This is a genomic window from Streptomyces sp. 1222.5, from assembly GCF_900105245.1.
Taxonomy (GTDB): Bacteria; Actinomycetota; Actinomycetes; order Streptomycetales; family Streptomycetaceae; genus Streptomyces; species Streptomyces albidocamelliae.
Window position 1 is genome coordinate 1 of the sequence record NZ_FNSZ01000001.1, and the last position, 54322, is coordinate 54322.

General features: G+C 69.8%; 57 protein-coding genes and 6 pseudogenes (1 of these 63 cut by a window edge). 34 read left to right on the forward strand and 29 right to left on the reverse strand.

Annotated features, from left to right (window positions below):
* Window positions 1–209: 209 nt before the first annotated feature.
* The 5 genes from BLW57_RS00005 to BLW57_RS00020 form a co-directional block, all read right to left on the reverse strand.
* Window positions 210–1139: a helix-turn-helix domain-containing protein gene (locus tag BLW57_RS00005; RefSeq protein WP_093480419.1), complete on the reverse strand. Its 930-nt coding sequence runs from the start codon at window positions 1137–1139 to the stop codon at window positions 210–212.
* A 409-nt stretch (window positions 1140–1548) separates the two neighbouring features.
* A complete protein-coding gene (locus BLW57_RS41065; protein WP_176985375.1) occupies window positions 1549–1716 on the reverse strand; it encodes a hypothetical protein in 168 nt (55 codons plus the stop codon).
* Window positions 1717–1722: 6 nt separating this feature from the next.
* Complete coding sequence (locus BLW57_RS00010; RefSeq protein ID WP_093471214.1) at window positions 1723–2067, reverse strand: hypothetical protein; 345 nt, start codon at window positions 2065–2067, stop codon at window positions 1723–1725.
* A 584-nt stretch (window positions 2068–2651) separates the two neighbouring features.
* Window positions 2652–3020, reverse strand: coding sequence for an STAS domain-containing protein (locus BLW57_RS00015; protein ID WP_093471215.1), 369 nt, complete (start codon window positions 3018–3020; stop codon window positions 2652–2654).
* A complete protein-coding gene (locus BLW57_RS00020) occupies window positions 3017–4441 on the reverse strand; it encodes a PP2C family protein-serine/threonine phosphatase (RefSeq protein ID WP_256339293.1) in 1425 nt (474 codons plus the stop codon). The genes BLW57_RS00015 and BLW57_RS00020 overlap by 4 nt, the downstream gene beginning before the upstream one ends.
* A 346-nt stretch (window positions 4442–4787) precedes the next feature.
* Between BLW57_RS00020 and BLW57_RS00025 the strand changes: the two genes are divergently transcribed.
* Complete coding sequence (locus BLW57_RS00025) at window positions 4788–5066, forward strand: MmyB family transcriptional regulator (RefSeq protein ID WP_256339294.1); 279 nt, start codon at window positions 4788–4790, stop codon at window positions 5064–5066.
* 270 nt (window positions 5067–5336) lie between these two features.
* Here the strand turns inward: BLW57_RS00025 and BLW57_RS00030 are convergent, their stop codons facing one another.
* Window positions 5337–6179 carry an MBL fold metallo-hydrolase gene (locus tag BLW57_RS00030; protein ID WP_093471217.1) on the reverse strand — a complete coding sequence of 281 codons (843 nt, stop codon included), beginning with the start codon at window positions 6177–6179 and terminating at the stop codon, window positions 5337–5339.
* Between the two features lie 511 nt (window positions 6180–6690).
* Here BLW57_RS00030 and BLW57_RS40780 point away from each other — a divergent pair.
* From BLW57_RS40780 to BLW57_RS00040, 4 genes are read left to right on the forward strand one after another with little or no spacing between them, the layout of a single operon-like run.
* Window positions 6691–6921, forward strand: a complete 231-nt coding sequence (locus tag BLW57_RS40780; RefSeq protein ID WP_143051549.1) for a hypothetical protein — start codon at window positions 6691–6693, stop codon at window positions 6919–6921.
* 22 nt (window positions 6922–6943) lie between these two features.
* The gene (locus tag BLW57_RS41070; RefSeq protein ID WP_176985377.1) at window positions 6944–7090 is read left to right on the forward strand and encodes a hypothetical protein; all 147 of its coding nucleotides are present in this window, start codon (window positions 6944–6946) and stop codon (window positions 7088–7090) included.
* Window position 7091: 1 nt separating this feature from the next.
* Complete coding sequence (locus BLW57_RS00035; RefSeq protein ID WP_143051550.1) at window positions 7092–8042, forward strand: helix-turn-helix domain-containing protein; 951 nt, start codon at window positions 7092–7094, stop codon at window positions 8040–8042.
* A gap of 54 nt (window positions 8043–8096) precedes the next feature.
* Window positions 8097–8408 carry a hypothetical protein gene (locus tag BLW57_RS00040; RefSeq protein ID WP_256339295.1) on the forward strand — a complete coding sequence of 104 codons (312 nt, stop codon included), beginning with the start codon at window positions 8097–8099 and terminating at the stop codon, window positions 8406–8408.
* 130 nt (window positions 8409–8538) lie between these two features.
* Here the strand turns inward: BLW57_RS00040 and BLW57_RS00045 are convergent, their stop codons facing one another.
* Window positions 8539–9276, reverse strand: a complete 738-nt coding sequence (locus BLW57_RS00045) for a hypothetical protein (RefSeq protein WP_093471220.1) — start codon at window positions 9274–9276, stop codon at window positions 8539–8541.
* 235 nt (window positions 9277–9511) lie between these two features.
* Here BLW57_RS00045 and BLW57_RS00050 point away from each other — a divergent pair.
* Window positions 9512–9724 (forward strand): annotated as a pseudogene (locus tag BLW57_RS00050) (XRE family transcriptional regulator); the annotation flags it as partial.
* Window positions 9725–9863: 139 nt separating this feature from the next.
* Window positions 9864–10128 (forward strand): annotated as a pseudogene (locus BLW57_RS41870) (SOS response-associated peptidase family protein); the annotation flags it as partial.
* A 100-nt stretch (window positions 10129–10228) separates the two neighbouring features.
* Here BLW57_RS41870 and BLW57_RS41875 read toward each other — a convergent pair.
* Window positions 10229–10351, reverse strand: coding sequence for a hypothetical protein (locus BLW57_RS41875; RefSeq protein ID WP_256339296.1), 123 nt, complete (start codon window positions 10349–10351; stop codon window positions 10229–10231).
* A gap of 569 nt (window positions 10352–10920) precedes the next feature.
* Here BLW57_RS41875 and BLW57_RS00060 point away from each other — a divergent pair.
* Window positions 10921–12606 (forward strand): ribonuclease J, encoded by a 1686-nt coding sequence (locus tag BLW57_RS00060; RefSeq protein ID WP_093471222.1) that lies wholly within the window; start codon window positions 10921–10923, stop codon window positions 12604–12606.
* Between the two features lie 425 nt (window positions 12607–13031).
* Here BLW57_RS00060 and BLW57_RS00065 read toward each other — a convergent pair whose 3' ends face one another.
* Window positions 13032–13289 carry a hypothetical protein gene (locus tag BLW57_RS00065; protein WP_093471223.1) on the reverse strand — a complete coding sequence of 86 codons (258 nt, stop codon included), beginning with the start codon at window positions 13287–13289 and terminating at the stop codon, window positions 13032–13034.
* The gene (locus BLW57_RS00070) at window positions 13282–13587 is read right to left on the reverse strand and encodes a DUF6247 family protein (RefSeq protein WP_093471225.1); all 306 of its coding nucleotides are present in this window, start codon (window positions 13585–13587) and stop codon (window positions 13282–13284) included. Before BLW57_RS00070 ends, BLW57_RS00065 begins: the two co-directional genes overlap by 8 nt.
* Before the next feature lie 214 nt (window positions 13588–13801).
* Between BLW57_RS00070 and BLW57_RS00075 the strand changes: the two genes are divergently transcribed.
* Window positions 13802–14434: a DUF6368 family protein gene (locus BLW57_RS00075; RefSeq protein ID WP_093471226.1), complete on the forward strand. Its 633-nt coding sequence runs from the start codon at window positions 13802–13804 to the stop codon at window positions 14432–14434.
* Between the two features lie 60 nt (window positions 14435–14494).
* On the opposite strand, the pseudogene BLW57_RS00080 reads toward BLW57_RS00075, so the two are convergent.
* The 6 genes and pseudogenes from BLW57_RS00080 to BLW57_RS00105 form a co-directional block, all read right to left on the reverse strand.
* Window positions 14495–15613 (reverse strand): annotated as a pseudogene (locus BLW57_RS00080) (IS630 family transposase).
* Between the two features lie 462 nt (window positions 15614–16075).
* Entirely contained in the window at window positions 16076–16981 is a 906-nt protein-coding gene (locus BLW57_RS00085) for a Gfo/Idh/MocA family protein (RefSeq protein ID WP_176985378.1), read from the reverse strand.
* 81 nt (window positions 16982–17062) lie between these two features.
* A complete protein-coding gene (locus tag BLW57_RS00090) occupies window positions 17063–18277 on the reverse strand; it encodes an ROK family transcriptional regulator (protein WP_093471229.1) in 1215 nt (404 codons plus the stop codon).
* Window positions 18278–18281: 4 nt separating this feature from the next.
* Window positions 18282–19148: a carbohydrate ABC transporter permease gene (locus tag BLW57_RS00095; RefSeq protein ID WP_093471230.1), complete on the reverse strand. Its 867-nt coding sequence runs from the start codon at window positions 19146–19148 to the stop codon at window positions 18282–18284.
* Window positions 19145–20167 carry a carbohydrate ABC transporter permease gene (locus BLW57_RS00100; RefSeq protein WP_093471232.1) on the reverse strand — a complete coding sequence of 341 codons (1023 nt, stop codon included), beginning with the start codon at window positions 20165–20167 and terminating at the stop codon, window positions 19145–19147. Before BLW57_RS00100 ends, BLW57_RS00095 begins: the two co-directional genes overlap by 4 nt.
* 32 nt (window positions 20168–20199) lie before the next feature.
* Complete coding sequence (locus BLW57_RS00105; RefSeq protein ID WP_093471233.1) at window positions 20200–21603, reverse strand: ABC transporter substrate-binding protein; 1404 nt, start codon at window positions 21601–21603, stop codon at window positions 20200–20202.
* 127 nt (window positions 21604–21730) lie between these two features.
* Between BLW57_RS00105 and BLW57_RS00110 the strand changes: the two genes are divergently transcribed.
* From BLW57_RS00110 to BLW57_RS00140, 6 genes are all read left to right on the forward strand, one after another.
* On the forward strand, window positions 21731–22777 hold the full coding sequence (locus tag BLW57_RS00110) for a zinc-dependent alcohol dehydrogenase (protein ID WP_093471235.1): 1047 nt from the start codon (window positions 21731–21733) through the stop codon (window positions 22775–22777).
* A gap of 20 nt (window positions 22778–22797) precedes the next feature.
* Window positions 22798–23598, forward strand: coding sequence for a sugar phosphate isomerase/epimerase family protein (locus BLW57_RS00115; RefSeq protein ID WP_093471236.1), 801 nt, complete (start codon window positions 22798–22800; stop codon window positions 23596–23598).
* Complete coding sequence (locus BLW57_RS00120) at window positions 23595–24950, forward strand: MGH1-like glycoside hydrolase domain-containing protein (protein WP_093471238.1); 1356 nt, start codon at window positions 23595–23597, stop codon at window positions 24948–24950. Before BLW57_RS00115 ends, BLW57_RS00120 begins: the two co-directional genes overlap by 4 nt.
* Window positions 24947–26860 carry an amylo-alpha-1,6-glucosidase gene (locus BLW57_RS00125; RefSeq protein WP_093471239.1) on the forward strand — a complete coding sequence of 638 codons (1914 nt, stop codon included), beginning with the start codon at window positions 24947–24949 and terminating at the stop codon, window positions 26858–26860. The genes BLW57_RS00120 and BLW57_RS00125 overlap by 4 nt, the downstream gene beginning before the upstream one ends.
* 701 nt (window positions 26861–27561) lie before the next feature.
* Window positions 27562–27732: a hypothetical protein gene (locus BLW57_RS41885; RefSeq protein ID WP_256339297.1), complete on the forward strand. Its 171-nt coding sequence runs from the start codon at window positions 27562–27564 to the stop codon at window positions 27730–27732.
* 299 nt (window positions 27733–28031) lie between these two features.
* Window positions 28032–28388, forward strand: a complete 357-nt coding sequence (locus tag BLW57_RS00140) for a hypothetical protein (protein ID WP_093471241.1) — start codon at window positions 28032–28034, stop codon at window positions 28386–28388.
* 304 nt (window positions 28389–28692) lie between these two features.
* Here BLW57_RS00140 and BLW57_RS41760 read toward each other — a convergent pair whose 3' ends face one another.
* Window positions 28693–29160: a hypothetical protein gene (locus tag BLW57_RS41760; RefSeq protein WP_218138100.1), complete on the reverse strand. Its 468-nt coding sequence runs from the start codon at window positions 29158–29160 to the stop codon at window positions 28693–28695.
* Between the two features lie 264 nt (window positions 29161–29424).
* Window positions 29425–29721, reverse strand: a complete 297-nt coding sequence (locus BLW57_RS00150; RefSeq protein ID WP_093471242.1) for a hypothetical protein — start codon at window positions 29719–29721, stop codon at window positions 29425–29427.
* 763 nt (window positions 29722–30484) lie between these two features.
* On the opposite strand from BLW57_RS00150, the gene BLW57_RS00155 reads away from it, so the two are divergent.
* The 5 genes from BLW57_RS00155 to BLW57_RS00175 all read left to right on the forward strand — a co-directional run bounded on the left by BLW57_RS00155 (window position 30485) and on the right by BLW57_RS00175 (window position 33267).
* Complete coding sequence (locus BLW57_RS00155) at window positions 30485–31060, forward strand: TetR/AcrR family transcriptional regulator (protein WP_256339298.1); 576 nt, start codon at window positions 30485–30487, stop codon at window positions 31058–31060.
* A 5-nt stretch (window positions 31061–31065) separates the two neighbouring features.
* Window positions 31066–31455 (forward strand): (R)-mandelonitrile lyase, encoded by a 390-nt coding sequence (locus BLW57_RS00160; protein WP_093471245.1) that lies wholly within the window; start codon window positions 31066–31068, stop codon window positions 31453–31455.
* Window positions 31456–31470: 15 nt separating this feature from the next.
* Window positions 31471–32055, forward strand: coding sequence for a DUF4865 family protein (locus tag BLW57_RS00165; protein WP_093471247.1), 585 nt, complete (start codon window positions 31471–31473; stop codon window positions 32053–32055).
* Window positions 32052–32960, forward strand: a complete 909-nt coding sequence (locus tag BLW57_RS00170; RefSeq protein ID WP_093480423.1) for a phosphotriesterase family protein — start codon at window positions 32052–32054, stop codon at window positions 32958–32960. The genes BLW57_RS00165 and BLW57_RS00170 overlap by 4 nt, the downstream gene beginning before the upstream one ends.
* A gap of 118 nt (window positions 32961–33078) precedes the next feature.
* Window positions 33079–33267 carry a DUF1272 domain-containing protein gene (locus BLW57_RS00175; RefSeq protein WP_093471248.1) on the forward strand — a complete coding sequence of 63 codons (189 nt, stop codon included), beginning with the start codon at window positions 33079–33081 and terminating at the stop codon, window positions 33265–33267.
* A 279-nt stretch (window positions 33268–33546) separates the two neighbouring features.
* On the opposite strand, the pseudogene BLW57_RS00180 reads toward BLW57_RS00175, so the two are convergent.
* Window positions 33547–33837: pseudogene (locus tag BLW57_RS00180) on the reverse strand (3-beta hydroxysteroid dehydrogenase); the annotation flags it as partial.
* 742 nt (window positions 33838–34579) lie between these two features.
* Here BLW57_RS00180 and BLW57_RS00185 point away from each other — a divergent pair.
* Window positions 34580–36772: a telomere-associated protein Tap gene (locus BLW57_RS00185; RefSeq protein WP_093471250.1), complete on the forward strand. Its 2193-nt coding sequence runs from the start codon at window positions 34580–34582 to the stop codon at window positions 36770–36772.
* A gap of 13 nt (window positions 36773–36785) precedes the next feature.
* A pseudogene (locus tag BLW57_RS00190) lies at window positions 36786–37201 on the forward strand (helix-turn-helix domain-containing protein); the annotation flags it as partial.
* 385 nt (window positions 37202–37586) lie between these two features.
* Here BLW57_RS00190 and BLW57_RS00195 read toward each other — a convergent pair.
* Both BLW57_RS00195 and BLW57_RS00200 read right to left on the reverse strand, forming a co-directional pair.
* Window positions 37587–38546, reverse strand: coding sequence for an NAD(P)H-quinone oxidoreductase (locus BLW57_RS00195; protein ID WP_093471251.1), 960 nt, complete (start codon window positions 38544–38546; stop codon window positions 37587–37589).
* Between the two features lie 273 nt (window positions 38547–38819).
* Window positions 38820–39419 (reverse strand): TetR/AcrR family transcriptional regulator, encoded by a 600-nt coding sequence (locus BLW57_RS00200; protein ID WP_093471253.1) that lies wholly within the window; start codon window positions 39417–39419, stop codon window positions 38820–38822.
* A gap of 117 nt (window positions 39420–39536) precedes the next feature.
* Here BLW57_RS00200 and BLW57_RS00205 point away from each other — a divergent pair, with 117 nt between their 5' ends.
* The 3 genes from BLW57_RS00205 (at window position 39537) to BLW57_RS41890 (ending at window position 41599) form a co-directional block, all read left to right on the forward strand.
* Window positions 39537–39755 carry a hypothetical protein gene (locus tag BLW57_RS00205; protein ID WP_093471254.1) on the forward strand — a complete coding sequence of 73 codons (219 nt, stop codon included), beginning with the start codon at window positions 39537–39539 and terminating at the stop codon, window positions 39753–39755.
* Between the two features lie 431 nt (window positions 39756–40186).
* Window positions 40187–40897 carry a type 1 glutamine amidotransferase domain-containing protein gene (locus BLW57_RS00210; RefSeq protein ID WP_093471256.1) on the forward strand — a complete coding sequence of 237 codons (711 nt, stop codon included), beginning with the start codon at window positions 40187–40189 and terminating at the stop codon, window positions 40895–40897.
* A 573-nt stretch (window positions 40898–41470) separates the two neighbouring features.
* Window positions 41471–41599 carry a hypothetical protein gene (locus BLW57_RS41890; RefSeq protein WP_256339299.1) on the forward strand — a complete coding sequence of 43 codons (129 nt, stop codon included), beginning with the start codon at window positions 41471–41473 and terminating at the stop codon, window positions 41597–41599.
* Window positions 41600–41743: 144 nt separating this feature from the next.
* Here BLW57_RS41890 and BLW57_RS00215 read toward each other — a convergent pair whose 3' ends face one another.
* Complete coding sequence (locus tag BLW57_RS00215) at window positions 41744–41947, reverse strand: cold-shock protein (protein ID WP_093471257.1); 204 nt, start codon at window positions 41945–41947, stop codon at window positions 41744–41746.
* A gap of 461 nt (window positions 41948–42408) precedes the next feature.
* Here BLW57_RS00215 and BLW57_RS00220 point away from each other — a divergent pair, with 461 nt between their 5' ends.
* Window positions 42409–42753 carry a hypothetical protein gene (locus BLW57_RS00220; protein ID WP_093471259.1) on the forward strand — a complete coding sequence of 115 codons (345 nt, stop codon included), beginning with the start codon at window positions 42409–42411 and terminating at the stop codon, window positions 42751–42753.
* Between the two features lie 11 nt (window positions 42754–42764).
* Window positions 42765–44381: an MFS transporter gene (locus BLW57_RS00225; RefSeq protein WP_093480424.1), complete on the forward strand. Its 1617-nt coding sequence runs from the start codon at window positions 42765–42767 to the stop codon at window positions 44379–44381.
* Window positions 44382–44844: 463 nt separating this feature from the next.
* On the opposite strand, the gene BLW57_RS41075 is transcribed toward BLW57_RS00225, so the two are convergent.
* Window positions 44845–45198 (reverse strand): STAS domain-containing protein, encoded by a 354-nt coding sequence (locus BLW57_RS41075; protein WP_176985379.1) that lies wholly within the window; start codon window positions 45196–45198, stop codon window positions 44845–44847.
* 837 nt (window positions 45199–46035) lie between these two features.
* Here BLW57_RS41075 and BLW57_RS00235 point away from each other — a divergent pair.
* Both BLW57_RS00235 and BLW57_RS00240 read left to right on the forward strand, forming a co-directional pair.
* Window positions 46036–46401 carry an ANTAR domain-containing protein gene (locus tag BLW57_RS00235; protein WP_256339300.1) on the forward strand — a complete coding sequence of 122 codons (366 nt, stop codon included), beginning with the start codon at window positions 46036–46038 and terminating at the stop codon, window positions 46399–46401.
* Between the two features lie 879 nt (window positions 46402–47280).
* A complete protein-coding gene (locus BLW57_RS00240) occupies window positions 47281–47850 on the forward strand; it encodes a hypothetical protein (protein ID WP_093471262.1) in 570 nt (189 codons plus the stop codon).
* A 620-nt stretch (window positions 47851–48470) separates the two neighbouring features.
* Here BLW57_RS00240 and BLW57_RS00250 read toward each other — a convergent pair.
* Genes BLW57_RS00250 through BLW57_RS00260 form a run of 3 tightly spaced genes read right to left on the reverse strand, consistent with a single transcriptional unit; the run spans window position 48471 to window position 50046 of the window.
* Window positions 48471–48863 (reverse strand): hypothetical protein, encoded by a 393-nt coding sequence (locus BLW57_RS00250; RefSeq protein ID WP_093471265.1) that lies wholly within the window; start codon window positions 48861–48863, stop codon window positions 48471–48473.
* On the reverse strand, window positions 48863–49480 hold the full coding sequence (locus BLW57_RS00255) for an Asp23/Gls24 family envelope stress response protein (protein ID WP_093471266.1): 618 nt from the start codon (window positions 49478–49480) through the stop codon (window positions 48863–48865). Before BLW57_RS00255 ends, BLW57_RS00250 begins: the two co-directional genes overlap by 1 nt.
* On the reverse strand, window positions 49471–50046 hold the full coding sequence (locus BLW57_RS00260; protein WP_176985380.1) for an RNA polymerase sigma factor: 576 nt from the start codon (window positions 50044–50046) through the stop codon (window positions 49471–49473). Before BLW57_RS00260 ends, BLW57_RS00255 begins: the two co-directional genes overlap by 10 nt.
* Before the next feature lie 158 nt (window positions 50047–50204).
* Here BLW57_RS00260 and BLW57_RS00265 point away from each other — a divergent pair, with 158 nt between their 5' ends.
* The 5 genes from BLW57_RS00265 (at window position 50205) to BLW57_RS00280 (ending at window position 52662) form a co-directional block, all read left to right on the forward strand.
* Window positions 50205–50687, forward strand: coding sequence for an Asp23/Gls24 family envelope stress response protein (locus BLW57_RS00265; protein ID WP_093471268.1), 483 nt, complete (start codon window positions 50205–50207; stop codon window positions 50685–50687).
* Between the two features lie 82 nt (window positions 50688–50769).
* A complete protein-coding gene (locus BLW57_RS41080; protein ID WP_176985381.1) occupies window positions 50770–50937 on the forward strand; it encodes a hypothetical protein in 168 nt (55 codons plus the stop codon).
* A gap of 110 nt (window positions 50938–51047) precedes the next feature.
* On the forward strand, window positions 51048–51347 hold the full coding sequence (locus tag BLW57_RS00270) for an Asp23/Gls24 family envelope stress response protein (protein WP_256339301.1): 300 nt from the start codon (window positions 51048–51050) through the stop codon (window positions 51345–51347).
* 312 nt (window positions 51348–51659) lie between these two features.
* Window positions 51660–52028 carry a DUF6286 domain-containing protein gene (locus BLW57_RS00275; protein WP_256339302.1) on the forward strand — a complete coding sequence of 123 codons (369 nt, stop codon included), beginning with the start codon at window positions 51660–51662 and terminating at the stop codon, window positions 52026–52028.
* Between the two features lie 25 nt (window positions 52029–52053).
* Window positions 52054–52662, forward strand: coding sequence for an alkaline shock response membrane anchor protein AmaP (locus tag BLW57_RS00280; RefSeq protein WP_093471271.1), 609 nt, complete (start codon window positions 52054–52056; stop codon window positions 52660–52662).
* Between the two features lie 131 nt (window positions 52663–52793).
* Here BLW57_RS00280 and BLW57_RS00285 read toward each other — a convergent pair.
* The 3 genes and pseudogenes from BLW57_RS00285 to BLW57_RS41895 form a co-directional block, all read right to left on the reverse strand.
* A pseudogene (locus BLW57_RS00285) lies at window positions 52794–53006 on the reverse strand (sigma factor-like helix-turn-helix DNA-binding protein); the annotation flags it as partial.
* A 315-nt stretch (window positions 53007–53321) separates the two neighbouring features.
* Window positions 53322–53741, reverse strand: coding sequence for a CBS domain-containing protein (locus tag BLW57_RS00290; RefSeq protein ID WP_093471272.1), 420 nt, complete (start codon window positions 53739–53741; stop codon window positions 53322–53324).
* Between the two features lie 501 nt (window positions 53742–54242).
* Window positions 54243–54322 carry the 3' end of a hypothetical protein gene (locus BLW57_RS41895; protein WP_256339303.1) on the reverse strand. The gene runs 172 nt beyond the window's last position, so 80 of the gene's 252 nt are visible here — the last part of the coding sequence; its start codon lies off the right edge, out of view; it ends in the stop codon at window positions 54243–54245.

Sequence of the window (54322 nt, forward strand, 5' to 3'; positions counted from 1 at the left end):
TCGGCACGCTCGAATTCTCTGTCATCTCGGCTACGCCGCCGCCTGTCCGACGAGCCGTGATCGAGGCCGTCCGGGCGTGGTCAGCCTCGCGGTCGGGCCTGTAGTCGCCCTGCCACGGTGACCTCGGCCCGCACCGGATGGGGCCGTGATTGCCCCTTCCCGTCCCCAGGCGAGTGCCAGCGGCTCGAAGCGAGTGGCCCCGGCGGTGACTAGGGCAGGACCGCCGTCGTCGGGTCAGGCGATCTGGACGCGAGGCAGGTTGTCCAGCCACGGCGGCTCGCCGCTTCGTCGATGTACGTCTTGGTGACGTCGGTGATGAAGTCACGGGTACCCGCGGTGTCGAGCGCCTGAGCCTGGAGGTGGTCAAGGATCACGCTGTAATGCTGCACTTCGGACGGTCCGTCCAGGTAGAGGTCGCTGGTGAACCGTTCCAGGTACACCACTGCGTCGGGGCTGTCGGTGAATTTCAGGATGGAGAACTGTCCTGACAGGCCCGGGTGGGCGCCCACGGTGCAGGGGAGGACCTGCACGCTGATGTGCGGCTCGGCGCCGAGTGCGTTCAGGTGTTCCAGCTGTTCGCGCATGATGTCGGGACTGCCGACCACACGGCGCAGGACCACTTCGTCCAGGACGGCCCACAGGCGCAGCGGGGAGGCCGGGTTGTAGATCCGGTGCTGCCGGCGCAGCCGCACCTTGAGAAGCGTGGCGGCCTGTTCGACAGTGAGCTGGGGGATCGTTTCCTCGATGACCGCGTGGGCGTAGGCAGGGGTCTGCAGCAGTCCGGGGATCACCATGGGCTCGTAGGTGTGGAGGGAGGTGGCGTCCGTCTCCAGGGCGACATACACGCTCTGAGGGATGTCGCCATAGGCGTGCCACCAGCCCTGCTGTCCGGATTCCCTGGCCATCTGCATCAGAGCGTCGATGACCTGTCGGTCCGTGACTCCGTAGAGCGCGCAGAGGTCGCGCACGTCGCGGGGGCTGATAGCGCGGTTGCCGTTCTCCAGGTGGCTGATCTTCGGCTGGGAGACCATGAGCTTCTTGGCCACTTCTGTGGTCTTCAGCCCACTGGCCAGGCGGAGCCGGCGGAGCTCGGCTCCCAGGCGGCGCCTCCTGACGGTGGGGTTGCAGTTCGCCGCCACGAGCGGGTGTACCTCCGGCTCCACAACATCGTTTGGTCCGCAGATTGCCATGGAGCAGGGGTTGTTGATCGCGTGCCATGCCTCGTGTTCGTGAGGCAGCCAAAACGGACTGTGACTGTGTAATTTGCCTCACGGCAGGACCACCAGGCGTGATCACCAACCTCGACTTTCAAGATCCCGACAGCGTCAGGCACTCAGCAGCAGAACGACAGCACCGGTTGGCAGCGTCCTTGTGTGCATTGGGGGGTGTGGTCCACGGCGGGAGGGTGACTCGGCTGGTGAGGGGTTGGGGAGTCAGCCTCTCTGACGCTTCACCGTCCGCGGACGGTGAAGCGTCACTTCCTCATGTAATAGCTTTTGTCGGTGCCGATCGGCTCGGGCTGACGCCAGACCTGCCCTTCCATGCGGGTCACATCAGCGCCTTGTCGCTGGGGCGGACGAACGCGGCGTAGAGCTTGCCGTTGTAGGACGCCAGCGCCGGGGGCGTCATGGTCTCCCAGGGCAGGGCGATCGGTGCCCCCCCCCAGCAGCTGCCGGTGCGCACCGCGTACTCCAAGGTGCCGACGGGGAAGGGCACACTTTGTCACCGGTGGACTTCACGGTGAGGATGTGGTGGCCATCGCCGTTGAAGGAGAATTCGGCGGTTCCCGCGGTGGGACAGCACGGCCAGGTCGTACTGGTCCAGGACGATCGCACGTGCGCAGGAGAGGTCGTCCAAGTTGCGCAGGTGTTCCATGAGCCAGATGGCCAGCTTCAACAGCTCGCCCGTCCAGCCGGCGACGTCGGTTCCCGGCAGCACCCCGGTGTACAGCTGGTAGGACCAGGTTTCGAAGATGCGATCGGAGAGGATCTGCAGGTTCTTGTGCAGGTCGTCGTACCACTGGCTGTGGCTCTGGTCAGCTTCCCAGCAGTAGGCGTTGAGGATCACCCCGGTGCTTGCCTGGCCGTCGAAGACCGTCCGGTTCGACGTCGAGAACGTGCGGGTGTCGCCCTTCTTGACCCATAACGCGCCAGCCCCCGCGCCGTACGCGTATCACTGCGCGTGCCCATCAGCAGACCCCGCAACTTCTCCAGACGCTGCTCCGGAGTCGTCTCCCCAGCACCGGCCATGAACGCCCTGCCCTTCTGCCCACGGGCCGCCCCAAGCGGCGCCGACCAAGCCAGCCCCACGACGCACCCATAACACGTAAAACGGCCCACAAAGGCCGAAACCAGCTGGACACCCCCCAACGGCGACGACCACTGACACCCCAACACGCCCGTATGCACCCCGCTACCACCCGGAACAGGACACCCGCACCGGGTGGCGGCCCGCACTGCTGCGCTCAGGACCTGCTCGCGGGGCCCCAGGTCAGCTCTGAAGGGGGAGGAAGGCATTGGGAATGCCTCCACGAGAGGAAAGGAGCGGGAGAACCGGGTTGACGCAGACAACCGGCTTGAACTGGCCCCCGGCCGCGCGCACTGAAGTCCGTTCGAATACGACCAGCGTGGCCGACTGGCGAGCGAGGGGTTTCAGGCGGTGGTGCGGTTGCCTTGGCGTGCGGCGAGCGCGGCATCGGCGCTGGAGTAGGCGGGCAGGAAGGCGTCCATCCCTGTGACGCTGAGCAGGCGGCTCAGCCGGTCGGGGATGGCCGCCAGGGTCAGGGAGCCGTCGGCTTCCTTGGCGCAGCGCCAGATGCCGACGAGGGCGCCCAGTCCTGAGGAGTCGCAGAAGGTGACGCCTGAGAGGTCGGCGACCAGGTCAGGGTGGCCGTTCGCGATGAGTTCCAGGGCGCGGGCCCGTACGGCGGGTGCGGCGGCGATGTCGAACTCGCCGGACAGGGCGATCACGGCCAGGGCACCGTCGGTGTGCGGGACGTCGATGTGGAATGCGTCGGTCATGGGCGTGGGTTCTCCTGCCCGACGGAGACGTCGGCGGTCGGGGCGGCGGCGCTGTGGGCGGTGGTGGTGATGCCGGCGGGAGCAGCATCGGGGGTGGGGACGGACAGGGCCAGCAGGGCCACGTCGTCGCGTTCGGTGTCGGGGAGGGTGTCCAGGAGCGCGACGGTGTCGTCGATCAGGGCGCCGGCACTGACCGGCGCCGGCCGCCGGGCCAGGAAGTCGGTCAGGCCCGTGTCGGCGAGCATGCGGCCATCGGCGGTGCGGGCCTCGGTCAGCCCGTCGGTGTACAGCAGCAGTCCCTCACCGGGTGCCAGGTGCAGGGTGCGTGAGGCGAAGGCGGCTTCGGCCAACGCGCCGACCAGCATGCCCCCCTTGGCGCGGACCGCCTCCACCCGCACGCCGCCGCCCTCGACGGGGCTCAGGTGGTAGGCGGGCGGGTGACCGCCGGTGGCCAGCGTGACCGTGAAACCGCCGTCCCGGGCCGGATCGAGCAGGCCGAAGACGGCGGTGCAAAAGCGGGTACCGACCGCCGCGTCCAGCAACAGCGCGGTGTTCAGGGCCTTGAGCGCAGCCGTGGGATCCGCGTCGACGAGAGCTGCGGCCCGCAGCGTGTAGCGGGTCAGTGAGGTGATCGAGGCGGCTTCGGCGCCCTTTCCGCACACATCGCCCAGGAAGAACGCCCACCGGCCCCCATCCACGGGGAAGACGTCGTAGAAGTCACCGCCCACTTCCTGCGGGGAGGCGGTCTTGTAATGGCAGGCCAGCTCCAGGCCCGGCACCGCGGGCAGTGCCGGGGGCACCAGAGTGCGCTGCAGGGTGGAGGCGAACGCGGCGATGGCCGCCTTGTCCCGCTCCGCACGCTGGCGGGCCTCTTCCTCCGCCTGGCGCTTCTCCTGCTCGACCTTGCGGCGCTCCTGCTCGGCGCGTACCGCGTTCAGTGCCGACAGCCGCAGCTCAAGCTGGTCACGCACTACCGCGGCCAGGTCCCCGAGGGTGGAGGCATCGGCCTCGCTGATCTCGCGGGGACGGGTGTCGAGGATGTTGACCGTGCCCAGCCGGTACCCGTCGGCGGTGATGATCGGAGCGGCGGCGTAGAACCGTACCCCCATCGGGCCGGCGACCAGCGGGTTGGAGCAGGCGACCGGGTCCAGCAGCGTGTCGGGGATGACGGTGGTGTCATCGGTGAGCACCGCCGAGGCACACAGGCCCGGATCGCGGCCGATCTCGCTGACGCCTTCCAGGCCGTGCGCGGCCTTGAACCAGATCCGGTCCTCGTCCACGATCGTCACCGTCGCCACCGGCACCTCGAACAACCGTGCCGCCAGCGCCGCGACTCTGTCGTAGGCGCCGTCCGGCGGAGTGTCGAGAATGTCGTAACGGCGCACCGCCGCCATCCGCGCCGCCTCGACCGGCGCGGCCACAGGCCCGCTCGGTGCTATCACAGGCGGCCTCGCTTGCTCCGGCATGTTCCTCGTCTCGTCATCCCCCCCAGGAAGGCACCGACCAGACAGCCAGCACCCCGGAACCCTACCGAACGCCCCCAGCGTCACCGTTCAGGAGGCGCCGCCGAGCGGCCGGTCCAGAAGCATGCGGAAGAAGCCCGTGGCCCCCCGGACGTACCCGCTCGCGGTCAGCCAACGTGACAATGCCCACGCACTCCACCTAGGCCTCCACCGCCCCGAGGCGTCGCGGGCGACACGCCCCTCCACCACCTGACACGAGACCCGGTCAATGACCAGTGCGTCGAGCTCTTGCCGCGCACTTACCGTGCAGTCTGCGTACGTCTCGGGTCTGCCCGGCGTCCGGGTCCATGCGGAGGATCGTCGCGGTGAACACCGCACCGGACCCAAGAAGATCCATCACCCGGCCGTCGGAGACCTGGAGCTGAACTTCGAAACCATGTCCCTCGACTCCGACCCCAGCCTCACCCTCGTGATCTACACCGCCGTTCCCCACAGCCCCAACGCCGACGCCCTTCGCCTCCTGGCAACCTGGGCCGCCACCCAGAACCAGTCACAAACCGACCACCACGAACGCCTCACGTAAACAGAGGTGGCAACGCAGACGCTGGTCGTGAACTGCTTGCCCACGGAGCCGCTTGCCGTCCGAAGCAGCTGCGTCCACCTGGTTGCTCCCTTGACTGCCCGTCAACACCAGTCGGCCAGCTGACTCTCGACTGAATGATCCCGCCCCAGGTGCGAGGTGCCGCTCGGCACGCCGATGCGCGCGGACGCCACGTGTCCATGAGCGGCGCCCTCCCAACGCAGAAGTACCCGCATCCAGGCGGCAGCGGACTGAGGGTGGCGCCCGGAATCCTCAGGAGAGCGCGGTCTTCGCCGAGTTCCAGAGCACGCCGCGGTTCACGCGGTCGGGATAGAGGCGGAGCATCGACTGGTAGAGGTCGGTGTGGTCGTTCGCCGTGGCCGCCGCGGCGGTGAAGTCCTCGATGTATTGGCGGGTCCGTGCCACGTCGTCGGGGCTGTCCGGGTCGCCGTCGCGCTTGTGGCCGGAGACCACGGCGGTCGGGCGCAGTCCCTCGATCACGTCCAGGGCGCGCAGCCAGTGCTCCGTGCCGTCGCCCTTGGCCTCGCCGAGGTACAGGTGGACGTCGCCGTAGACGGCGTCGCCGGCGACCACCAGTGCGAGGGAGGGCACGTGCAGGGCGCTGGTGCCGTCGGTGTCGGTGTGGCCGAGTTCGACCGCGCGCAGCTCCTCGCCCTCCAGCTCGATCCGGCCGTCGGGCAGCGGCTCGGGGACCAGGTGCCGGTCGGGGAGCTGGTCGGGGAAGCGGGGCTGCCAGAACCCGTCGAACCAGGCGGACCCCCACTGCGCCCCGGCGTGGGCCGCTACGTCCGGTGCGGCGACCAGCCGGGCCTGCGGGAAGCGGTCGAGCACCGCGGGCGCCCCGAAGAAGTGGTCGCCGTGCGCGTGGGTGACGAAGATCGTGGTGAGGTTCTTGCCATGCGCGACGACCCAGTCGGCCAGGCGGCGCGATTCGTCCACCGTCAGCAACGGGTCCACGAGCACCGCGTCGCGCTCGCCGTGGATGAGCGTCGACGACGTCGGGGACCACATCCGCCGGTCCTCGCCCGGTGGGAGGTCGTCGGACACCGCCGGCTTCGACGGAGCGACGTGGACGGTGTAGGCGAGTGCGGTCATCACGACTCCCGCGTGCTCGGAACGTACTGTGGCCGGGCGAACTGACTAACGAGGCGGGAGCCAGCACAGTCCGAATCGTCCTTAAATCACCTACTTCAGACAGTAGCTGGGTCCTAGTGGAGCTACCACTTTGCCCTGCAACGCCGATCTCAAATGAGTCGCTGACCTACGACGCGATCTTCCTCGCCAGCCGATCTGGAACGGTCAGAGAGGTCCCTGATCACGACGATGCTCACTGAGCCTCATGGCTCCCACGGCTCCGCACAGTCACCGCTCACGCCACGAGCGGTATCGGCCCCGCTGAATGCGACTACGACGCTGCCCCGGCTTCACAATCGCAGCCAGCCCTACTCGGCTCGCTGTGCGGCGAACCGCCGGTTTACTGCGCTTCTCGAATACCGACCCTTCGCCAGTGGGAATGCTGTGCCCGCACTGTGCTGAACTGCGGTGATGCGAGATGGAGGCCTCGGACGACGATGGCACGTCCGTGTGGACACAGGTGTCGGAATGCGTGCGATCGGCCTGGCCCGCCGGGCCGGTCAGGTGCCACGACCGAGACCTCGCCAAGGCCCGCGGCCACCTCGCCCCCAACAGCCGCACGGCGAGAAGCATCTGTCGCAACACCAGTTCGAGGAGCACCACGTTCGTCTTCTCCGCCCGCCTGGCCACGGCCGGTGCGGTCGTCGCGGCGGCCGCCGAGTGCGGCACCGCGTACCCGCTCGCCGACCGTCTCCCGGGGTGACGCCATCGTCATCGTCATCGTCGTGCTGGCCGTCACCGCGCTGGCCGCGACCAGTCACGAAGTGCCCGCCGTGCTGGGGGTGCTCGCGGCCGCGGCCGTCCGCCGGCTCGCGCGGGCCCGGCCGGGGCTGCGCCCGGACGTGTGCAGCGCGTTCGGCAGGGCGCTCTGAGATGGCCGGCCGACCGCTCAGCCCCATCCCGACCAGCACGCCCCCCGCGCTGCGGACTCTCGTCCAGCGGCTGCGCAACGCCAAGGAGGCCTCGGGCAAGACCTTAGAGGCGCTCGCCAAGGACAGCGGGGTCTCGGAGAGCGTCGTACGCCGCGCCCTCGCAGGTAAGGGGGTGCCCTACTGGGAGTCCGTGAAGGCCATCACCCTCGCCTGCGGCGGCAACGAGGACGACATGGCCCGGGCCTGGTGCGCCGCGAAGGCGGAGGAGGTCCTGCCCGGCACGCGGGATCTCGGCCCGAAGATGGTCACCTCGCGCGCCCAGCTCGTCGAGGCGATGATCTCCATGCGGATCGAGGGCGGGTATCCGCCGCTGCATCAGCTTCAGAAGCGCGCGGGCATCGACGAGAACGGCCGGACGCGGTTGCCCCACTCGACCCTCCACCAGGTTTTGAAGGGGCAGATACCTCCCACCGAGACGCTGTTCACCGCCTTCATGGACGCCCTGTCCACGCCCGCCGCCGAGAGACGCAACTGGCTGGACGCCCATCGCCGTATCTTCGCCGACGCCCCCGCGCGGCGCGCCTGGGGGCAGCCGCCCCCGGTCGTACGCGACGAACCGCCTGCAATCAACTCGTGTGAGGCGGCCGAGCGCGCACTCCCGCGCCTCGCGAGGAACGAGGAGATCAAACGGAAGATCGGGCAGCTGAAGGAGCCGGACGACTACGAGCTTCTCGGCCTCGGCTATCCCAACTCCCCCGAGCCCGACGACTTCCCGTGGCCGGACGAAGAAGAGCTCGCCGCCTGGGAGGCCGAGGCAGCGGCCCAGCCGCCCGCCCAGGAGCGCGTCGACCTGCGCGAGAAGCTGCGCGCCATCATCGACCGGACGGAACCGGCTCGCAGGGTCGGCCCGCCACCCCGTGCCAGCCGGCCTCAGCACGGCGGCTCTTTCTAGCCAGTACTCGCAGGTAGCGGTACGGAGGCCGGCTGGTGGGGGCATGATCGCGTGGTGTTACGCGACGATGTGGCCGCCTGCGTGCGGTGGGAGATCCTGATGCACGAGCAGTTCAGCGGCGTGTGGATCTGCAAGGACTTCGGCCGGGCGACCACCGGCGCGGACCCCGCCGAGCTGGGCCGGGCCGTCCTGGCCGCCTACCTGGCCGGCCGGGACAGCCGGGGCGAAACGTTCCGCGTCGTCGTCCGCACCGACCACGGCTGCGACGTCGTCATCACGGCCGACCAACTCACCACTCCTGGCTGGGAAGCGGACCCGGCCGTCTGCCAGGCACTGCCCGCCTACCTCCGCAACGCTCTCGCCTGACGTCGGGCTCTCGACGACCGGATCACCAGCCCTGCCCGCCCGCAGAGGGCGGCGCGCCCACGCCGGTTGCGGACGGCGGGTCAGTGACGGGCTGGCTGCCGAAGGGCGCGGCTCGGCGTGCCTGATGGCATCACTCGTCGTCCATCGACCGGAGATGTTCGGTGAATGCCTCGTCCTCTGCGGCGCCCGGGGTGCGGGTGTAGGTGCACACCAGGCACTGTCCGTACCCGACCTGGCCGAAGATCGGGTCAAGGCCTTCGACGCAGAACGTCTCGTGCCCGCAGACGGGGCAGGTGTCGAGGTCGTGTCCGCCGGGGTTGTGCTTCGGGTGGTAGGCGTTGGGGTTGGTCACGTTCTCGGCGCGCCGGGTGGCTTCGTCCTCGCCGATCCGTTCGAGGTATTCGGCAGCTCGTTTCTGGGAGGCCGTGTCCTCTGCCTGCGCGATCTGCTGGATCCGGTCCTGCTGTTCCTCTCCCATGACGCCGAGGCTCCTGTGGCCGTCGAGGGCCAGCAGGGCCTCGATGTGGCGATGCTGCAGACCTCCGACACCGCGGCCGTGGCGGGCCGCCTGACTGGCCTCGATCCCGTTCTGGAGGGTGCGCACATCGATCCGGGTGTGCGACGAGAGACGAGGCGCCTGGAAGAGCGAGTTGGTGCTGCTCTGGGGGATCTCCGGCATCGGATGCTGGTCAGGAACGAGGACGATGCCGTCCGTGGCAGGGATGTGTTCCTCGATCACCTGTAGCAGCGCGCTGGCCGACAGGACCCGTCCTCTGCGGTCCGACTCCTTGCCCGGCCACTCGGAAGCGACGATCGCGGCCAGTCCGTTGGACAGCGCCTGGTCGAAGACGCCTTCCCGGCCGGCCATGGAGGGAGCGAAGGGGTCATCGCCTGTCGGAGCGGGAGCGGCGAACGGGTCTGCTTGTGCCTCGGCGTCCGCGGCTACCGCGTCCTCGTGCCGTGTGTCGCGCAACTCCGCAGCCAGCACGACGGCGCACCGGGCGAATTCTTCAGCTCGCTGTCATGGACAGCATGGTGCCGTGCGCCACCCGCCTCAGGTAGGCCACCTTCGGGCCCGAGCAGGACCGTTCTGGCGCCGAGCAGACGACGCCCGCATACGCCACCTCACCCTCGCCCTGCCGCCCACCCACGCCGCACGCCTCTTCCAAGCCCAGGAAGCCGGATCCACCGACGACCAGCTCCGCGCCCTCGCGGCCGAGGCCCTGGGAGAGGTCTACTTCCGCGACAACGGCCGCCGCGCCCACGGCCTCGAAGTCGAACTCACCGACCTCATCGACCTCGAATTCGAGCTGTAACCGGGCCTCCCTCTGATGTGCGGGCTCGCTCTCGGCGGCACTCCGGCGGCCGGCCGGTGCAGCAGAGACCCGCACTCCCCGGGGGCGCAGATCCCGACGGTTTGGCCCTGGAAGCGGCCCCGGAGCCGGCCCCGGGCAGGACGACGACCCGGCCGCCTGGCTGATGACCTGCACCATCATCACCACCGAAGCCACCGACGCAGCCGGCCACGTCCACCTCCGCATGGGCCGCTGGCCCTCACCGAGGACCACTACGAAGCCTGGCTCGACCCCACGACGCCGACGAACTGCGCGCACTCCTCGAGCAGCCCGCCGGCGGCCACCTCGACGCCCGCCCGGTCTCCACGGCCGTCAACAACGTCCGCAACAACGGACCCCACCTCCTCGACCCGGTCAGCCTGTAGCTGCGGGACCGCGCACATGCGCCGTACCCCGATAGGGACCACCGTGTGCCCAGCCACACGCCTGCGGTCGTGGGCGTGCTCACGCTTCCGCGTACCGCGCTCAGACGACGGAGGGGCGCTGGGGATCGACCGGGTCGATCGCCCGCTCGTCGAAGAGGCTCTCGAGCCCCTCCAGCCAGAAGATCCGCGCCTGGACCGGCTCCGACGTCCTGTCCAGCCGCATGCGCTTCTCCTACCGCGCCCTGTCGCCGCTGCACACCGTCGGCCCGTGGGACGGCGCCGCGGCCGAGCTGCTTCTCAGCCGCGTCCGCGGCCAACCTGCGCACAGGCGACCGGCGCCCCCCTACGACCCGTACCTGCGGGGCAGCGGCTTGACAGCTGCCCTCGCGGGGCCGTCTCGATACCTCCCGTACCTCGGTCTCGCCGTAGCCGACGAGACTCACACGCCCGGCTTGGAGTCGAGTGGCAGCCGCGCCTTCACGGACTATCGGCCGCACTTCCGGCACAGCGCCGACAACACTCGGGCACTGCTGTACACCGAGTCGCCCATCGACGAGGCGCATCGGAAGCTGCGGAGGCCGACCACCACGACAAGAGGCACGAGATCCTCGTCGGCGCGACCGGGCTCACGGCTGACCCACCGAAGGCGGTACCTCCTTGGCCCCTCCATGTCCGGCCGCCGGCGTCATCCGATCGTCCCGGAGCAGCCGCTGCGGGGGTCCCGCTCCGTCGGGCGGAGAGATCACACAGGCAATGGATCATCCCGTTCCACTCTCCGGGTACCGTCAGGGTATGAGTCATCCGCACCCCGAGCTGAAAGCCGCCCCACCCCTTCCCGGAGGAGGGCTGCGGGTCATCGCCCTGGGCGGCCTGGGTGAGATCGGCCGCAACATGACTGTCTTCGAGCACGCGGGCAAGCTGCTCATCGTCGACTGCGGCGTGCTGTTCCCCGAGGAGACGCAGCCCGGCGTGGACGTGATCCTGCCGGACTTCACCTCGATCCGGGACCGGCTGGACGACATCGTGGCCGTGGTCCTCACCCATGGCCACGAGGACCACATCGGCGGCGTGCCGTACCTGCTGCGCGAGCGGTCCGACATTCCAGTCGTCGGCTCCAAGCTGACACTGGCATTCCTGGAGGCCAAGCTCAAGGAACACGGAATCCGGCCGCGCACGGTACGGGTGCGGGAGGGCGACCGGCGCAGCTTCGGGCCCTTCGACTGCGAGTTCGTGGCGGTCAACCACTCCATCCCCGACAGCCTCGCGGTCGCGATCCGCACCCGGGCCGGGATGGTGCTGCACACCGGCGACTTCAAGATGGACCAGTTCCCTCTCGACGACCGCATCACCGATCTGCGCGCCTTCGCCCGCCTCGGCGAGGAGGGCGTGGACCTGTTCCTCACCGACTCCACCAACGCCGAAGTACCCGGCTTCACCACCTCTGAGCGTGAGCTGAATCCGGCGATCGAGCAGGTCATGCGGACCGCGCCGCGCCGGGTCATCGTCTCCAGCTTCGCCAGCCACGTGCACCGCATCCAGCAGGTCCTGGACGCCGCGCACCAGCACGGCCGCAAGGTCGCCTTCGTCGGCCGGTCGATGGTTCGCAACATGGGCATCGCCCGTGACCTGGGCTATCTGAAGGTCCCGTCCGGTTTGGTCGTGAGCACGAAGGAGCTGGAGAAGCTCCCGGACCACAAGATCACTTTGGTGTGCACCGGCTCCCAGGGCGAACCGATGGCCGCGCTGTCACGGATGGCCAACCGCGACCACCTGATCCGCATCGGCAAGGGCGACACCGTCCTGCTCGCCAGCTCCCTCATCCCCGGCAATGAGAACGCCATCTACCGGGTGATCAACGGACTCACCCGGTGGGGCGCCCACGTGGTCCACAAGGGCAACGCCAAGGTGCACGTCTCCGGGCATGCCAGCGCCGGCGAACTCGTCTACTGCTACAACATCGTCAAACCCCGCAACGTGATGCCCGTACACGGCGAATGGCGCCACCTGCGGGCCAACGGCGACCTGGCCATCCGTACCGGTGTCGATCCCGACCGGGTCGTCATCGCCGAGGACGGCGTCGTCGTCGACCTCGTCGACGGGCGCGCGTCCATCACCGGCAAGGTCCCCGCCGGCAACGTCTACGTGGACGGCATGGAAGTCGGCGGCGCCACCGAAGCGTCCCTCAAGGACCGCCTCACCCTTGCCGAGGAAGGCGTCGTCACCGTCGTGGCTATTGTGGACGCCGACACCGGCGCCCTCGCCGAGGCCCCCGACTTCCTGGCCCGGGGCTTCGTCCACAACGAAGCCACCTTCGAACCGGTCATCCCCGTCATCGAGAAGACCCTGGCCACTGCGGCCGATGAAGGCGTCGGCGACGCACGTCAGCTCGAACAGCTTCTCGCCCGCGCCGTGGCGAACTGGGCGTTCCGCACCCACCGCCGCAAGCCCCTCATCATCCCCGTCATCATCGACGCCTGAGCCGCCCCCGGTAGGCGCCCGGGGTCGGACGCCGATGTGCACGAGGTGAAACCCGACGACGAGTCGCTGCTGATGTCCAGCCTCATCAACCGGCTCGGCTCGTACGAATCGCGCCGGGTTCCGCCCGGACACGTCCGGGGCGGCCCGGTGGCGGGAGCGCTGCGCCGGGCATACCGCAGCCCCTCCGGCGCGGGCGCGACTGCCGGCCAGTACGCCTCCGTCACAGCGGCCACGCCGGGATCTGATGCATCGGCCAGTAGGCCATGGCCACCTTCAAAAGCTGGCGTCTCCGGCGAAGGATCCGCTGCAGTGCCAACTGGGCGATGGTGTCTCCTGCCTCATCGCTGTATTGCCGCAGCGTGACCAACAAAGCTCAGAGTGCGTGGGGCCAGTGCCGGTGGCGGGTGGCGAGGTGGTCACAAGACCTAGCCGAGCCAGACAAGGTCGAGGACGTACAGGCGCCCGGCTGGTCGGTTGATCCAGTACACAGCGGTGAGCTGGCCGACTGAGGCTGAGCGGACGTCTTCGCCTTCGGGGTCGCGGCTGTCGAACGGCGGGAAGGCCCATGGATCGCGGCCGGCGATGTCGAGCACGTCGCGCACGATTTGCCGCCCGTGGTCGGGCAGTGCGGTCAGGACGTCCTGGGCTTTCGGGGAAAGGCGGGTGGTGAAGGCGTCACTCACGTGGAGTCCCGAGGATGTCCTGGGCGTCTATGCCGTCGGAGTCGTCCATGCCGCTGTCCAGGAACGCGGTCACGGCCGGCAGGGCGGCAAGACGGGCCGTCCAGGCGGCGACCACGGTGTGGAGGGGGGCAAGGCTGTAGCTGTGCCGGGCGTCGTCCAGGGCGGCCGCCCAGTCACGCTCGAAAGCCGGCACCCAGCTTTCGGCCCGGCTGCTGGCACGGAGTTCGGCGAGCAACTGCGCCGCCGCTGCAGGCGCTAGGGCCGACGGCGGGGCGGCGTGGTCGGGCCGGGCGCTCATGACTCCTCCAGGCGTCTCAGAGCCACGGTATCGCCGCGTACGCCAGCCCGGGAGACGCTCCGACGCTTCAGTGCCCTGGTCCGGCCGCGTTGCGGGCAGCTAGTGCTCTGACCGCATAGGTTCGCCGGGGTGGCGGCGTCGATGCTCGGACCGGCTGGACTCGGTGTGGGAAGAATTTGAGCGGTCGCGGAGCCGATCAAACTAGGCTCCCAGCATGTCCGGTCCGACGTTGGTGATCGAGTTGGCGGAGCCGCTCTCCCCGGCTGCGCTGCGGGAGTTCCGCGCGTTGATGGTGGGGCTCTCCTCCCACTTCGACGAGAAGCGGCCCGGCTTCTTCGACGTCAACGTGCCCGCAGAGCGACTGGGCGTCGAGGACAGGCGAGAGAAGGACTGGCGAAAGCCGTTCCCGCTTCCACTCCTCGGCAACACCATCGCGGACGAGGAGCTCACAGCCCTGGTGGGATTCAATCCGCAGCGCGAGGACTGGCGTCGGCCCTTCCTGGTCTACTTGATGGGGCCGGGTGTCGGCGACGAGAGCACCTTCGAGGCTGAGCACGCGGACGAGCCCGAGGTGGAGGCCATTCTCGGCTTCAGGCCGACCCATGCCGTCAATGTCAGCGCCGGCTGCAATCGCGAGATCGACCACGTGACCACGGCCCTGCTGACCGCCGCTGTCATGGACGTCATCGGAGGCGTGGCCAAAGCCGAGCTGCTGGACGGACAGGCGTCGGTCGTCGCCGGCCTTCCGGGGGTGTTGGGGATCGCGGACGACGACTGGATGGCGCTGGGAAGGGCGGAGTTCCTGCGGGCCTGGGTTGGGCACCCCGCCTTCCGGCTGGTCAAGTAGCCCAGACAGATCCGCGGCGGAGGTTCTGCTGTGACCTGGAACGTTCGCCATGTTGCCTGATCATGCGGCGAGAGCGGGTCGGCCGCCCCAGCGGATGCCTTTCTCGCTGCGGATGCGGGGGGCGTTCCTTGCGTTCGGCGGCCAGAACGTCGCGGTGGCGGGCGTTGGCGTTGCGCCAGCGGAGATAGGCGTGCAGGGCCCGGGTCTGCACGGTGTGGTTGGGGTGGTTCGAGTTGGCGATCGTGAACTGCCGCAGCGGTCCGAAGTGCGCTTCGATCGGGTTCGCCCACGAGGCGTAGGTCGGAGTGAAGCACAGCTCGACCTTGTGTTTCTTCGCCCAGCGACGGATGTCGGCGCCCTTGTGGGCGGACAGGTTGTCCAGGATCACGTAGATCGGTGCACCGTCCGGGCGGGCGGCGCGGATCGATTTCAGCGCGGCCAGCGTGTTCACGGCTCCCTTCTGGCGCCGATTCACGCCCCACAGGCGATCGTCGCCCACCGAGTAGCAGCCGTGGAAGTACCGGACTCCGTGGGTGCGGTGGTAGGTGGCCGGCAGCCGGTCGGGACGCCGTTGTTCGGCCCAGCCCGCGCCCGCGGTGGACGGATCCCGAGCGGGCCGAACTCGTCGAAGGCGAAAACCCGGTCGGGGAAGCGGTCCAGGACGTGCTCGATACGGTCCAGCTTCGTCTCCCGTTCGGGGTCCGGGGACTCCTTCCAGGTCTTGGTGCGCTGGAAGGTGACGCCGCGGCGGGCGAGCAGGCACCGTAACGACTCACGGCCGATGCGGATCACCCGGCCGTGCACTTTGCGCAGGTAGGCGACCAGCTTGCGCAGCGACCAGCGGGTGAACGGCTGGCCGAGCTTGACCGGGCGGGTGGTGGCCGTCGCGATGACGAAGTTTTCGCCGTCATCGCTGAGTTGGCGGGGACGGCCTCCCGCCCACCGAGGGTCCGGGCAGGCCAGGCCCTTCTCATTGAACGCGTGGATCACATCGCGGACGGTGTCCTCGTCGGCCTGCACCAGCTGGGCGATTACCGGTACCCGGTTCCCGCCGGCCGAGGCCAGCAGCATCATCGCCCGCCGGTAGCGAACCGAACTGGTGCTGCCCCGGCGCACGATCTGCTGCAGCTTCTGCCCCTCCTGGTCGGTCAGTCTGCGCACACGGACGGGCTCGGGCACCGCGCCTCCAGCGGTCGGATCGGACGTCACCGCACATCCAACCGCTACAACCGCCGACCCGGCGAACCTATGCGGTCACAGCACTAGCTGTCGTCGTGTCCGGGCACGGGCCGCCGCACAGGCCGGTGCGATGCGCGGCGATCAGGCCTGCTTCCTGCAGGCGTGCGGTATTTGAAAGGCCGAGCGGCGCGCCACATGAGACGCGCCGACCATTGAGCCCTTTCATCGGCCACTCTGTGGGGTGGACGGTCCTGGAAGGTTGACTGCACCCTCACCAGCGGTGGAGCCCAGCTCTTGCGGACGCTTCCATCACCCCATCGGTGGCCACTCTGAAAGAGCTCACTGGTTGGTGTTTGTGCGCACTGTGTGACGGCAGACCAAGCGGCTGGTGGAGACGACCGCGAGGGTAGAAAATCACCAGGTCGAAGACCTGATGGTCGGTCAGTCCGCTGCGCTCAAGGCTTACTGCCGTGCCAGATGCCGACCAGCTTGATCAATGAGGCGCTGCAAGTACAGCCCTCGGGCGGCGTCGAGCTCCGGCGGCTGGTTCGTGCGCACGGCGGTGGCGAAGGTGCGGCGGAGGACCGGCCAGCAGTCCTCGTGATCGATGTTGGCCGTGTCGTAGCTCAACGGCATGTCTGGACCGAAGAGTTCAACGCGGGTGAGGGGGAGGGGTACGGCGACGGAGCCGGACAGGGAAGCCTGGCTGACGGCCCCGTTGTCGTGCTCCACGGTGAGTTCTAGCCAGCGCCGGGAATCGCCGGTGCTTCGTATACCGGTGATGGGGGAAATGGCGGTATCGAGCAGGTCAAGCAGGTGCGGGCCGAGGTCGAGGAGCGCGCCGTGCTCAAGACGCCATCCAGTGGCGAAGTCACCGCCCAGGAAGGCACCGTGGAGGTAGCAGGAGCGCGCGCCGGTGATCGCACGACCGCGAGCGGCGTCGAGGAAGGCCTGGGTGGCCGGGTGGTAGCGCTTGGTCAGGACAAGTTGTGAGACCACGCCCGCGTCGAAGACGGCATCAGCGACGCGCTGCGCTGCTGTCAGGTCGGGGCCGAGTGGCTTTTCCAACAGGAGTGCCTTGCCGTGTTGCGCGGCCAGTGGTGCAAGCTCAGCCTGCACGGCAGGTGGTACCGCGAAGGCCACAGCCTCGCATCGGTCCAGGAGTTCCCCGAAGGAGGCTGCGACCTGCGCTCCGTACGGGGCGGCTGTCTGTTGTGCGGCCTCCGGTCTGCGGGCCCATACGGCGGCGAGCCGGGTTTCCGGTCCTTGGGCGAGTATCCGGGCGTGCATCGCCCGGGCCCAGGGGCCGGCGCCCACGAGTCCGACCTCGACGGGACGGCTCGTCCAGGGAGTGGAGGTGTCGATCATGGTTTTCCTGTCGGGACGTGGAGCGGTGCGCATGGGCAGCAGGCCCGCGCCCGGGGGCGGGGCGGGTACGCGCTGCCTGGTTCAGACGGCGAGGCGGTTGAGCCGGTCGTCGGCGCGGTGTGAGGAGTAGAGGATTTCGACAACCATGCCGGCGGCTCCTATGACGCCTGCGTGATCGCCCAGGCGTGAGGTGACGACCTGCAGGTTGGCGGTGGCTCTGGGGAATGCGCGTTGGTAGAGCAGTTCGCGGACACCGGTCATGAAGGGTGCTCCGGAGAGTTCGCCGGCGATCATGAGGACGCCCGGGTTGAGCAGGCTGACTACGGTCACCAGGACTTCGCCGGCTCTCCGTCCAGCCTCCCGGGCCAGCCGGAGGGCGTCTGGGTGGCCTTCGGAGAGCAGGCGTTTGACGTCGGAGGCGGATGCGGCGTCCACCCCGAGGTCGGTCAGGTGGTGCGCCAAGGCCCGGCCGCTGGCCACGGCTCCCAGGCAGCCGTGGGAGCCGCACAGGCACAGGACGTCGGAGCGGTCGTGCAGGCGGATGTGGCCGATGTCGCCGGCGCCGCCGTCGATGCCCCGGTACACCTCCCCGTTCACGACGACGCCCGCACCGATGCCGGTGGACACTTTCACCAGCACGAAAGCGGAGCAGTCGCGGTGGTTGGCCTGGTGTTCGGCCAGCGCCATGAGGTTGGCGTCGTTGTCCACGAACACCGGGATGGGTCCGTCCTCCATGCTGGCGCCCACGTGCTCGGCGTAGGCCCGTTGCAGACGCTCCCGGATGGGATGGCGGTCCCAGCCGGGCATGATGGGCGGTTCGATGACCTGACCGGTCTCCCATTCCACGGGTCCGGGGACGGACAGCCCGATCCCGCAGATGTGACCGGCGTCGACACCGGCGGCGGTGATCAGGTCCGGGACCCAGCCGGCCAGTAGGTCCAGTACCGTCTCCGGGCCCTCAGTGATGTCCAGCGGGCCGGTGCTCTCGGCGAGGATGGTGCCTGCGAGGTCGAGAACCGCTGCCCGGGCGTACCTGGTTTCCAGGTCCACGGCGATGACCGAGGCGTGCCGTGGATCGAACACGATCTGCTGGGAGGGGCGACCGCCGGTCGAGGACCCGGCGACGTGTTTCAGCCACCCGGCCCGGTTGAGCAGGTCGAGGCGCTGACCGACGGTCGAGCGGGACAGTCCGGTGATCCGCTGCAGATCGGCGCGGGTGTTCGCTCGGCCGCTGCGGATCAGCTGCAGCAGCTCGCCCGCGCTGGTCTGGATCGGTGTCAGCATCGGATCCCCCATGGTCTCAGCTCTTGTCGGCGCCGCTGGTCAGGCCTTCGGTCAGCAACCGCTCGGCGGCGAAGAACAGGAGTACCACGGGAATCGTCAGTACCACCGAACCGGCCATCAGCACGGTCTTGGGCACTTCCACGCCGTTGGACAGTTGGGCCAGGCCCAGCGGCACCGTCCACTTGCCGGGGTCGGATGCCAGGAACAGCAGGGCGAACAGGAACTCGTTCCAGGCGATCATGAAGACGTACAGGCCGGTCGCCATGAGGGAGGGCAGGGCGAGCGGCAAGATCACCTTGCGGAGGGTCTGCATTCTGCTCAGGCCGTCGAGCGCCGCCGCCTCCTCGATCGAGTAGGGGATGGTGACCAGGTAGTTCTTGAGCATGTAGATGGCCACCGGCACGGTCTGGGCGACGTAGACGATGGCGAGTCCGGCCAGACTGGAGGACAGGTGCAGTTTGGCGAAGACGACGAACAGCGGGACGGCCAGCAGCGTCGCGGGGAACAGGTAGACGGCGAGGAAGAGGGCGCTGACCTGGCGGTGCCCGAAGAATTTCAGTCGGCTGACGGCGTAGGCGCCGGGCACCGCGGCGAGCAGCGTCAGGGCGACGGTGCCGAGGGCCACCAGTGCGGAGTTGAGCAGGAACTTGAGGAAGCCCTGGCCTCCGTCGTCGGTGGAGCGCAGCACGTCATGGTAGGTGGAGAGGGTGAAGTCCTTGGTGGAGATCCACAGGGATCCGGGGTCGAGCAGGAGCGCGTCGATGGGTTTCAGCGACAGCAGCAGCATGTAGTAGAAGGGCGCCACGGTGATCACTGCGAGGAATGCGATGACGACCCAGCGCGCGACGCCGAAGAAGCGCTCCTCGAACTGAGCCCTGCTCATGACGATTCCTCCTGGACCTTGTTGCCGAAGAACTTGAAGTACAGGCCCATGAGGATCATGAGCGAGACTGCGAGGACGAGTGCCTGGGCGGCCGCGGCTCCGACGTCGTAGCGGGCGGTGAGGAAGTCGTAGACCCGGACCGCGGCGACGTCGGTGCCCGCGCCGCCACCGGTCAGCAGGTAGACGTCGTCGAACTTGTTGAAGGTCAGGATGAAGCGCAGGACGCACAGCAGTGCGATGACGGGCATCAGCTGGGGCAGCAGGATGTGGCGGAAGCGCTGGGTGGGGGTCGCACCGTCCACCAGGGCGGCCTCTTCCAGTCCGCCCGGGACCGCTTGCAGCCGGGCCAGGATGAAGAGGAAGGCGAAGGGGAAGTACCGCCAGGTCTCGAAGGCGATGACGGTCAGCAGGGCCAGGGGGATGTCGAAGTGCAGGCCGAGGACGTTGACTTCGTAGGCGCGGGTGGAGAGAAAGGCGATGGGGTCGTCCCAGCCGAACAGGCGGTGGCCCCAGCTGTTGACCACGCCGTACTGGGGGCTGAGCGCCACTTCCCAGACGAAGGAGACGGCGACGACCGGGGCGACGTAGGGCAGCAGCATGGCCGCACGGAGCAGTCCGCGGCCGCGGAACGGCTTGCGCAGGGCGAGCGCGGCGATCAGGCCGAGAACGACGGATCCGAATGTGGCGCCGGCGGTGTACAGCAAGGTGGTGGTCAGGCTCGACCAGAAGCCGGCCGAGCCGAAGACCTGCTTGAAGTTGTCCAGGGTCCAGTTGCCGAACAGGCCCATGCCCTGGATGTCGACCAGCCGGGCGTGCTGGAAGGCCAGGAGGAGGGTCCACAGGATGGGCAGGATGACCACCACGAGGACCACGACGAAGGTGGGAGAGACGAACGCGAGGCCTGCCCGGTTGGCGCGGCGGCTGGCCGTCATCGGCCGGCGGCCGGGCTCGGTGGGCCGGTTAGGGGATCCGCCGCCGGTGTGCCGGCGCTGTGGTGTACCGGCTGGAGCTGTTGTCATGAGGGGACCTTTGTGGCGTACAAGGGGGGCGGCTACTTCAGGGACTTCTGCAGGGCGGAGACTTCGTCGTCGGCTTCCCGGGCCGCTTCGGAGGGGGAGGTCTGGCCGCTGGTCATGGCGCCGATCGCCTTGGGCACGGGGAGTTCGCCGTTGGTGGCGCCGACGAGGGCGCCCTCGCCCTGGGTGATGCCCCAGCGCCGCATGTTGCTGACGCCGGCTGCCAGCTTGTTGAGCAGGGCCGGGGGGTAGACCTGGTCGAAGGGCTTCTTGGTGTCGACCCCGATCTCGCTGTGGCGCCAGGCCTCGAGGTAGCGCCCGGGCTGGGCGGTGGTACCGGTACGGACGGGGATCTTGCCTTCGGGTGCCATGCCGAACCAGGACTCGTAACCGGTGCCCATCATGTATTCGATGAACTGGCGGGAGGCGGCGCTCTCGGCGGTCTTGGTGGTCACCCATGAGGTGATCTCGCCGAACTGGGCCGGGTCGGTTGCGTCGGGGCCTTGCATCGCGGTCGTGATGCCGCTGCTGCGTGAGAGGTAGTGCGGGTCGTCCTTGCACTGCGGGCAGCTGGGCAGGGCGTCCTTGCGCAGGCCGGCGAGTTCGTCCAGGAGGAAAGAGGACCAGATGATCATGGAGGACTGGCCCGCGAAGTAGGTGGCGCGGGTGGAGTCGACGGTCTGGGTGCCCGGTGCGCCGTAGGCGCGGGCGAGGGCATCGTAGGTCTTGAAAGCGGTCTCACACTCGGGCGATGAGAGGGCGACCTGGTGGTGGTCGTCGACGAGCTGGCAGTCGTCGGCGAGTGCGACACTCTCGAAGCTCTGGGAGGTGAAGGCGTCGCCCGGGTCGGTGGCCGCGGACATCCCGTACCGTCCCTTGGCTGTCAGCGCCTTGGCGGCGTCGAGTGCTGCCGAGTAGGTGTCCGGGGCTCGCAGGTGCTTGGTGGCGAACTGGTCCTTGCGGTACACCAGCAGCTGCAGCCAGGCGTCGGAGGGCACGCCGAGAGGCGTGCCGGCGTCCGAGGTCAGCCTCAGCGCGTTGGCATTGAAGGTCGTGCGTCCCAGCTCGGCAATGATCTGCTGGGGTATGTCCGTGTTGAGCAGGCCATTGCTGTACATCTGCCAGACCTGACCCATGGGGGCGGCGCCGATGACGTCCGGCAGTGAGCCGGAGGCGGCGGCCGACATGATCAGCTGGGGCATCTGGCCCTCGTCGACGCCGACGAGATGGACCTTGATGCCGGTTCGCTTCTCGAACCCCTTGATGATCTTCTGCGTCACGGTGACGCGGTCCGGAAGGTTCTCCTGGGACCAGACCGTGATCTCCCGGTCAGGTTTCCCAGGCCCTGTGCTGCTGGCACAGCCCGTGAGCAGCCCCAGACCAAGGGCTGCCGTGATGCCCACCGCGATCGTCTTCGACCGCCGGCTCTTGGTGTGCATTGCATGTCCTCGCTACGACTTACGTCTGCTGGATACGCATCACAGCACCACTTTTGCTGGTTGACAAGACATAAGTGAGGGATATTGTCGACACAACCCGCACCCACTTCCCCTTTCCGGAGCCCCCGTGGAACGCGTCGTCCAGTTCACCGGCCCCCGCCAGGTCGAAATACTCGAGCAGGCTCAGGCCCCTCTGCCCCCCGGACACCTCAGGGTCCGCACCCGCTACTCGGGCATCTCCGCCGGCACCGAACTCACCGCCTACCGCGGCACCAACCCCTACCTGACCCGCACCTGGGACCCTGAGGCACGCCTGTTCCGCGACGACGCGGCCGGCATCCAGTACCCCGTGGCCGGCTGGGGCTACTCCGAGGTCGGCGAGGTCCTCGACATCGCCCCCGACCTGGCCGGCACACCCGGCCTCCCCCAGCCCGGCGACCTGGTCTGGGGCATCTGGGGCCACCGCAGCGAGGGCATCGTCCCGGCCGAACGCATGATCGGCCACACCCTCCCCACCGGCCTCGAACCACTGGCCGGCGCCTTCGCCCGCGTCGGAGCCATCGCCTACAACGCAGTCCTGGCCGGCGACATCCACCTCGGCGAAGACGTCACCGTCTTCGGCCAAGGCGTCATCGGACTGCTCACCACCCGCCTCGCCCAGCTCAACGGCGCCCGCGTCACCGCCGTCGACGCCCTCGACAGCCGCCTGGAAACCGCCAAGCACTACGGCGCCCACCACACCCTCAACGCCCGCACCGACAACGTCGCCGAACGCGTCCGCGACGCCACCGCCGGCACCGGCGCCGACCTCGCCATCGAAATCAGCGGCGCCTACCCCGCCCTGCACGAGGCCCTGCGCTCCGTCGCCGTCGGCGGCCGGGTCGTAGCCTCCGGCTTCTACCAGGGCGACGGCATCGGCCTGCGCCTCGGCGACGAGTTCCACCACAACCGCGTCCAGCTCATCTGCTCACAGATCGGCGGCGTCCCGCCCCACCTGTCCCACCGCTGGACCGTGGAGCGCCTCCAGCAGACCTTCCTGCGCCTGGTCGCCGAAGGACAGGTGGACGTCACCTCTCTCGTCAGCCACGTCGTCCCGGCCGCCGACGCAGCCGACGCCTACGTCCTGCTGGACGAGCGCCCCGCCGAGGCGCTGCAGGTCGTGCTGGAATTCTGAACGCTCCGAAAGGCCCCCTCATGTTCAAAACCGCAGCGCAGGAACAGCTCCTGCCCGGCAACACCCTGCAGGCGAAGTGGGAGTTCGCCCAGGAAGCCGGCTACGACGCCATCGAACTGCGCGGCAAGGGAGACCTGCACTTCGCCTCCCGCCTCGACGAACTGCAGCAGGCACGCAAGGACGGCGTGGTCATGCCCACCGTCTGCGTCGACATGCTCCACTTCTTCGGCGCCTTCGACGCCGAGCAGCGCCGTGACGCCATCACCCAGATGAAGTCCCAGCTCACCGTGATCGCCGAGATCGGTGGCGTGGGCGCTCAGACTCCCGCCTCCTACGGCATGTTCTCCCGCCGCCTGCCGCCCTTCGAACCACCGCGCAGCGAGGCCGAAGACCGCGAAGTCCTCTTGTCCGGTCTGAGCGAACTGGGCGAACACGCACGCAGCGAAGGCGTCACCCTCTTCCTCGAGCCCCTCAACCGGTACGAGGACCACATGGTCAACCGGCTGGAACAAGCAGCCGACCTCATCCGAGCAGCCGGTCTCGACTCGATCAAAATCGGCATCGACAGCTACCACATGAACATCGAGGAAACCGACCCCGCGGCCGCCATACTCGCTCACGCCGACATCATCGGACACGCCCAGGTGTCCGACTCCAACCGCTTCCAGCCCGGCGCCGGGCACCTCGACTGGCCCGCCTGGCTCGGCGCCCTGCACAGCATCGGCTACGACGGCCATCTCGCCCTCGAAAGCCGGCTCACCGGCGACCCCGTCGAAGCCGTCCGCTCCGTCCCCTCCTTCCTCACGAGGTCCGCCGCGTGACGTCCCTCCTGGACCGGCCCGTACCGCACCGCGCCGCAGACCTGACCCTCCGGCGCGGTGCGGTACGGGTCCTGCTCGACAACTGGACCGGCCACTCGACCGTTCCCTCCCGCACCCTCTACCCCCACCAGTGGAGCTGGGACTCCGCCTTCATCGCCATCGGCCTGCGTCACCTGTCGGTGCGCCGGGCCCAGCAGGAGCTGGAAACACTGCTGTCCGCCCAGTGGACCGACGGCCGCATACCGCACATCGTCTTCAACTCCGCCGTCCCCGACGACGCCTACTTCCCCAGCCCCGACTTCTGGCGCTCCTCCACCTGCGGCCGCACCTCGGGCGCTCCGGCCGCACCGGAAACCTCGGGCATCGTCCAGCCGCCCGTGCACGCGCTGGCGGCGTGGCTCGTCCACCACACCGACCCCGAGGAATCGCGGCGGCGTGCCTTCCTCAACCGGGTACTCCCCCGCCTCACGGCCTGGCACGACTACCTCCTTGACCACCGTGACCTCGGCGGCGGCGGCCTCGCCGCCGTGATCCATCCATGGGAGCCGGGCATGGACAACAGCCCGTGCTGGGACCAGGCACTGCAGCGCGTCGTGCCCGCCGCTGCGGACGCCTTCCGTCGCGCCGACCTCGACCACGGGCACCCCGCCGACCGGCCCACCGACCTGGACTACGGCCGATATGTCCGCCTCGTGGCCGACTACCGCAACACCGGCTACGACGACCGCAGCGGCCGGCACACCTTCGCGGTGGAGGACCCCTCCTTCAACGCACTGCTGATCGCCGGCGAACACGCCCTGGCCGCGATGGCCGAGGAGACCGGAGCAGACCCGGCCCCCCACACGGCGCGCGCCGAGAAACTCACCGACCACCTCGTGACCCGGCTGTGGGACGACGACGCCGGCACCTTCCGCGTCCGCGACCTCACCACCGACACCCTGGTCGACGAACACTCCGTCACCGGCCTCATCCCGCTCCTCGCACCCCGCCTGCCGCGCCACATCGTCAACCGCCTCGCCCAGACACTCGGCAGCCCACGCTTCACGGCACCCGCCACACGGCTCGTCCCGAGCTACGACCTCACCGGCCACGCCTTCAACGCTCAGCGCTACTGGCGCGGCCCCGCGTGGTTCAACACCGCCTGGCTGATCCACCGCGGCCTGCGCACCCACGGCCTGCACCACAGCGCCGAACGTCTACGGCAGGGCTTCCTCGGCGAAGCGGAACACTCCGGCTTCGCTGAGTACATCGACCCCACCACCGGTGCCGCACGCGGCGCCCGGAACTTCTCCTGGACCGCCGCCCTCGCCCTCGACCTGCTCAGCGCCGACCTCAAGGAGCCCACGCCATGAATCCGGCCGACGACTTCGTCCAGCTGGTGCGCGACGCCACCTTCGCCCGCCTCGACGATGCAGGCAATATCAGCGGGACCGTCGGCACCGCACCCGACGGACTGTTCCTGCGCGACGCCCGCCACCTCAGCCTCTGGCACCTCACCGTCGACGGCACCGAGCCCATCCCGCTCGCACCCGCCACAGCCTCAACCGACGACGCCTCCACATGCGTCCTGGCACCCCGCGGCACCCGGGACCACCCACCCGCCTACACCGTCTTCCGCGACCAGAACATCACCGCCGGAGCGCTGACCGAGCACCTGCGCCTCGTCAGCAACCGACCGGACCCGGTCACCGCCCGCGTACAGATCACCCTCGACGCCGACTTCGCCGATCTGTTCGAACTCCGCGCCGACGACCGCCACTACGACAAAGCCGACGGCCACCGGAGCGTCCACCACACCAGCACCGGCCTCGAGCTCGACTACCGCCGGGCCGACTGGCACTCCCGCACAACGGTCACCTGCGACCCCCCGCCCGCAGGCCACGACAGCGCTCACGACACCCAGCGCCCCACCGCCCGCACCCTCACCTGGCACCTGCCACTGGCCGCCCACGGCCAGGCCGACCTGCACCTGACCGTACGCGCCCAGCCGCACGGACTACCGGCCCTCGGCTCACCGACCATCATGCGGCCGAAGCAGCACACACCCGCCGGGGCCGATGACCTGACCCGCACCTGTGAGCGAGGCCTGGCCGACGTCGACCTGCTGACCATCCCGCTCACCGGCGTGGACGACGAAGAGGTCCACGTGCCCGCGGCGGGCATCCCCTGGTTCCTCACCCTGTTCGGCCGTGACTCACTCCTGACCTCCTACTTCCTGCTGCCCTACCGCCCCGAAACGGCAGCAGCCACCCTCAGCGCCCTCGCCGCCACCCAGGGCCGCCACCACGACCCGATCAGCGGAGAACAACCCGGACGCATCGTCCACGAGACCCGCCACGGCGAACTGGCCCACTTCCGGCAGATCCCCTACGGCCGCTACTACGGCGCCGTAGACGCCACCCCCCTCTTCCTGGTGCTGCTCCACGCCCACCACGAGACGACCGGCGACAAAACCGTCGCCGTACGGCTGGAGCAGCATGCCCGCCGAGCCGTCGACTGGATGTTCTCCCACGGCGGCCTCGACAAGCATGGCTACCTCGTCTACCAACCTGATCCAGACGGCCTGGTCAACCAGAACTGGAAGGACTCGGCAGGTGCTATCTGCTTCGCCGACGGCACCCAGGCACAGGGCCCCATCGCTGTCTCAGAAGTCCAGGGCTACGCCTACGACGCGCTGGTCCGCACGGCCCAACTGGCCGCCACCGTCTGGCAGGACCACGCCTACGCACAGCACCTGCACGACGCCGCCGCAGCACTGCGCGCCCGCTTCCACACCGACTTCTGGATGCCGCAGGCCGAGTTTCCCGCACTCGCGCTGGACGGCAACGGCCGTCAGGTCGACGCCCTGGCCTCAGACGCCGGCCATCTGCTCTGGTCAGGAATACTCCACCCAGACCTCGCCCGGCAGGTGGGAAAGCGCCTCCTGCAGCCGGACTTCTTTTCCGGCTGGGCAATCCGCACTCTGGCCACCGGACAGAAGCCCTACCACCCCTTGTCCTACCACCGCGGCAGTGCCTGGCCACACGACAACGCAGTCATCGCACTGGGCCTCGCCCGCCACGAGCTCGCCGAGGAGACACACACAGTCGCCGAAGGCCTCATCGAAGCAGCAACGCATCACAACTACCGCCTACCCGAGGTACTGGCCGGCTACGACCGCACAGCCAGTGCCCGGCCAGTGCCCTACCTTCACTCATGCTCACCACAGGCCTGGGCCGCTGCAACGCCACTCGCCCTGCGCACGGCACTGAGCACCGTATGACAGTCAATACACAGATCCGTAGCAAGAAACTCCGAGACGATCCCACGGGCACAGTCCGCGGTCTGCAGCATTCCGGGAAGCACCGGCTCCTCCCACGCCCGGATGGCGCGGCGCGTAAGGGCCACCTCAGCGTTCCAGCTTTCCTGGGCGGGCCGGTGCCCTGCTCCTCGCTTATGACCAAACGCTCGAGTGCAAGGTGGCGGTCAAGGAGCTCGCGCTTCCGGCGGGGCTCCCTGATGACGAATTGCGCACTCGGATCGCTCGGGCGCGAGTCGAGGCCCGGCATGCTGCACGGCTGCGCAGTCATCCACACCGTGCATGATGTCGTAGAAGATCATGATTTGCCCTGGATCGTGATGGGGACTTGCCGACGCCGGCCTCGTTGTCCCAGACGAGCATCCTGGGGACGACCCCGGGCGGTCAGCAGCCGCCAGTGCCCGTCGATCAGGTCCCCGGTCCGGCGCGAGGGCAGCATCCTCGCGGCGATGACCCGCGAGTAGCCGGACACCATCACCAAAACCGGCGGCCGTCCCGTCTGCCCATAGCCCAGCGGGATGTCGGCCTCGGGAAACCACAGGTCGCACTGGGCCATCTCGCCCGGCCGATACGTCGTCCGGGAGACCGGGCCCACCGGCAGATACGCCGGCCTCAGCTCTGCGGATCTCTGTGGTTCGACACCCGGAACCCCGGCCTGCGCTTGAGTGACAACCCCGAACGTCTCCGGTCCGAGGCATCCTTCGCGCACCTTTGCGCCGCGCGACCGTCGGGCGGCCGAGGCCCTGGGCGAGGTCTACTTCCGCGACAACGGCCGCCGCGCCCACGGCCTCGAAGTCGAACTCACCGACCTGATCGACCTCGAATTCGAGCTGTAGCCGGACCGCCGCGTACGGGCTCGTCTCGGCGGCACAGACGGCCGGCCTCCGAGTCGAGGCCCGCACTCCCCGGGCGCAGATCCCGACGGTTTGGCCCTGGAAGCGGCCCTGATCCGTCGGCGGACAAGCCGGCGGCCGGCGCGGCGGCAGGTCGACAAGCCGTGGACAACGCGGCGGCGTCGACGGCGGTGTCAAGCCCCGAAAACCCGGCGCATGACCCCGCCAGGGTGCCTCCGGCCTACTGGAACCAAGGCCAAGGACGCCAGATAGGCGCCCTTCACTACCAGCGGGAGACACCCATGGCTCGCACGATCCGCAACAACTCCGTCCGCCTGAGGTTCGCGACGATCGCGGCGGCGGCCGCAGCGGTCACGGGAGGCGTCGTCCTCCCCGCCACCACCGCGATGGCCGCCCCCACAACCGGGGTACCCACCGCCTCGCCGGTGGATCCGGTGGACCCCCCGCTAGGCCCCTTCGAGGCGGACCCACCCCCGGTACAGCCCGATCCTCCGCTGGAAATCCCGGACAAGGCCCCGCCGAACCCCTACGAGGAGACCGCCCCGGTGACCTGGGGGTACACCCCCCCGGCGGAGCCCGAGCAGCCGGACGAGCCGGTGGACCCCAGCACCATCCTCGAAAAGGGCCTCGGCGACTGAGAACGACGACGGCGGTGAACCGGGGCCCGGTACCCGGCCCTCGGCACCGCCCCGGGCAGCCGCGGCCCACATGGGGCGGCATCGTCTGCCGTGCCTGTGCAGCTTCACCGCCCGGCTCTGCAGCCCGGCGGCCGGTGGTGCTCTACGCAGCGTTAGGCCCTCCGGGGGCTCAGCGGTTGGGTAGGTGGTACAGAGCAAGATCCGACAAGAGCAAGATCCGGCAGGTCTACACGCCGCGATCACCGAAGCGAGCGTGTCGGGGCCCCGCGGATACTTCCTCCGCGGGGCCCCGACCTGTCAGTGATCAGCCCTGGGTTCCGCCCTGCGTGTTCCCGGAGCCACCGCCCTGCGTACCGCCCTGCGTGTTCCCGGAGCCACCGCCCTGGGTTCCGCCCTGCGTGTTCCCGGAGCCACCGCCCTGCGTACCACCCTGCGTGTTCCCGGAGCCACCGCCCTGCGTACCACCCTGCGTGTTCCCGGAGCCACCGCCCTGGGTTCCGCCCTGCGTGTTGCCGGAGCCACCGCCCTGCGTACCACCCTGCGTGTTGCCGCCCTTCGGCATGGCAGCGTTCTTCGACGCGCTGTTCTTGCTGTTGCTGTTGTTCTTACCGTGGTGCTGCTGGTGCTGCTGGTGGTGGCTGCTGGCGTGCGAGGCGCTGTGGTGCATCGGCGCAGCCTCTGCGCTGGCGACACCGAGGGTTCCGGCGGCCACGGCGGCGATGCAGGAGATGCCGGCGAGGCGGGCGGCGAGGTGACGTCGGGCGTTCAGCATGGGGAGATCCTTCGGGAGCTGTTCGGGGACTGGGGCCGGTCGGCCTTTCGTGTATTCAGTTCAGCCCGCCCGGCCGCCCCCGTGCGTCCCCCGACCGGCCCACTCATCGGCTGACCCGTCCCTCCACCACCGGCCGCCGGGCTGCAGAGCCGGGCGGTGAAGCTGCACAGGCACGGCAGACGATGCCGCCCCATGTGGGCCGCGGCTGCCCGGGGCGGTGCCGAGGGCCGGGTACCGGGCCCCGGTTCACCGCCGTCGTCGTTCTCAGTCGCCGAGGCCCTTTTCGAGGATGGTGCTGGGGTCCACCGGCTCGTCCGAATGCTCGTCGGGCTCGGTATACCCCCAGGTCACCAATGGGGGGGCCACCGGGGGTGGGTCCGCCTCGAAGGGGCCTAGCGGGGGGTCCACCGGATCCACCGGCGAGGCGGTGGGTACCCCGGTTGTGGGGGCGGCCATCGCGGTGGTGGCGGGGAGGACGACGCCTCCCGTGACCGCTGCGGCCGCCGCCGCGATCGTCGCGAACCTCAGGCGGACGGAGTTGTTGCGGATCGTGCGAGCCATGGGTGTCTCCCGCTGGTAGTGAAGGGCGCCTATCTGGCGTCCTTGGCCTTGGTTCCAGTAGGCCGGAGGCACCCTGGCGGGGTCATGCGCCGGGTTTTCGGGGCTTGACACCGCCGTCGACGCCGCCGCGTTGTCCACGGCTTGTCGACCTGCCGCCGCGCCGGCCGCCGGCTTGTCCGCCGACGGAGCAACGCCCCAGCACACTCGCGGGTTGTACGCATGGGCCTTTCGGTCCCATTCCCGGCGGATAGCGGCTGACACGACGGCCGGCGCCCCGGTGCGCCATGCGCACGGGCAGCTTCGCGCGCCGCTTCATCGCCGCCCCGGCCGCGGGCATGACCGCCCTGTCCGGCCGCTGCCACCACTCGGACGTCAGACGGCGCTGAACTCGTCTTGCGCTGCCCACCGGTCGGCGATTTCGTCCTTAACGGTCGTCGTGGTGGTGGCGAGGCTGGTGTGTAGACCCAGTTGTTGTGACTGCGAGCGGAAGAACGCGACCTCGGACCGTCTCCCCAGTGGCTGCAACTGGTCCGCCACCGGCTGAGCCACTCGGTGAAGTCTTCTCGTAGGCCCCGATCGGCGCCTGAGGATGACCAGTTCCGGTTCGGGCGGCGAGCTGGGACAGGAGATCCCCGCCCCGGTGCGCCCGGCGGAGTCTTTCATCCCCGGGGTCGCCTGACCCCGGGCACCAGGGCCAGGGCCTCATACGCGGCGGGCGCCAGCGGGCTGGTGGAATGTAACTACTAGTATGTACAGTAGGTGCATGAGCACCTCGGAACGCCTGATCGAGTCCACCCGTGAACTGCTGTGGGAGCGCGGGTACGTGGGCACGAGCCCCAAGGCGATCCTGGAGCGCGCGGGCGCGGGCCAGGGCAGCATGTACCACCATTTCAAAGGCAAGCCGGACCTAGCCCTGGCGGCGATCCGGCGCACCGCCGAGGAGTTGCGCGCCAGCGCCGAACGGGTCCTCGGCGGACCGGGCACGCCGTACGACCGGATCGAGGCGTATCTGCTGCGCGAGCGTGACGTGCTGCGCGGCTGCCCGGTCGGCCGGCTGACCATGGATCCGGACGTGATCGCCAGCGACGAGCTGCGCGCGCCGGTGGACGAGACGATCGCGTGCATCCGGGAGCGGATCGCCGCGATCGTCGACGAGGGCAAACGGCAAGGGCAGTTCGCGCCGGAACTGGACGGCGAGGAGATCGGCGCGACCGTGGTCGCCACGGTCCAGGGCGGCTACGTCCTCGCCCGCGCCTCCGGCTCCCCCGCGGCCTTCGACGCCGGGGTCCGCGGCCTGCTCTCCCTGCTCGCACCCCGGACTCACAGACAGGAGAACTGAGGCACGTGCACATCACCAGACGGCGCCCCGACACGCAGCAGGGCCCATCGGAGAACTTCACCGGCACGGTCTGGCTGGACGAGATCGCCGCGCCCGCCACCCCGTCCCGGCTGCGCATGTTCAACGTCCACTTCGCACCCGGCGCCCACACGGCCTGGCACCGGCATCCGCACGGGCAGGTGCTGCACGTCCTGGAGGGAGAGGGGCTCGTGCGGCGCAAGGGCGGTGACGTCGAGGAGATCCGCGCGGGCGACACGGTGTGGATCGAGCCGGGCGAGTGGCACTGGCACGGTGCCGGGCCGCGCACCTTCATGAGCCACCTGGCGGTCGTGGAGGCCGCCGCGGACGGCACGACGACCGAATGGCACGAGCACGTGCACGACTACCCCGCCTGAGAAGGGAACCGGGACATGCACGCCATGCAGTACGAGTTCACCCTGCCCGCGGACTACGACATGGGCGTCATCCGCTCGCGTGTCGCCCGCGTCGGGCATCTGCTGGACGACTGGGAGGGCCTCGGCATCAAGACGTACGTGCTGCGCGAGCGCGGGATGCACGGCTCGCCGGTCAACCAGTACGGGCCGTTCTACCTGTGGAACACCGCCGAGGGCATGAACAGGTTCCTTTGGGGTGGCGCCTTCCAGGGGCCTGTCGACGACTTCGGGCGACCGGCGGTCCGGCAGTGGTCGGGCCTGGCGTTCGAGGAGGGCGCCGCGACCGGATCCGCGCCCGGCTTCGCCCTGCGCCGGCGCCAAGCGGTGCCTGACGGCGTGGAGTTGGCCGCGTTCATGGCGGAGACCGCGGCCGAGACGGCGCGGCTGGCCGCGGAGGACGGTGCGGTACTGGCGGCGGCAGCCGTGGACACGCACGCGTGGGAGGTCGTGCACTTCTCCCTCTGGGAGCACGCCACGCCCGAGCACGACGGGGACCTCTTCCAGGTGCTGCACCTCTCCGCCCCCGGCCGGGACCGGCTCCCGCGCGGCCGGCAGTGGTGAGCCGCGTCCGCACCGTCCTCGGTGACGTCCGACCCGGGGAACTGGGGGTGTGCGACGCGCACGACCATCTCTTCCTGCGCAGCCCGCAGTTGCCCAGCCAGGAGCTGGACGACGCCTCCGCGGCACGGGCCGAGCTGGCCGCATTCCGGGCGGCGGGCGGGGCGGCCGTCGTGCAGTGGACGCCGTACGGAATGGGGCGGCGGACGGCGGACCTGCCGACGCTGTCCCGGGCCACCGGTGTGCGGCTGGTCTGCGCCACGGGACTGCACCAGGCCGCGCACTACCCGGCGCAGATGCTGCAGGGGCTGCGCGGCCGGCTGGCCGAGGTGTTCGTCGCGGAGCTGACCGAGGGCATCGGGACCACCGGTGTCCGGGCTGGTCTGATCAAGGTGGCGGGCGGCTTCCACGCGCTCGACGCGCACGCCCGCTGGACCATGGCGGCGGCGGCCGAGGCCCATCAAGCCACCGGTGCGCCCATCGCCGTCCACCTGGAGCTGGGCACCGGTGCGCTGGACGTACTCGACCTGCTGTGCGGCGAGTTGGAGGTGCCGGGGGACCGGATCGTCCTCGGTCATCTGAACCGTTTCCCCGATCCGGTGGTGCAGCGGCAGGCCGCCGCGTCGGGCTGCTGGCTGGCCTTCGACGGGCCGTCCCGCGCCCATCACGCCACAGACTGGCGGATGCCGGAGGCGCTACAGGCCCTGGCGGACGCGGGGTTCGCGGACCGGCTGCTGCTCGGCGGGGACACGGTGGTCGCCGGGGCCCGTTCGGTAAACGGCGGCCCCGGGATGCCATACCTGCTGCGCCGTGTGCGGCCGCGGCTGACGCAGGTGCTGGGCACGCAGCTGGTCGACCGCATCCTCGGAGTCCATCCGGGGCAGGCGTTCGCGGTCGACTGGAAGTGAGCGGGCGGTGGCCCGATCCTGCGGTTCCGTGGCCCTTGCAGCCGTTGGCGGCTCCGGCGGCCCGCCGGAGGATGGGGGGCGACGGCCGCCCGCCCCACTCCGAGGAGACAACACCGCCATGGCCCTGGAGATGCGTGACCGCTGCGAGCGCTGTACGGCCGCCCCCTTGCCGCCCGACGGCCCGGCCCGCATCTGCTCGTACGAGTGCACCTTCTGCGAGGCATGCGGCGCGGCCCTGGGGCAGGTCTGCCCCAACTGCGGCGGCGAACTGGTCGCTCGCCCCCGCCGGACGGCCGGGGCGGCCTGACCGTACGTCCGGCAGCATGAGCCCGTGCACACACCGCCGAGCGGCCGCCTGGACCCGTGTCGCCGCCCACCGGAACCTGTGGGGGCGGCTCCCGTCGACGGCTGCCGTGCGCACTTGACCGCGTGACCGGGCATCGGCTGGATGCCGTTCGCCCCGCCGGAGGTTCGCCGGGGCTTCGCGGACCGCGCCCGCCCGCGTGGTGGCATGCCGCTGCCGAGCTCGACGCCCGTCGGGGCCGGGGCGGGAACCGCTGAGACCGCTGCACGTGCGCGGCGCACGTCAGGCGGTAGGGGCAAGGGTGTGGAAGTAGTGCTCCTTGTCCAGGTCAGCGAGGAGACCCGGGTGGACCGGCTCCCAGCCGACGAGTTCACGGGTCAGGTCGCTCGACACCCGCGCGTCCAGCCCCAGGAAACCGAAGTGCTCGGCCGCGGCCCCGGGCGCGACGGAGGTAATCGGGACGTCCAGGTGCTGGCCGATCACCTCCGCGATGTCGCGGATGCGGACACCGTCCTCCGCGACACCGTGCAGCACCGATCCCGCGGGGGCCTTCTCGACCGCGAGACGGAACAGGCTCGGCGGCACTCCGGCGGCCAGCAGAGACCCGCACTCCCCGGGGGCGCAGATCCCGACGGTTTGGCCCTGGAAGCGGCCCTTCGGGGTCTCTCGCTTTTGGGGACGCACGGGCGTGGAACCTCCAGCTGCTGATTGACGCACCGGTCAGTGCAGCCTGCGGGACCGCGCTCTCTCCTCTGGGGGTGCGGGTCTCTGCCGCCGGCTCAGAGTGCCGCCGATGCGGCCCCAGCACGGGGCGAGGCTATGGCTCCTTCGGCCAGGTCATCACCATGTGGCCGGTCTGTTCTGCGGGCGCCTGGCATTGGTGCCGCGTTCGCCCACCCAGATGCTGAACTTCCGCTTGGCGATGTGTTCGCTGTTCCGCCAGCCGTGCTGCACCTGACGTGTTGGTGAGTGCTGCCCCGTGGTCTCATCCCAAGCATGCCGGAGCGCTCGTGCGGGTTGATCGTTCGTGCGGGTTGTCGTGTTGAGGACTGAAGCCCGGAGCTGCAGGGTTGCGCGCGGGAGAGTCAGCCGGCGTAGGCGATCGCGAGGACGGTGATGGTGCGCGTCTGCTCGCCGATGAGGGCGCGGACCGCGCGTCGCAGCCGCGGCGCCGTCCCACGGGCCGACGGTGTGCAGCGGCTACAGAACTCAGAAGCGACGTCTGCGCCTCTAGGCCCCGCTCTGTACGCAGGATGAACGATAGATGTTCGCTACCTGTACGTCTCGCCCGCTAGAGTGGGAGCGGAGGTGCCTCATGTCCGAGTTGTTCGACGCCGTGGATGCGCTGGTGGCGTCCCGGTCGCCGCTGCCGCCGCCGGTGGAGCGCAGGCGGCTGCGCCAGGCTCATGCGCTCACCCTGGACGAAGTGGCCGCGGCCCTCGGCGTGCGGCGCGCGACCGTCGGTGACTGGGAGTCGGGCAAGACCGAGCCGCGTCCGCCGCAGCGGGACGCGTACGCGCGCCTACTCAAGCAACTCGCACAGCTCTACCCCGCAACCGCAAGCACCGGGGCACCGCAGGAAGACATCGCTGCTCCGCAGACCGCTCCCCGCACAGCACCGAAGGCGCCGCCTGCACCCACCGCCCCGGAGCCCGATGCTGCGGCCCCGGCCGCGTCCGACACCGGCGCTGCCCCCGCTGGGCCGGCGACGGCCTCGCGTCGCCCGGGCGTGAAGAAGGCGGCCCAGGCGCCCTCGCCCGCCACCGGTGGCGCGTACGCGCACGGCCCGCTGCTCGTCCTCGACGCCGACACCGACCGGAACGTGACCGGCTACGGCATCGGCGGACTGATCCTCGACGTACCCGCCAAGTCCCTCCCCGCCCTCGTCGACTGGACACTGACCGAGGCGCAGCTCGGGGCGGAGCGGCTGCACGGCTCTGGAAAGGACGCCGACCCGCTGCTGGTACTCACCGAGGCCGCGTGCGAGCGCTACGGCCTGCCCGCCACGCTGTCGCACGAGGAGCGGCTCGCCGGGCGGCTCCCCGAGGGGCACAAGATCCTCAAGCAGCTTCAGCGCGCCGAATGGAAGCTGACCAAGCGAGGGCTGGGACCGTGGGCGCGGATCTACCGCCCCGCCCACGGCGGGCGCCGGCAGTGCGTGCAGCTGTGCATCCCGTCCTGGCACGCCTTCGACGACCGTGCCTGGGGCCACGCCGCCCAGCTCGAGCCCGCAGAGCTCGCCCGGGTGCTGGGCCTGTACGCGACGCGGGTGATGACCCCGGTCGGGTCTGCGGCCGTCACTGGGCTGCAGCTGATGACGGCGCTGAACCCGCCGACCCGGGCGAGCGAACCGGACGCCGACGGCCGGCGCCACTCCGAGCACCGGCCCGGCTCCCTCGGTACCGAGCCGATGGACCCGGCGCCGTGCGAGGCGACCGACGGACACCCGGTTCTCGCTGACCTTCCGCGGTTCCATGTTCGCGGCCCCGACGAGAAGCTGTTCGAGGAGGCCTACGACTGGGCACGGGACCTCACCGACGCAGAGTGCACGAAGCGCCACCTGGTCGGCCTCGACGTCAACCTGGCGTTCGCCGCAGGCGCCAACGGCGCCGTCGTCGGCCTGGCATCACCGCCTGTGCACGTCACCAACCCGGCCTTCGATGCGGCGCTGCCCGGCTCGTGGCTGGTCGACCTCTCCCACGTCGACCCGAACCGGGTGAAGGTCGGCAAGCAGTGGCGCGACCTCGAAGGAGACCTGCTGCCCAGCCCGTTCACACCGACCGGCGAACGTCCGGCGGGTCCGGCCTGGTACGCCACCCCCACCGTGGCCTACGCGATGGAACTGGGCTACGAGGTGGCCCCCTTGGAGGCGTGGGTGCGCCGCGAGAGCGGCCGGTTCCTGGATGGCTGGTACAAGCGGCTGCGCGACGCCTACGTCCACACCATGGCCGAGCTGGGTGTCGCCGAGAAGCTGCCCCCGGCCGAGTTCCTGACCGCGATGGACGGCTACAAGAGCCGTGACCGTGAGCTGGGCATCGTCGTGGACGCGGTGAAGATGACCGTCAAGGGCGGCATCGGCAAGCTCCGGGAGAAGGCCCGCGGCGGAGGCTGGAAGCCAGGGCAGGCCTGGCCAGCTCTGTCCCGGCCGACGTGGCGGCCCGACATCCGCGCGGTCGTGATCTCCCGGGCCCGGATCAGCATGCATCGCAAGATGCTGCACCTGGCCGCGGCCACCGGCCGGTACCCGGTCGCGGTTCTGTCGGACTGCGCCGTGTACGCCGCCGACGGGCCCGGCCCGCTGGACGTCCTGCCCTACAACGCCGACGGCAAGACCGTGCCCGGCTCCTTCCGGCTCGGCGTCTCCCCAGGGATGGTCAAGCACGAGGGCACCCAAAGCGTGCTGTGGGGCGCCGACGTCCTCGAACAGCTCGCCGGTGACGACCACGTCGCCAACCTCGCCCGCTACATCAAGACCGGCGAGGTCACCACCAAGGACACCGGAGAATAGGTCAGTTACGGCGATGGTGACGGTCGGCGAAGAACTCGACAAGGCGGTCCAGGGGGCGTTCACGCGCCCCATCCCGAAGACCGCCGGCGCGCAGATGCGCTAGCTGGTCCGCCAGCACTAGCACAGCACAAGGCGCGTGGCCGAGCTCCTCGGCATCAGCCAGCGCACCGTCGAACGCTACGTGAAGAACCAGATCAGAAAGCCCCGGCCGGAGCTCGCCGACCGTCTCGAGCGTGAGGTCCGCGTGCGCTGGAAGCCGCAGATAGGGCCAAGGCGAAGCAGGCCGCGGCTACCACCGGCGGCATCATGATCGACGTCCGCGCCCGGTTCGGCTACACCGCCGCCCCCGGCAGCACCGACGACGCACCGCACACGCCACCTCACCTCGCCCTGCCACCCCACCGCCTCTTCCAAGCCCAGGAAGCCGGATAGGGAGAGTTGCACCTGCGCTTGGCCGCGGTGGCCTCCGCCGCCGGGGTCCTGGCCGGCGGCGCTCCTCCAGCTCGGTGATGCGGTCCCCCCGTGGCCGGACCACTCCTTTTTGCGGAGCCACCAGCGCGGCGAGGCCGTGGTCGCCGACCGGGCGAGCTATGTCGAGGCGGCCTCAACTCGCCTGAGCGGCGCCCCATGGCTTCCCGCACCCATCACGGCGGGGGGACCTCGCGGAACAAAACTCCCCCACGCTGTGGGCGCGATCCGATGCGGGGAGGGCGCCGATCGCCGGCCGTGACCACGATCGCGCAGCCCCCCTCCCTGGCTGAACACGGTTAAAGTCCGGCTCAGCCCGCCCGGTCACAGCCTTCTGCGCTGCGCTCTAGCTGTTCACCAGCAGGATCTTGCCGAGGTGCCCACCGGCCTCCATGAGCCGGTGCGCCTCGGCGGCCTCGGCCATGGGCACGGTCTGGTCGATGACGAGTTGCACGGCTCCGCTCTCGATCATCGGCCAGACGTTCTTCTGCACCTCGGCGACGATGGTCGCCTTCTGCTCCTTGGACCGGGTGCGCAGGGTGGTGCCGTGCACGGAGAGACGCTTGAACACCAGCTCGGCCAGGTTGAGGTTGGCCTCCAGGCCGTTCTGCAGGCCGATGACGACGAGGCGTCCGTCGGCGGCGAGGGAACGGACGTTGCGTTCGAGGTAGTCGCCGCCGATGACGTCGAGGATCACGTCGTACGGGCCGTATTCGGCGAAGTCCTGCGTGCGGTAGTCGATCGCCACATCGGCGCCCAGTTCCCGTGCCCGCGCGACCTTCTCGGGTCCGCCGACGGTGGTGACGACACGTGCACCCAGTTCCTTGGCGATCTGGATCGCCAAGGAACCGACTCCTCCGGCTCCACCGTGCACGAGGAGGGTCTCGCCCTTCTTCAGCCCAGCAGTCATGACGACGTTGGACCACACCGTGGCGACCGCTTCGGGCAGGCCCGCGGCCTCGACCAGGCTGATTCCCCTGGGTACCGTGAGCAACTGTCCCGCCGGAACAGCGACCTTCTGCGCGTAGCCCCCTCCCGTCAGCAACGCGCACACCTCGTCGCCCACCTGCCGACCGGTCACTCCCTCGCCGACGCCACTGATCCGGCCAGAGACCTCCAGCCCCGGATACGGCGATGCCCCCGGCGGCAGCGGGTAGAGACCCCACCGCTGCATGATGTCCGCCCGGTTCAGGGCACTGGCCACCACATCGATCACCACTTCGCCCACTGCGGGAAGCGGGTCCTCGACCTCGATCCATTCCAGGACCTCGGGGCCGCCGGGTTCCTTGATCGATACCGCCTTCATGATGCTCCGTTCACATGACTGGGACAGGGGCTCGCCGCGGACGTCCGGGACGGGTTGCTCGCGGCATGTCCTTACCGGAAGGGCCGGCACCGAAGGTCCGCCGCGACGTCGGGCACATCCCACCGCGGGAGGGGCTGGATGGCAGCTCGCGCCGGGAATGCCCGGGAGCCCAATGTTTGCATCGCATACATTAGAGAGCGGGAGTATGCAGTGTCAACATTGCCTGCCCAAGCCCCGGATGGGCAAGATCCGGCGAGCCCGTCACGCGACCCGCTACGCCCTCGCCTGTGGCAGTGCCGCGGGGGCGGTGAACAGGGCGTGGACGGCGGTGCGGACCTGGTCGGCGACCACCTCGGGGGTCGAGGTGTCGAGCTTGCCGTCGAGGTGCAGGAACGCCAGGCCGTGGACGAGTGCCCACACCGTGGTCGACAGCGCCTCCGCGTCGGCGCCCGGGAAGGCGCCGCGGACGATGCCGCGGACGTATTCCGAGATCGCGGCGGTCGCGGCGACCCGTTCCTCACTGTTCGGATCGCAGGGCTCGGCGAACATCACCCGGAACAGCGCCGGGCGCTCGAGCGCGAAGCGCACGTAGGCGACGGCGACCGCCGCGAGCTCGTCGGGAGTCGTGGGCGAGGGGCGCGCCGCGACCAGGTACTCGGCGAGCTCGCGGTAGCCCTGTGCGGCGACCGCGGAGACGAGCGCGTCGCGGTCCGCGTAGTGGCGGTAGGGGGCCGCCGGTGACACGCCGGCTCGCCGCGCCACGGCCCGCAGCGACAGCGCGGCGCTGCCGTCCTCCTCGAGCAGTTCCCGCGCGGCGCGCAGGCAGGCGGCGCGCAGATCGCCGTGGTGATACGTACCGCCCGCTTGAGGCATGGGTCACACTCCCTCATGTCTACGTTGCTTACATCGTTACCAAATGTGAACGCTGCATACATTGTATGCGATCGAGATCGAGAGGGGAACTCGGATGAGTCCCTGCGCTCCGGGTAGGTGCTGGGCAACCGGATCGCCAAGGCGGCCATGGAGGAGAACATGGCCGGCGACGGCCAGCTCCCGGACGAGGAGTTGTCCGGTCTGTACGCCCTCGCCTCGGCTGCCGGCATGGCACAGGTCCGCCACCAGATGCGCCGCATCGCCCGCGGAAGCCGGCCCACGCCCAACACCCACCCTGCCGGTCACGCTCACTCACTCCACGTCTCGGGCACGTGAGTGTCCAGTCGTGCGGCCAATGGACCGGCCGCTACCGATGACGGCACCCCCCAAGGACGGAACTCCCCCGACCCATCGTCAGCGCACCCCCGCAGGGCGCAACCGCCGCACACGGGCCCCAACGGCCTTCCTCTCAGCCCCTCCTGCCGAACGAAGCTCACGCAGGAAGGTCTCGCCCGCGCCGGGCCGGGCCCACCGGGCGCGCCCGGCCAACGCCCTGCCCACGTCCCCGGCGCCCCGCGCCTCACGCCCCGACACGGGAGGGAATGTTGACACTGCCTGCATTGCCCCATAGGCTCATGTAAGCAATGCATACATAGCTCGAAGATCGGCCTTCACAGCGGGTCGGCGAGCAGGTACCCGCCCGTGACGTCACGTCCCACCGACCCGGCCACTGGGATCCGTCACCACCACAGAAGGGAGAGGCGCAGATGACCACGGTCCTTTTCGTCGTGTCCGCAGCGGATCACTGGACGCTGAACGACGGAACGAAGCACCCCTCAGGGTTCTGGGGTGAGGAACTGGCCATGCCGCACAAGATCTTCAGCGAGGCAGGGTGGGACGTCACGATCGCCACCCCGGGCGGAAAGGCCCCGACACTGGACCGGCTCAGCATGTCCCGCACCGCCGGCCTCCCGTCCAAGCTGCGCGAGGTCGCCAGGTATCTGGACTCGATCCAGAGCCGGCTGGAGAGCCCCGAGGCATTGGAGAACGTCAACCCGGACCAGTTCGACGTGGTGTTCTACCCCGGTGGACACGGCCCCATGGAGGATCTGGCCTACGACCCGGTCTCGGGCGCACTGCTCACCCACGTCCTCCGCTCCGGCAAGCCGCTGGCACTCCTGTGCCACGCGCCGGCCGCCACGCTGGCTGCCAAGAACGAGGACGGGACATGGCCATTCGCCGGCTACCGGATGACCGGCCTCTCCAACACCGAGGAAAAGCTCAACAGCTTCGGCCGCAAGGCTCCCTGGTTCCTCGAGGACCGCCTGCGCGAGGGCGGTGCGGATTACGTCAAGGCGCGCCTGCCCCTGCTCCCGTTCGTGGTGGTCGACCGCAATGTGTACACCGGCCAGAACCCCACTTCTTCCGAGCGACTGGCCAAGCGACTGGTGGCCGATACGGCTGATCCGGCGCGCTAGTTCGGCGGAGGGACTGCCGTCGGCGAGGCCGCCTCGGCCCCGGTCAGGCACAGCGTCATCAACCGCGTGAGCCGGGGGCGACCTCGGAGGCCACCTCCGGATACAGTGCGCGCGACGGCAGCCTGGTTGTTCAAGGCACGCCGATCACGGCCGCCATGCTCACGGCGGGATGGGGCAGCAGCACCTCCTCGATCTCCCGCGGGCAGAGGTCCTGCGCGACGGCTGGTCCTCGCGGGCGCGTGCCCGCGGCGGCTGACCGGCCGCCCGCCCGAGTTCTGCCGGAAGCAGCCATGGCCGAGACGGCCACCGGCGGCACCTGGCAGGAACACACGGGAGTGACGGGCCTGTTGGACGGTTCGCCGTACGGGCCGCGCCCGGAGCGTGAACGCGTGCATTCTGCGAGATCGCGGGACTGGGCTGGGTCGCGGACTCGGAGCTGTGGGGGCCGCCGTCGGACGACACCCTCGTGTCGGTCGCGGCGAAGTGCCAGCACGCCCCGGGCTGCACGATCGTCATCACCCCGCGGCCGAATCCCGGCGGCGTGGTTTAGCCTCCCGGGTGAAGGAAGGCCGCATGTCCGAGTGGATCGATCCCCGGCACGCGAACCTGGTGGCGGCGTGGAAGCGCGCGCAGCAGCCGGCGTCCAGGCATCCGCAGCAGAAAAGGCCCGTGCGGGGGTTCGTCATCCCGCCCAAGCCCTAACAGCAGCACGGCGGCTGTCCCCTTGGCCGGCCGCCCTCGAGCGCCCGCCCCGTCGGAGGACCGGAAACTCTGGCGGGGCGGGTAAGAGCGAAGAGGCCCCAGCCGGTGGTGCGTTCCGGCTGGGGCCTCTTCCCTGTTCCCTCGTTACAGGGGGCGGATGTTCTCCGCCTGCGGGCCCTTCTGGCCCTGCGTAACGTCGAACTCGACCTTCTGGCCCTCCTGAAGCTCACGGAAGCCCTGGGTGGCGATGTTCGAGTAGTGGGCGAAGACGTCGGGGCCGCCACCCTCCTGCTCGATGAAGCCGAAGCCCTTTTCCGCGTTGAACCACTTCACAGTGCCCTTGGCCATGCCTGTCTCCTTCGAAAGGACTCGTATCGGGTCTCGCACCGTGCGGGACCCGGAGGTGATCGCCCTGGTCCGGAGAGGCTGTCGAACAGCAAAAACGCCCGCGATTGCGATCACGGGCGAACGGGACTTCGGAACCACGACTGCTGGTCACGACGCTACACCGGCTGGTGAGGCTCGGCCACGCGGTTCCGGTCATCGTGGCGTGTTGCCCCGACGTGCCGCATGCGTGCCAACGTCTCACGAAGGCCCAGTCAGTGGCTGGCGACGCCTCCCTTATGCGGTTATGCCCGAGCAACGCTAGAAGCCCGCCCGTCCCGGGGCTCCTCGGACCACCCACCGGATCTACGTCATGGACTTCGGTCAGGGCACCGCTTCAGCCATCGACTTCCGGGGCGGCCACCTAGCAGATTAAGCAGCGAAGCAACAGCTACATCACGCTGATCGGCCCTCCTGACAAGCGGGTGTTCGTCAACGCCAACGCCCGGTCCGAGGAAACCGACCCCACGAAGTTCACTGCCGGTCCGAAGGGCCTCAACCACCAGAATCAGATCCAGTGGCGTGACGCCCGCACGGGCAAGCTCCTCGCCGCCTCCGACTTCTACGCACCGTCCACCACGGGCGGAACCGTGCCCCCCGGCTACGGAGGCCTGATCTACAACTTCTTCTACGACGGCCGCGGTATGGCCCTGAAGGTTCGCGGTCACCAGGCCCTCTGGGCTTCACCCTTTTCTGCGCGGAATGGCGGCGACTGTCAACCGGAGGATCCTTTGGTGGGTCGCTACGCCGGTTCTTCGTGCCGGTTGTGACAATGCGATTCATGATCCCCAAAGTGGACGCGCCCGGGAATTCGGCCACTCTGTGGGTCGTGTTGCTGACGCTCGCGGCAGGTCAGTTTCTGATGGCGCTCGACAGTTCCGTCATGAACGTGTCGATCGCGAGCGTGGCCGACGACGTGGGCACGACCGTGTCCGGGATCCAGGGCGCCATCACTGCCTACACGCTCGTGATGGCGATGCTCATGATCCCCGGCGGCAAGGTCGGCGCTCTGATCGGCCGCAAGCGGGCCTTCATGATCGGCTGCGCCATCTACGGCTGTGGGTCACTGACCACGGCGCTCGCCCCGAACCTGACGGTTCTCCTGGTCGGCTGGTCGTTCCTCGAGGGCGTCGGCGCCGCACTGATCCTGCCCGCGATCGTGGCGCTCGTCGCCGGCAATTTCTCCACGCAGCGAAGGCCAGCCGCCTACGGTCTCGTCGCCGCCGCCGGGGCCGTGGCGATCGCGTTGGGGCCGCTCATCGGAGGCGTGGCGACGACGTACTTTTCCTGGCGGTGGGTGTTCGCTGGGGAAGTGGTGCTGGTGCTCGCCATCCTGGTGCTCGCCCGCCGGGTCGCCGACGCGGCGCCCGCCCAGAGGCCGCGCGTCGATCTCATCGGTGCCGTGCTCTCCGCCCTGGGGCTCGGCATCTTCGTGTTCGGTGTCCTGCGCTCGGGGGAGTGGGGCTGGTTCCGGCCGAATCTCGGCGCCCCGTCGTGGCTTGGCGTCTCGCCGGTCGTGTGGCTCGTCCTGGCGGGCCTGTTCCTGATCTGGAGCTTCCTGCGCTGGGAGGCCCGGCTGGTCAAGCGGGGCAGGGAGCCGCTCGTGGACCCGGTGCTGCTGGAGAACAAGCAGCTGACGGGCGGCCTGACCATGTTCTTCTTCCAGTACCTCGTACAGATGGGTGTGTTCTTCGTCGTACCGCTCTACCTGTCGGTCGCGCTCGGCCTGTCGGCGCTCCAGACCGGTGCGCGTATCCTGCCGCTCTCCCTGACTCTGCTGGCTGCCGCGGTCCTGATCCCGCGCCTCCTCCCGAACGTCTCACCGCGGCGAGTCGTACGGGTCGGCGTCGTCGCGATGTTCGCGGGGGCGGTGGTCCTGATGGCCGCGCTCGACGCCCATGCCGGCCCGGAGATCGTCACCATTCCCCTGCTCCTGATCGGGCTGGGCATGGGCGCCCTGGCCTCCCAGCTCGGCTCTGTCACCGTATCGGCGGAACCCGACGAGCACAGCGCGGAGGTCGGCGGCATCCAGAACTCCGTTACCAACCTCGGGGCCTCGATCGGTACGGCACTCGCGGGGTCGATCATGATCGCCACGCTGACCACATCGTTCCTGACCAGCATCGAACAGAATCCGGCGGTCCCGGACCCTGTTAAGGGCCAGGCGGACACACAGCTCCAGAGCGGCGTGCCCTTCCTGTCCGACGCCCAGCTCAAAACCGCCCTGGCCGACGCCGGCGCCAGCGCGGACGTGACCAACGCCGCGCTCGACGCGAACGCCGCGGCCAGACTCGACGGCCTGCGCGCCGCACTGGCCATCCTCGCGCTCAGCGCCCTCATCTCGTTGTTCTTCACCCACCGGATCCCCAGCACCCAACCCGGCGGGGCCACGGGGTAAGGGCTGGTAGCGGCATGATCAGCGCGGATCCTGCCGCCCGGGGTCCCGCTCGGCTTCCTTCACTGCCGGGCAAGTGCGATTCCAGGCGCAGCCGGCCTCGCTGAGGCAGAGCTGCTCGGGGCGCCGCCGGACGGCCCCCTCGTCGATATCAGGCGTTGCCCCCCCCTTTCCGGGGGTTGATGAGCCCAAAGGCGCAACACCCTCCGAGCGTCAAGGGGGGTGAACGACGATGGCGGGGACCGGGTGCCCGAGAGGGGGTCAACGCCCGGCTCCCCAAAAGGCCGACATCGCCCGAAAGAGGCGGTCGGCCGGTCTCGTTGTCCCTCCACCGTCCCACACCCGCGCGCCCTCGATCCCCGGCAAGAAGGACGTGTCGTGAGCCGGGCCCCTGCCGCGCCCCCGCCGTACCCCGGCTCTCGCAGCGGCCCGGGTATCGGTGCCGGGCGCGTGCGGCCGCGAGCCGTTAAGCACCTGCTGCTCGCGCACACCTCGTCCCGGGCGCCTGTTCGATGACGAAGGCGTCGCGGGTGTGGGTCAGGTGCAGCAGCCAGGCCACGGCGCAGGGCACGCAGCGCAGGCGGAGGACGGCGCCTCGTTCTTTGGCGCGGCGGTTGGCGGCCATCAGGGCGCTCAGGCCGGTGCAGTCGCAGAACGGGACGCCCGCCAGGTCCACAACCGTGCGCGGAAAGGTCGTGACGGCCTGCTGCAGAGCGTGGCGCAGTTCGGCGGCCGTGACCACGTCCAGCTCACCGGCGACGGTCACCACGCAGTGATCGGGTGCCGGCTGTCGGACCTGGATGTCGAGCGGCTTGAGCACAGCCTTTCTCCTCTGCTGATGCTCCCGTGCTGTCGCCGGAGTACCCCAGGTACCGCGATGTCCACCCGGCCGCCGCGGTGACCGGACGACGCTGCGGCCCACCTGGCTGTCCACCGCGCGCCGCACCCACCGCCTGGCGTCTAGGTCGTGACCGGGCACACCACGCACGGGCGCCCACCGGGGTGGCCCCACCTGACGGACGCGGCGCGGGGCCACCCCGGCATCCGGACAAGAACGCCGCCGCCGTCCTTGGCCCTGAGACCGGCCCAGGCCCCTGACGGGTGTCGCGTGCGGGTGGAAAGCCGCTGGCCATGCCAGAGTAAGAGCGTTAAATCCAAGCGCTCCCCCTGGAGTGGCCGGCAGTGCCCCCGGACCCCGACGGTCGTCACGTCCCCCGTTCTACCCCGCACAAGCGGCGGCACGGCCGTCACTCCGTGCCGCCTTTTTCACCTGATTCGCCGCTACTGCGGCATTTACGCATATGCCCTTGCCCACCAGGCTCACACCCCTGCGCAGGGACGAGCGGTCCCGCGTGTCCTGCCATGGCCCGCACCCCGGCTTCACCCGCCACCTGTGGCCGTCGGAGACTGCTGAGCAGGGCGGAGACCGCTGATCAGCTCCATAATGAAAACACTCGCATGGAACGGCGCGCCGGGTGCTCAGCCGCCGCCGAGGCCCGGTTGCCTTCCCAGGACCCCAGCCCGGCGCGACGCCGACTTCACCCCTCGGTGTGCTGCCCATGGAGAGCCGGCCCGGAGGCCGGCCGGGATGTTTCCGCCCCGCCCGGGGCAGGCACGAAGTAGCCCCAGCCGCCCACCGCCGAGGACCTACCCCCCCATGACCTCCCAGCCGAACAACCCCTTACGCCCGCGTAACGGCCGCCCGCACCCCGCGATGGCGGGCCGCGAGGAATACGTGGCCCGGATGGAAGAGGAAGTCGCCCAGCTCCGCCAGGCCGTCGCCTCCCACGCCAGCGTCGACCAGGCCATCGGCGTGCTCATCTGCCTGCACCAGATCAGCCCCGACACCGGCTTCACCGTGCTCCGCACCGCCTCCCAGCTCGCCAACACCAAACTCCACACCGTCGCCGACGCCGTCACCACCTGGGCACGCACCCATCAGCCACTCCCCGAACCGATCAAGGAAGCACTCGGCGAAGCCCTACGCCTCCACGCGGGCAACCAGGGCACTTCGATCGACTGACTGGCCGCGCTCGACAGCGCCGGCTCAGCCGGCCGGGCGCCTGCCTCGCACACGCGCGCGGCGACACGGTCATCGCTGCCGTGCCGCCGCGGATCCGCAACCTGCCACCACACGGCGAGTACCCACCACCCCCGGCCGAACCCACCACGTGACCCCCGCCCGCACGGATCGTTGAGCACAGCATTCGCGCCATGAACATCCCACCCCCCGGGGATACGCGAACCCTCGTGAGGGCCCGGAATACCGCGTCCCGCCTCGGGCCCTCACCCTTCCTGTCCCAGGCCCTGGGTAGGCCAACCGCCTCCGGAAACCGTCCCTCCATCTCGCCGACAGTCGTGCACCGGCTAAAGGCAACTGGTCACGTCCGTGGCGATCGTGACGTGATCGGCACAAGCTTCTCGGCCGGGCAGCCGTACCAGCGCGGGCTTGCCGCACGGAAAGCCGTGTACCCAGGCCGGCTGCCCGCCGGGCCCTTCCACCTCACGGGCCACCAGATGCCGACAAAGCTCACCGTCGTCCATGCACACCATCCCATTCCTGCCCTGCGACGCCTCGACCTGCGAGAACCGATTCAGCTCACCCACTTTGCCCCCAAATGCGTAGAACGGGGATAAGAACGATTGCGTACATGCCCTGTCGGGCGGCCGGGCCCGTAGCCGAGCATCTGGGCCGTAGCGGCCGCCGATGCGAGAAAGGTCGGCAGTGCCGGCTCCTGCCGAGGCAACGGTCGGCGCCGGGCTCTCTTCCATCGAGGTGAGGCGATCGACGGTCTGAGATGCGCCCGTCCGGGTCACCAGTGATAGCGGCCGGCTCGTGGCCGGGTGACGGTGGACAGAGTCTCGACCTCTCCGCCCTCTGCCCCACCGAAGGAGCACCATCATGCCCGGACGCCATACCGTCATCCGCAGCCTGCACGATCTGGGTCTGGCGGCATGGTTCGGCGGCTCCCTGATGGGTGCGGCCGGCCTCAACGGCGCGGCACGCCAGGAAGGCGCCACGGATGCGGCCACAGCGCGCATCGCGTCGGCCGGGTGGACCAAGTGGATGCCGGTCAGTGCCGCCGCGATCGGCGCCCACCTGTACGGCGGCGGCGGCCTGCTCGCCGTCAACGCCCACCGCCTCGCCAAGCAGAAAGGCGTGGCCGCCTCCTCCGCGGCGAAGACGGTCGTCACCGCGACGGCGCTGGCCGCCACCGCCTACGCACGCATCCTCGGCAAGAAGATCGACCTCGCCACCTCCGTCGACCCCCACGACCTCGAGAAGGCGGCCCAGCACCCCATCGACACCGAAAAAGCCCAGCGCCGCCTCGCCTGCGTGCAATGGGCGGTGCCCGCCCTCACCGGATGCCTGGTGGTCCTCAACGCCCTGCAGGGCGAACAACAGCGGCCCCTCGAACAACTCCGCGGCATGTGGGACCACGCCCGGTCCACCGCCCCGCTCATCCACTGAGCGTCAGCAAGCAGCACTGCCACGACAGGGCTGCGCCGCAACGGGAGGGAACGCTCGCCGGCCGTCAGCCGACCGCAGTAGGGCCGGAGCCCGCCTTCCTCTGGACGTGCGGAATGCGGCGAGGGCGTAGGCGACGTACGCGGCTGTTTGCTCAAGGGGTGGCGATGGCTGCGACGGCACGCCCCGGACCCATGGGAGAGCTGGCTGTACTGGAACGGAAGCAGTCAATGCCGGGTAGGGCGATCTGTCACTGCGCGATGGAGAGGGCCGGTGCGTGCCCCTCGCCGTCGCCAGCTGGTCCAGACGGGCCGACACCGAGGAAAGCGCTAGGCATCGATGTCTGCCCTTCAGCCGTGGCCGCGACGGTCAGCCTCAAGGTGAGGCAGGCAGTCGGCGACGCGAGCGGGAAAGCGGCCTTGATCGCTCCCAGCCCCCAAGCCCAGCGGATGCTCGACACCACCGGCATCAGCCAGGTCTTCTCCTTCCACCCCCATCGCCGCCATCGACCCCTCGAACACCAGCTCCGACGGTTAGCGACCCCACCCGCTCACCCACGCGGACGGCCCCGGAGTGAGGCGGTGCACCGCGGCCTCGATCGAGCGAGCAGCGCCGAGCGGCGGTCACAGCCCGTGGGGCGCTCGCTCATGGTGGCAGGCCTCGACACGGGTCACGGTGACGGTCACGGCCAACGCTTCCGGTGCGCTGTGCTCGGCAAGGTGGGACAGGACGGCGGACCGAACCTGCTCGTGGACACGGCGGGCAGCGTCCAGCACACAGTTCCCTTCGGCCACCGCGCAGCGCACTTTTATGTGCCATCCCGAGCCGTCTGGCGCATGCTCGGCGCGCACGCCTGCCCCGGACGGTGCGTGCTCGGTGAGCGTCTGTGGCAGCACGGGGCGGACGGCCTCGGTGAGGCGGTGGACGAGGCCTGGCTGCAGACCGGCCACGCCGGGGACCGCGACCGTCGCCTCTGCCGCTGCCGTGAGAAGAGCGGCCGTACGGGTGTCGGCCATCACGTGCCGCCGGGAGTGTGCGGCCCGGATTCGGTGGGGCCGGGGGACGGGGAGGGGTCCAGGAGGTCGGTCACGGTGATGTCGACAGCCGTCACCTGCAGACCGATGGTGTGCTCGGCGGCGTGCAGGACCGATCGGCGTACCTCGTCGATGCGATCCGGCAGTGGGCGGTCGAGTCCGGCAGCCAAGGTCAGCGTCACCACCACACGTTTCGTCCCGTCATCGTCGTCTGCGGGGGTCAGTCGGCAGGCCGCGGCCTGCACCCCGGGGACGTCGTCGGCGGCTCGGCGCAGCACTGTCGCCGCGGCGCTCTCTGCGATGCGCAGATCCCGGTCCGGGTCGGCCAGGGGCAGCATCCGTCCTAGCCGGGCCTCTGCCTTGACGGCGCTCATGACGCGTCGGATGAGTGCCTGCAGATGGGCCGGTGCTCGGCCTCTCAGGGTCCGCGTCGCCGCCTTGAGCGTGGCCAGTGACGCGATGGCCTCGCCGCAGAATGGGCACGTCATGGTGTGCGGGTCGTCCGCTGGTGCTGGGTCGAGCGCCTGGTCCCAGACCTGGCTGAGCAGTCGGCCGCAGGTCAGTTCCTCGTCCCTCGCGAGGGGGTCGTCTACCGCCATGAGGCCATCGCCTCCTTCAGCAGTTGGCGCGCCCTGAACAGTCTGCCGCGCACCGTGGGCTCACTGCTATGTGTCACATGGGCGATCTCCTCGTACGACAGGCCCTGGAGTTCCCGCAGGATCCAGCACAGCCGCTGGCCGGCCTCGAGTTCACCGAGTGCGCAGACCAGGGCGGCTGCGGCCGCCTCCTGCTCGGCGGCCCCAGCGGGCGAACTCCAGTCGTTGTCCGCCGCCGGCTCGGTAGCGGCGTCCAGGGGGAAGGTGGGTCGTCGGCGACGGCGCATGGTCAGGCAGCGGTTGACGGTGATCCGGTACATCCAGGTGCGGAACTCCGCCCGGTGGTGGTAGTCGGGCAAGCGCCGCCAAGCGCTGACGAAGGCGTCCTGGACGGCGTCTTCAGCGTCCTGGGCGCTACCCAGCATGTAGTACGCCAGGGTGAGAAGCGGGCGGCTGTGCCGGCGGACGAGGACAGCGAAGGCGTCCTCGTCCCCTTCGGCGGCCCGCACGGTCAGCACACCGTCCGGCAGGTCGCTATCCAGCAGTGCAGGTCCAGTCCGCTCGTCCATGCCGCCTCGGCTCACGGCTTCCGGGACTGTCGCCTACCCACCCCTTCCAATGTGATGCACATCACACCCAGCGGGTGTGAGGAGTACGCCAGCCGGGTCGTCCAACCCTCTTGACGGGCCTCGCGCGGAGGCACGACGACCGATCGAGGCGATCCGCCATGACGGACAACAGCATCGCCACCGGCCGAGACAGCCGAGCCGGTGGGAGTGAAAGCGCGTTGCAAGGCAGGACCGGAGCGGGAACTCCAGCAGGGACACGGGGCAGGACCACCATCGCGGACAGCGTGGTGGCCAAGATCGCCGGTATGGCCGGCCGCGAAGTTCCCGGCATTCACAAGCTCGGCGGGGGGATGGCCCGGGCGCTCGGCGCGGTGCGCGAGCGGGTCCCGGGCACAGGCAGCGGTGTCACCCAGGGCGTGAAGGTCGAGGTCGGCGAAAGGCAGGCCGCGGTGGACCTCGACGTCGTCGTCGAGTACGGCGTCTCCATCGTCGACATCGCCGGCGACGTGCGTACCAACGTGATCACTGCGGTGGAGCGGATGACCGGGCTGGAGGTCGTCGAGGTGAACATCGCCGTCGACGACGTCCACCTGCCCGACGAGGAAGAGGAGTCCGACGGCCAGGAGGGGCGCGTGAGGTGACCCCCTTGGGTGATCGCCTGCCCGTCTGGTGCGGGCGGGGCTCAGCGGCGGCAGCTGCGCGCCGGAGACGGATGAGTGAGTCATGAACACAGCCACCACGGGCCTCGTCGCCGGTATGGCGCTGGGCTTCGCCGGATACTTCGGGGGCTTCTGGGCCTTCCTGCTGGTCCTGGTCCTGGGCGCGGCCGGTCTGATCGCCGGCCTGGTCCTGCAGGGCGACCTGGACCTCCGAGCGCGGAGGCAACGGTGAACGCCCTGCCCGAACCAGCCGCCTCCCCAGGAGACCGGGCCGGGCCCCCACGCGCTTCCGCTCTGCCGCCACCGGCCGAGCGGGGTGCGACCATCATTCCGGACAAGGTCGTGGGCCGGATCGCTGCCGAGGCCGGCCGTGTGGCACAGCGGCACCGCGCGGCCATACCGCCCGACAGGGTCCCAGGGGCGGCGCCCAGCGCCTCCGTCGCCAGCCACGCCGGAGCGGTGCGCCTGCGCCTGGCCGTGGACCTGCCCTACCCCACCGACCTCGCGCGCGTCTGCGAGCAGATACAGCACGACGTCGCCGATCGTGTGGCCCAGCTGACCGGGATGCGCGTCGACGAGGTCACCCTCACCATCCGGCGGCTGGTGACGGCCCCCAATCCTGGCCGCAGGCGGGTGCGGTGAACGACCGCGCTCCGCCACGCAGCGCGGTGTCGGCAAGTCGGCAAGTCGGCAAAGGAGGACCGCATGAACCACGACCCCGGCCCTGCCGTGCCGGCAGGCCACGCGGCGCCGCCCGAGAGGGCACCAGGCGGTCCGGACAGCTGCCGCACTACCCACCGCCCGTGGTCAGCGCGCCGGCTCCCGGCAGCCGCGGCCGCATGTGTGATCTTGGTGGCGGCAGGTGCGGCACTGATCGATGTCGTCGCCGTTCGGGCGGGACGCCGGGCAGCAGCCTGGCGGCAGGAGCTGGCCGCCGCCCTTGCCACTCGTCCCGTGGACGATGCGTGGATGCTCACCGGAGCCGCCCTGGCGGCCGTCATCGGCCTGTGGCTGCTCGTTGTGGCGCTCACCCCCGGCCTGCGGCATCTGATGCCGATGCGCTCCCCGGCAAAGCAGCGGGCCCAACTGGACCGGGACGGCGCCGCCGTGCTCCTGCGTGATGCCGCGCTGCGGGTGCCCGGCGTGCGCACGGCGCGCATCCGTGTGCGCCGGCACCGCATCCTGGCACGCGCCGATGTCCACTTCCGCGACCCCCAGCAGGTGAAGACCGCCCTCGCCGCAGTCCTGGACGACGAACGCGACCGGCTCGCTCTCTGCCATCCCCCGCGGATCGTCGTCCGCGTCCGCCACCGGAGCACCTGATGAGCACTCAGCACCGGAGCGTGCCATGACGCCGCAACCCGTTCTCAACCGAGTCCTGTTGGCCGTCACCGGCCTGATCCTGCTCGGCGGCGGGTTGCTGATCATCGCCGCCGGTCTCGACCTGTACCGGCGATTTGACCTGACACCGCCCGCCGGCTGGCCGCTGGCCGCCCCCGATGACGTCCTCCTCGGTTCTGGTGACCGGGCCCGCTGGAGCAGCCAGGGCTGGTGGTGGTGGCCCGCGGTCATCGCCGCGCTCACCCTTGTCGCCCTGCTCGCCCTGTGGTGGCTGCTCGCCCAGCTCCGACGACGCCGACCCTCCCGGGTGCCTGTCGGCGCAGGCCACGCTCAGCAAGGCGTTGAACTCGGCCACGGCGCGCTCGGCGACGCCATTGAGGCAGAAGCCGGAGCCCTGCCAGGCATCGACCGGGCGAAGGTCCGTCTCACCGGGCGCCCGGCACACCCGCGGGCCGACATCACTCTCATCCTCACGCCGGCGACAGCACCCGACACCGCTCTCAAGGCCCTGGGCGAAGGGCCCCTGGACAACGCCCGCCAGTCCACCGGCCGCGACGACCTGTTCGCCGAGACCCGCCTGCGCGTCGCCCACCACAAGGCCCATCGGGTGGCATAGGCCGACGCCCTGGTGGGAGTGCTCGGGCAATAGGTACGTCCGTCCCTTTGTCAGCTTCTGGGTATTGCCCGCAGCTGCCAGGGCCGACGACGCTTACGTGGTGCGGCAGTCGGCGTGCTCGCCCAGGCGCTTCAATCGCCCCGGGTGTCACCGTGTCTGCGGGGCGCTGGGAGAGGAGCCGGAACCCTATCGCGGATGCGGGCGCAGCCGCGGCTGATGATCCGCGAGACGTGTAGCTGGGAGACGCCGAAGTGTTCGGCTATACGGGCTTGCGTCATGTCTTCGAAGAAGCGCATGTACAAGAGGGCCCGTTCTCGCGCGGAAAGACGGCGCAGTCCTCTTTGGCGGTTGCGGCCCAGTGGAGCGGAACGGCGGACGCTCTGATCGGCGCGGCAGGCGCGTGGCGCACCCGGCCGCAGCCCGACCAACGGGGTCAGCCCCCACCGGAGACGCGCACACAGTCGGCGGACGCTCCGGGACGAGGCGCGCCACGGGCTGGGGGGGCTCAGGCAGTTCACGGAAGGCCTCCTCCGCACCACCACAGCACAGCCTTGCCGGATAGCCACCGCTCATGCAGCCAGGCCCGGTGGCTGGACCGGGCCCTGGCGTCACGCGCGGGAAGTGCGCCGCGGGCAGATGCCGGCGTTCCCCGCGCTGTCCTACAGGTTGGGTCGGGCGGCGCTGATGTCGCCGAGTGCCGAGCGTGCATCGCGTTCGATCGCAAGGTCGCCGATGGAGACGATGCCGACCGCATGCCCCTCCTCGACGACCGGAAGGCGGCGGATGGAATGCTCACGCATCAGCTCCACGGCACGGTCGAGGTCCTCGTCCGGGGTGACGGTGACAAGATCGTCGCTGCAGGCGGAGGCCACAGTCTTCTCGTCCGGGTCACCGCCCTCGGCAAGCGCACGCACGACGAGGTCCCGGTCACTGACCAGGCCCCGCAGATCGTCGCCCTCGATGACCAGCACGATACCGATGTCCTCGTCGCGCATCTTCTGTGCCACCGCCGTCACCGACGCCTGCGGCTCGACCGTCACCAGCTGGCTGGTCATGATGTCCCGCACATGCTGAGTCATGACTCCTCCCTAGGGTGAGAGCTGGTGCCCACTGGGCTACGACGGCCGGGTACCCGACCCATGCCCCCCTGCACCCGACGGGGGGGCTCAGAATCCGATGACCGAGAGCGGCTACGACCTTGCGGCCTGCGGTTCCGCACAGCGCCGCACCCAAGCGGGCGCCCGCCGACGCACGAGTACCGAGTTCAGGCGTCAACGCCCCGCGGCGCTGCCCCGGCCGTAGACCTCCGGACTGAGAGCGCGACGTCGGACCGTGAGCCGACAGGTCGCGGGGGCCGCACGGCAGCCGCTGCACTCGCACGGACTTGCGGCTTCTGAACGGTGCCCTGGGGCCCGGGCCTCGTGAGGCATTTGCCGGGCCTGCAACGAAGGGACGGAGGGCAGTGGCCCATGCGAGGCAGGCGTCAGCGCTGAGGGAAGGGGAACTCGGACGGTGCCGCACGAGCGGCGGGATGGTGAGTTCAGGCGGCACGGTGGCGACGACCGTGCCGCCGCCCCCGGCTAGCGGGACCAGGTGGTTGGGCCCTCGATGTAGCGGTCGTCGTAGGGCGAGTACCGGGAACCCCCGACCAAGGAGCAGC

What these genes read in the sequence shown, in the direction of transcription:
- BLW57_RS00155 (WP_256339298.1), top strand. Translation starts at nt 30,485, where the DNA reads ATGAGCACCTCGGAACGCCTGATCGAGTCCACCCGTGAACTGCTGTGG.
- BLW57_RS00195 (WP_093471251.1), bottom strand. Translation starts at nt 38,546, where the DNA reads ATGAAGGCGGTATCGATCAAGGAACCCGGCGGCCCCGAGGTCCTGGAA.
- BLW57_RS00280 (WP_093471271.1), top strand. Translation starts at nt 52,054, where the DNA reads ATGACGCCGCAACCCGTTCTCAACCGAGTCCTGTTGGCCGTCACCGGC.
- BLW57_RS00035 (WP_143051550.1), top strand. Translation starts at nt 7,092, where the DNA reads ATGGCCGGCCGACCGCTCAGCCCCATCCCGACCAGCACGCCCCCCGCG.
- BLW57_RS00225 (WP_093480424.1), top strand. Translation starts at nt 42,765, where the DNA reads ATGATCCCCAAAGTGGACGCGCCCGGGAATTCGGCCACTCTGTGGGTC.
- BLW57_RS00140 (WP_093471241.1), top strand. Translation starts at nt 28,032, where the DNA reads ATGGCTCGCACGATCCGCAACAACTCCGTCCGCCTGAGGTTCGCGACG.
- BLW57_RS41890 (WP_256339299.1), top strand. Translation starts at nt 41,471, where the DNA reads ATGTCCGAGTGGATCGATCCCCGGCACGCGAACCTGGTGGCGGCGTGG.
- BLW57_RS00075 (WP_093471226.1), top strand. Translation starts at nt 13,802, where the DNA reads ATGTCCGGTCCGACGTTGGTGATCGAGTTGGCGGAGCCGCTCTCCCCG.
- BLW57_RS00125 (WP_093471239.1), top strand. Translation starts at nt 24,947, where the DNA reads ATGAATCCGGCCGACGACTTCGTCCAGCTGGTGCGCGACGCCACCTTC.
- BLW57_RS41080 (WP_176985381.1), top strand. Translation starts at nt 50,770, where the DNA reads ATGAACACAGCCACCACGGGCCTCGTCGCCGGTATGGCGCTGGGCTTC.
- BLW57_RS00085 (WP_176985378.1), bottom strand. Translation starts at nt 16,981, where the DNA reads ATGATCGACACCTCCACTCCCTGGACGAGCCGTCCCGTCGAGGTCGGA.
- BLW57_RS00235 (WP_256339300.1), top strand. Translation starts at nt 46,036, where the DNA reads ATGACCTCCCAGCCGAACAACCCCTTACGCCCGCGTAACGGCCGCCCG.
- BLW57_RS00060 (WP_093471222.1), top strand. Translation starts at nt 10,921, where the DNA reads ATGAGTCATCCGCACCCCGAGCTGAAAGCCGCCCCACCCCTTCCCGGA.
- BLW57_RS00015 (WP_093471215.1), bottom strand. Translation starts at nt 3,020, where the DNA reads ATGACCGACGCATTCCACATCGACGTCCCGCACACCGACGGTGCCCTG.
- BLW57_RS00260 (WP_176985380.1), bottom strand. Translation starts at nt 50,046, where the DNA reads ATGGACGAGCGGACTGGACCTGCACTGCTGGATAGCGACCTGCCGGAC.
- BLW57_RS00215 (WP_093471257.1), bottom strand. Translation starts at nt 41,947, where the DNA reads ATGGCCAAGGGCACTGTGAAGTGGTTCAACGCGGAAAAGGGCTTCGGC.
- BLW57_RS00105 (WP_093471233.1), bottom strand. Translation starts at nt 21,603, where the DNA reads ATGCACACCAAGAGCCGGCGGTCGAAGACGATCGCGGTGGGCATCACG.
- BLW57_RS00095 (WP_093471230.1), bottom strand. Translation starts at nt 19,148, where the DNA reads ATGAGCAGGGCTCAGTTCGAGGAGCGCTTCTTCGGCGTCGCGCGCTGG.
- BLW57_RS00090 (WP_093471229.1), bottom strand. Translation starts at nt 18,277, where the DNA reads ATGGGGGATCCGATGCTGACACCGATCCAGACCAGCGCGGGCGAGCTG.
- BLW57_RS00045 (WP_093471220.1), bottom strand. Translation starts at nt 9,276, where the DNA reads ATGGCCGGCCGGGAAGGCGTCTTCGACCAGGCGCTGTCCAACGGACTG.
- BLW57_RS00265 (WP_093471268.1), top strand. Translation starts at nt 50,205, where the DNA reads ATGACGGACAACAGCATCGCCACCGGCCGAGACAGCCGAGCCGGTGGG.
- BLW57_RS00150 (WP_093471242.1), bottom strand. Translation starts at nt 29,721, where the DNA reads ATGGCTCGCACGATCCGCAACAACTCCGTCCGCCTGAGGTTCGCGACG.
- BLW57_RS00290 (WP_093471272.1), bottom strand. Translation starts at nt 53,741, where the DNA reads ATGACTCAGCATGTGCGGGACATCATGACCAGCCAGCTGGTGACGGTC.
- BLW57_RS00185 (WP_093471250.1), top strand. Translation starts at nt 34,580, where the DNA reads ATGTCCGAGTTGTTCGACGCCGTGGATGCGCTGGTGGCGTCCCGGTCG.
- BLW57_RS00240 (WP_093471262.1), top strand. Translation starts at nt 47,281, where the DNA reads ATGCCCGGACGCCATACCGTCATCCGCAGCCTGCACGATCTGGGTCTG.
- BLW57_RS00210 (WP_093471256.1), top strand. Translation starts at nt 40,187, where the DNA reads ATGACCACGGTCCTTTTCGTCGTGTCCGCAGCGGATCACTGGACGCTG.
- BLW57_RS00165 (WP_093471247.1), top strand. Translation starts at nt 31,471, where the DNA reads ATGCACGCCATGCAGTACGAGTTCACCCTGCCCGCGGACTACGACATG.
- BLW57_RS00255 (WP_093471266.1), bottom strand. Translation starts at nt 49,480, where the DNA reads ATGGCGGTAGACGACCCCCTCGCGAGGGACGAGGAACTGACCTGCGGC.
- BLW57_RS00030 (WP_093471217.1), bottom strand. Translation starts at nt 6,179, where the DNA reads ATGACCGCACTCGCCTACACCGTCCACGTCGCTCCGTCGAAGCCGGCG.
- BLW57_RS41875 (WP_256339296.1), bottom strand. Translation starts at nt 10,351, where the DNA reads ATGCGGCTGGACAGGACGTCGGAGCCGGTCCAGGCGCGGATCTTCTGG.
- BLW57_RS00070 (WP_093471225.1), bottom strand. Translation starts at nt 13,587, where the DNA reads ATGAGCGCCCGGCCCGACCACGCCGCCCCGCCGTCGGCCCTAGCGCCT.
- BLW57_RS00115 (WP_093471236.1), top strand. Translation starts at nt 22,798, where the DNA reads ATGTTCAAAACCGCAGCGCAGGAACAGCTCCTGCCCGGCAACACCCTG.
- BLW57_RS00200 (WP_093471253.1), bottom strand. Translation starts at nt 39,419, where the DNA reads ATGCCTCAAGCGGGCGGTACGTATCACCACGGCGATCTGCGCGCCGCC.
- BLW57_RS41760 (WP_218138100.1), bottom strand. Translation starts at nt 29,160, where the DNA reads ATGCTGAACGCCCGACGTCACCTCGCCGCCCGCCTCGCCGGCATCTCC.
- BLW57_RS00175 (WP_093471248.1), top strand. Translation starts at nt 33,079, where the DNA reads ATGGCCCTGGAGATGCGTGACCGCTGCGAGCGCTGTACGGCCGCCCCC.
- BLW57_RS00250 (WP_093471265.1), bottom strand. Translation starts at nt 48,863, where the DNA reads ATGGCCGACACCCGTACGGCCGCTCTTCTCACGGCAGCGGCAGAGGCG.
- BLW57_RS00100 (WP_093471232.1), bottom strand. Translation starts at nt 20,167, where the DNA reads ATGACAACAGCTCCAGCCGGTACACCACAGCGCCGGCACACCGGCGGC.